Annotated in this window: 35 protein-coding genes and 1 pseudogene; 25 read left to right on the forward strand and 11 right to left on the reverse strand. The window is 56.4% G+C overall.

The genetic code is table 11. The annotated features are described in order from the left end of the window. Positions 1-229: 229 nt before the first annotated feature. Positions 230-856 (reverse strand): alanyl-tRNA editing protein, encoded by a 627-nt coding sequence (locus ACI77I_RS23835; protein WP_406998551.1) that lies wholly within the window; start codon positions 854-856, stop codon positions 230-232. An 89-nt stretch (positions 857-945) separates the two neighbouring features. Between ACI77I_RS23835 and ACI77I_RS23840 the strand changes: the two genes are divergently transcribed. Beyond that, a complete protein-coding gene (locus ACI77I_RS23840; protein WP_406998552.1) occupies positions 946-1,878 on the forward strand; it encodes a LysR family transcriptional regulator in 933 nt (310 codons plus the stop codon). Positions 1,879-2,005: 127 nt separating this feature from the next. On the opposite strand, the gene ACI77I_RS23845 is transcribed toward ACI77I_RS23840, so the two are convergent. Continuing rightward, the gene (locus ACI77I_RS23845) at positions 2,006-2,413 is read right to left on the reverse strand and encodes a PA2817 family protein (protein WP_083359297.1); all 408 of its coding nucleotides are present in this window, start codon (positions 2,411-2,413) and stop codon (positions 2,006-2,008) included. A gap of 89 nt (positions 2,414-2,502) precedes the next feature. Beyond that, positions 2,503-4,950, reverse strand: a complete 2,448-nt coding sequence (locus ACI77I_RS23850; protein ID WP_406998553.1) for an acyl-CoA dehydrogenase — start codon at positions 4,948-4,950, stop codon at positions 2,503-2,505. Between the two features lie 191 nt (positions 4,951-5,141). On the opposite strand from ACI77I_RS23850, the gene ACI77I_RS23855 reads away from it, so the two are divergent. The 7 genes from ACI77I_RS23855 to ACI77I_RS23885 all read left to right on the forward strand — a co-directional run bounded on the left by ACI77I_RS23855 (position 5,142) and on the right by ACI77I_RS23885 (position 9,753). Next, positions 5,142-5,801, forward strand: a complete 660-nt coding sequence (locus tag ACI77I_RS23855) for a transglutaminase family protein (RefSeq protein ID WP_406998554.1) — start codon at positions 5,142-5,144, stop codon at positions 5,799-5,801. A gap of 56 nt (positions 5,802-5,857) precedes the next feature. Then, positions 5,858-6,475 carry a glutathione S-transferase family protein gene (locus tag ACI77I_RS23860; protein WP_094953719.1) on the forward strand — a complete coding sequence of 206 codons (618 nt, stop codon included), beginning with the start codon at positions 5,858-5,860 and terminating at the stop codon, positions 6,473-6,475. Between the two features lie 134 nt (positions 6,476-6,609). After that, positions 6,610-7,542, forward strand: a complete 933-nt coding sequence (locus ACI77I_RS23865; protein ID WP_406998555.1) for an ABC transporter ATP-binding protein — start codon at positions 6,610-6,612, stop codon at positions 7,540-7,542. Continuing rightward, entirely contained in the window at positions 7,539-8,318 is a 780-nt protein-coding gene (locus tag ACI77I_RS23870; protein ID WP_094953721.1) for an ABC transporter permease, read from the forward strand. The genes ACI77I_RS23865 and ACI77I_RS23870 overlap by 4 nt, the downstream gene beginning before the upstream one ends. Before the next feature lie 676 nt (positions 8,319-8,994). Next, the gene (locus ACI77I_RS23875) at positions 8,995-9,219 is read left to right on the forward strand and encodes a hypothetical protein (protein ID WP_406998556.1); all 225 of its coding nucleotides are present in this window, start codon (positions 8,995-8,997) and stop codon (positions 9,217-9,219) included. 36 nt (positions 9,220-9,255) lie between these two features. Further along, on the forward strand, positions 9,256-9,504 hold the full coding sequence (locus tag ACI77I_RS23880) for a hypothetical protein (RefSeq protein WP_406998557.1): 249 nt from the start codon (positions 9,256-9,258) through the stop codon (positions 9,502-9,504). A gap of 48 nt (positions 9,505-9,552) precedes the next feature. Further along, positions 9,553-9,753: a hypothetical protein gene (locus ACI77I_RS23885; protein ID WP_406998559.1), complete on the forward strand. Its 201-nt coding sequence runs from the start codon at positions 9,553-9,555 to the stop codon at positions 9,751-9,753. 368 nt (positions 9,754-10,121) lie between these two features. Here ACI77I_RS23885 and ACI77I_RS23890 read toward each other — a convergent pair whose 3' ends face one another. Then, a complete protein-coding gene (locus ACI77I_RS23890; protein WP_406998561.1) occupies positions 10,122-11,414 on the reverse strand; it encodes an OmpP1/FadL family transporter in 1,293 nt (430 codons plus the stop codon). Positions 11,415-11,856: 442 nt separating this feature from the next. On the opposite strand from ACI77I_RS23890, the pseudogene ACI77I_RS23895 reads away from it, so the two are divergent. The 17 genes and pseudogenes from ACI77I_RS23895 (at position 11,857) to ACI77I_RS23975 (ending at position 32,876) form a co-directional block, all read left to right on the forward strand. Beyond that, positions 11,857-12,783 (forward strand): annotated as a pseudogene (locus ACI77I_RS23895) (IS5 family transposase). Positions 12,784-13,750: 967 nt separating this feature from the next. Then, positions 13,751-15,307, forward strand: coding sequence for a type VI secretion system protein TssA (gene tssA / locus ACI77I_RS23900; protein WP_406998563.1), 1,557 nt, complete (start codon positions 13,751-13,753; stop codon positions 15,305-15,307). A 31-nt stretch (positions 15,308-15,338) separates the two neighbouring features. Then, a complete protein-coding gene (tssB, locus tag ACI77I_RS23905) occupies positions 15,339-15,842 on the forward strand; it encodes a type VI secretion system contractile sheath small subunit (protein ID WP_406998565.1) in 504 nt (167 codons plus the stop codon). 28 nt (positions 15,843-15,870) lie between these two features. Beyond that, a complete protein-coding gene (tssC, locus tag ACI77I_RS23910) occupies positions 15,871-17,346 on the forward strand; it encodes a type VI secretion system contractile sheath large subunit (protein WP_406998567.1) in 1,476 nt (491 codons plus the stop codon). Between the two features lie 13 nt (positions 17,347-17,359). Beyond that, positions 17,360-17,767, forward strand: coding sequence for a type VI secretion system baseplate subunit TssE (tssE, locus tag ACI77I_RS23915; RefSeq protein WP_406998569.1), 408 nt, complete (start codon positions 17,360-17,362; stop codon positions 17,765-17,767). A 10-nt stretch (positions 17,768-17,777) separates the two neighbouring features. Next, the gene (gene tssF / locus ACI77I_RS23920; protein WP_406998571.1) at positions 17,778-19,565 is read left to right on the forward strand and encodes a type VI secretion system baseplate subunit TssF; all 1,788 of its coding nucleotides are present in this window, start codon (positions 17,778-17,780) and stop codon (positions 19,563-19,565) included. Next, positions 19,529-20,536 (forward strand): type VI secretion system baseplate subunit TssG, encoded by a 1,008-nt coding sequence (gene tssG, locus ACI77I_RS23925; RefSeq protein ID WP_406998573.1) that lies wholly within the window; start codon positions 19,529-19,531, stop codon positions 20,534-20,536. The genes tssF and tssG overlap by 37 nt, the downstream gene beginning before the upstream one ends. A gap of 12 nt (positions 20,537-20,548) precedes the next feature. After that, entirely contained in the window at positions 20,549-23,167 is a 2,619-nt protein-coding gene (gene tssH / locus ACI77I_RS23930; RefSeq protein WP_406998575.1) for a type VI secretion system ATPase TssH, read from the forward strand. Between the two features lie 40 nt (positions 23,168-23,207). Continuing rightward, positions 23,208-23,348, forward strand: a complete 141-nt coding sequence (locus ACI77I_RS23935) for a type VI secretion protein (RefSeq protein ID WP_406998577.1) — start codon at positions 23,208-23,210, stop codon at positions 23,346-23,348. Between the two features lie 17 nt (positions 23,349-23,365). Beyond that, positions 23,366-24,562 (forward strand): type VI secretion system-associated FHA domain protein TagH, encoded by a 1,197-nt coding sequence (tagH, locus tag ACI77I_RS23940; RefSeq protein WP_406998579.1) that lies wholly within the window; start codon positions 23,366-23,368, stop codon positions 24,560-24,562. 5 nt (positions 24,563-24,567) lie between these two features. Further along, on the forward strand, positions 24,568-25,068 hold the full coding sequence (gene tssJ, locus ACI77I_RS23945; RefSeq protein ID WP_406998581.1) for a type VI secretion system lipoprotein TssJ: 501 nt from the start codon (positions 24,568-24,570) through the stop codon (positions 25,066-25,068). Between the two features lie 2 nt (positions 25,069-25,070). Then, positions 25,071-26,402, forward strand: coding sequence for a type VI secretion system baseplate subunit TssK (tssK, locus tag ACI77I_RS23950; RefSeq protein WP_406998583.1), 1,332 nt, complete (start codon positions 25,071-25,073; stop codon positions 26,400-26,402). A gap of 5 nt (positions 26,403-26,407) precedes the next feature. Then, a complete protein-coding gene (gene icmH, locus ACI77I_RS23955; protein WP_406998585.1) occupies positions 26,408-27,274 on the forward strand; it encodes a type IVB secretion system protein IcmH/DotU in 867 nt (288 codons plus the stop codon). Between the two features lie 13 nt (positions 27,275-27,287). Next, the gene (gene tssM, locus ACI77I_RS23960; RefSeq protein WP_406998587.1) at positions 27,288-30,797 is read left to right on the forward strand and encodes a type VI secretion system membrane subunit TssM; all 3,510 of its coding nucleotides are present in this window, start codon (positions 27,288-27,290) and stop codon (positions 30,795-30,797) included. Next, positions 30,797-31,525 carry a PP2C family protein-serine/threonine phosphatase gene (locus ACI77I_RS23965; protein WP_406998589.1) on the forward strand — a complete coding sequence of 243 codons (729 nt, stop codon included), beginning with the start codon at positions 30,797-30,799 and terminating at the stop codon, positions 31,523-31,525. The genes tssM and ACI77I_RS23965 overlap by 1 nt, the downstream gene beginning before the upstream one ends. Next, on the forward strand, positions 31,522-32,556 hold the full coding sequence (locus tag ACI77I_RS23970; RefSeq protein WP_406998591.1) for a serine/threonine-protein kinase: 1,035 nt from the start codon (positions 31,522-31,524) through the stop codon (positions 32,554-32,556). Before ACI77I_RS23965 ends, ACI77I_RS23970 begins: the two co-directional genes overlap by 4 nt. Beyond that, on the forward strand, positions 32,553-32,876 hold the full coding sequence (locus ACI77I_RS23975) for a hypothetical protein (protein WP_406998593.1): 324 nt from the start codon (positions 32,553-32,555) through the stop codon (positions 32,874-32,876). The genes ACI77I_RS23970 and ACI77I_RS23975 overlap by 4 nt, the downstream gene beginning before the upstream one ends. 220 nt (positions 32,877-33,096) lie before the next feature. Here ACI77I_RS23975 and ACI77I_RS23980 read toward each other — a convergent pair whose 3' ends face one another. The 7 genes from ACI77I_RS23980 to ACI77I_RS24010 form a co-directional block, all read right to left on the reverse strand. After that, positions 33,097-33,357: a PAAR domain-containing protein gene (locus ACI77I_RS23980; protein WP_406998595.1), complete on the reverse strand. Its 261-nt coding sequence runs from the start codon at positions 33,355-33,357 to the stop codon at positions 33,097-33,099. Between the two features lie 73 nt (positions 33,358-33,430). Beyond that, positions 33,431-35,032, reverse strand: coding sequence for a DUF2875 family protein (locus ACI77I_RS23985; protein WP_406998597.1), 1,602 nt, complete (start codon positions 35,030-35,032; stop codon positions 33,431-33,433). Continuing rightward, positions 35,032-37,218, reverse strand: a complete 2,187-nt coding sequence (locus ACI77I_RS23990; RefSeq protein WP_406998599.1) for a DUF3274 domain-containing protein — start codon at positions 37,216-37,218, stop codon at positions 35,032-35,034. The genes ACI77I_RS23985 and ACI77I_RS23990 overlap by 1 nt, the downstream gene beginning before the upstream one ends. Positions 37,219-37,263: 45 nt before the next feature. Beyond that, entirely contained in the window at positions 37,264-39,768 is a 2,505-nt protein-coding gene (locus tag ACI77I_RS23995) for a type VI secretion system Vgr family protein (RefSeq protein WP_406998601.1), read from the reverse strand. A gap of 115 nt (positions 39,769-39,883) precedes the next feature. Then, positions 39,884-40,402, reverse strand: coding sequence for an Hcp family type VI secretion system effector (locus ACI77I_RS24000; protein WP_406998603.1), 519 nt, complete (start codon positions 40,400-40,402; stop codon positions 39,884-39,886). Positions 40,403-40,835: 433 nt separating this feature from the next. Then, positions 40,836-41,558 (reverse strand): AAA family ATPase, encoded by a 723-nt coding sequence (locus tag ACI77I_RS24005; protein ID WP_406998605.1) that lies wholly within the window; start codon positions 41,556-41,558, stop codon positions 40,836-40,838. Then, a complete protein-coding gene (locus ACI77I_RS24010; RefSeq protein ID WP_406998607.1) occupies positions 41,555-43,780 on the reverse strand; it encodes a Mu transposase C-terminal domain-containing protein in 2,226 nt (741 codons plus the stop codon). The genes ACI77I_RS24005 and ACI77I_RS24010 overlap by 4 nt, the downstream gene beginning before the upstream one ends. Between the last annotated feature and the right edge of the window lie 774 nt (positions 43,781-44,554).

The following is a 44,554-nucleotide window of genomic DNA, read 5'->3' on the forward strand; positions in this document are numbered from 1 at the left end:
CCGTAAGGGCGGAACCCTACGAAGCCGTTACCGCAGCAACGGATATGTACTCATATCTACCTAAAAACCCGGTCAAAAACTTAGCGCAACACAAAAAGTTGCGTAGATACCCATGGTCATCGCAGGCAAGCCCGCTCCCACATTTAATCTTCGCTGCTTTGGGCATTGCGTTCGCTTAACTGAACGGCATTAGGGCAAGCCCGCTCGCCACAAAAACGCGTGTGTCGTTTCAGATGATTTCGTAGCGCACCGACAACGTGCCCTTTTTCTCCGACAAGCCCAGTATCGTCACCTCGCCCAACTCGCTCAAAGCCTGCACATGCGTGCCGCCGCAGGCGTAGGCGGGTAATTCACCGAAGCCTACTTCGCGGGTGCCATCTTCCAAGACCATGTGACGCGGGTAGTCCGCGGCGATCCACTGGTTGATTTGAGTTTGAATCGCCTCGGCGTCCATGGCTTGTGCGGCTTCGCCACGAATAAAGGTGATTTTGCACTCGCCCGGCCAGTGATGGGCCTTGATCGGCATCCAGCCCAGGCTCTCCCCGGCGCTGCCAATCAGATGCCCGGCAGAATGCAGGCGTGTGTGCAGGGCGCGGCGCTGTTCATCGACCCGCGCGATGATCTGCCCAGGCTCCACAGGCTGGTCAACGTAATGCACCACTCGGTCGGCTTCCTGGGTGACGCGCAGCACCTGGCTGTCGCCGAGCCAACCGGTGTCGAAGGGTTGCCCACCGCCCTGCGGGTGGAAGATCGTCGACTGCAAGGTCACAGCAAACAGGCCTTCGTGCGGGGTGCAGGCCAGCACTTCAAGCTCGGCAGTCAGGTGGTCGTGGGTAAAAAACAGGCGCTCGGTCATCGTTTACATCCGCATCAGGGTTCTACGGGCAGTATAAATAGTGCGCAGATGGGTGATAATCCGTTCAATTATCAATGGACCTGTGCGTCATGAGCATCAATCTTCCTTTGCCGCTGCTGGGTGAAATGGCGATTTTCGTCAAAGTGGTGGAAACCGGCAGCTTCTCTGAAGCGGCGCGGCAACTCAGCGTTTCGCCTTCGGCGGTAAGCCGCAGCATCTCACGCCTGGAACAGGCACTGGCTACGCGCCTGTTGCAACGCACCACGCGCAAGTTGCGCCTGAGCGAGGGCGGTGAAGAGGTGTTCAAGCGGTGCCAGGAAATGGTCAACGCGGCGCGCTCGGTGATGGAAATCAGCGGCCAGTTCACCCACGAAGCCGAAGGGTTGGTGCGGGTCAGCGTGCCCAAGGCAGTCGGGCGGTTTGTGGTGCATCCGCATATGCCTGAGTTTTTGCGGCGTTATCCGAAGGTGGATGTGCAGTTGATTCTTGAGGACCGGCATGTGGACCTGATCGACGACAACGTCGACCTGAGTATTCGCATCACCGACAGCCCGCCGCCCGGTCTGGTTGGCCGACAATTGTTGCCCATCGAACACTTGCTGTGCGCCACCCCGCAGTACCTGGCCGAGCACGGCACGCCGGACCATCCGCATGATTTGCTTGAGCACAGTTGTATTTACCTCGGCGAAACGCCGGGCGATTCACGCTGGAAATTCCGCCAGGGCGGCAAGGCGGTGACGGTCGGGGTGCGCGGTCGCTATGCGGCGAACCACACTGGGGTGAGGCTGGACGCGGTGTTGCAGCATGTGGGGATTGGCAGCTTGCCGTATTTCACCGCGCGGCATGCGCTGGAGCAGGGGCGGTTGGTGCAGGTGTTGCCAGTGTGGGATTTTATTGCGTCCTACCATGGCGAGGCGTGGTTGCTGCATTCGCCGACGCGGTATTTGCCGCCGAAGTTACGCGTGTTTATTGATTATCTGGTGGCGTGTATGGCGAAGGAGCCGACGTTGCGTCGACGCTGATTGTAGGCGCTGGCTCATGTGGGAGCTGGCTTGCCTGCGATGCAGGCGACTCGGTCTGGAAGTCAAAACCTTGGCGACTCCATCGCAGGCAAGCCAGCTCCCATAGAAGAGCGTTTGTTCGCTGGAATCAGTGCTTGCTTTGATCCTGCGGCATGGCCAGCAGCTGTTTTTCCTGGTTCCAGTCAAACGGTTCGTCGTTCTGTTCAGCTTCGAAACGACGTTCTTCCAAGGCCTGGTACAGGTCCAGTTCTTCATCCGGCATGAAGTGTAGGCAGTCACCGCCAAAGAACCACAGCAGGTCGCGCGGCACCAAGTGGGCGATTTGCGGGTAGCGCAGGATAACCTGACTCATTATGTCCTGGCCCAGGTACTGGCTTTCGATCGGGTCGATCGGCAGCAGGGCGCGCAATTCGTCGAAACGCTCCAGGAACAGGGTGTGGCTTTCCTCGGGCACCTGTTCGGCTTCGCCGACGGCAACCAGGATGCTGCGCAAGTGGTCGAGCAAGACGAGATGATCGGCAACGACGTTGGACACGAGATAAGTCCTCAAAGCAAAAACGGGCGCGAGAGTATATGCCTCTCGCGCCCGTATTTATATCATCTTAGCTTATAGGGCGTGGGTGATCAGCGGACTTTACCCTCAGCCTGGGTCAGCTCTTCCTTGCTGAAATCATCCACGTCGATCACCTTGCGCCGTGCCGCTTCGGCGTCGCGCAGGGTTTGCGCTTCGGCCGGTTGTAGCACTCCGGCGTGCAGTGCGGCATCGATGGCATGCTCACCGGCACTCGGTTTGACTTGGCCGCTTTTCAGCGCGGCGTGCAGCTTTTTCTGCAGCGGTTGGCTGGCACCGAGCAAGTCGTAGGCATGTTGCAGGGCGCCGACCGGGTCTTCTGCCGATTGCGGACGGTAGCAGCCGGCCAGTAGTTCTTCGAGGGTCGGGTCGCCTTTGGCGCGACCGATGACGGCGGCTACTTCGGCATCCAGCGCATCGGACGGCCCGGTATGGCGACGCCCGAACGGGAACACGATCACCCGCAGCAGGCAGCCGAGCACCTTGTTCGGGAAGTTGCTCAGCAGCTCATCCAGCGCGCGTTCCGATTCGCCGAGGCTTTCTTCCATGGCCCAGGCGAACAGCGGTTCCAGGTGGTCCGGCGAATCCAGGTCGTGATAGCGCTTGAGCGCCGCCGACGCCAGGTACATGTGGCTCAGCACATCCCCCAGGCGCGCCGACAGGCGTTCGCGACGTTTCAACTCGCCGCCCAGCAGCATCATGCTCAAGTCGGCAAGCAGGGCAAATGCGGCTGCCTGACGGTTAAGCGCACGGAAGTAACCCTGGCTCAGGCGGTTGCCCGGGGCTTTCTCGAAGTGGCCAACACCCAGGTTCAGCACCAAAGTGCTGGCGGCGTTGCTCACGGCGAAACCGATGTGTTGCATCAGCAAGCCGTCGAACTCCTTGAGTGCCTGGTCATGGTCTTCACGGCCGGCGAGGGCCATTTCCTTGAGCACGAACGGGTGGCAGCGAATCGCGCCCTGGCCAAAGATCATCAGGTTGCGCGACAGGATGTTCGCGCCTTCCACGGTGATGAAGATCGGCGCGCCTTGCCAGTTACGGCCCAGGTAGTTGTTCGGGCCCATGATGATGCCCTTGCCACCGTGTACGTCCATGGCGTGGCTGATGCACTCGCGGCCGCGCTCAGTGAGGTGGTACTTGAGGATCGCTGACAGCACCGAGGGTTTTTCCCCCAGGTCCACCGCGTTGGCGGTGAGCATGCGTGCGCTGTCCATCAGCCAGGCATTGCCGCCGATACGCGCCAGGGCTTCCTGGATACCTTCGAAGGCCGACAGCGGCACGTTGAACTGCTCACGCACCTGGGCGTACTGGCCGGTCACCAGGCTGGTGAACTTGGCCGCGCCGGTGCCCACCGCGGGCAGGGAGATCGAGCGGCCCACCGACAGGCAGTTCATCAGCATCATCCAGCCCTTGCCGAGCATCTCCTGGCCACCGATGAGGAATTCCAGGGGGATGAACACGTCTTTGCCCGAGTTGGGGCCGTTCATGAACGCCGCGCCCAGTGGCAGGTGGCGGCGGCCGATTTCCACGCCAGGGGTGTCGGTGGGGATCAGCGCCAGGCTGATGCCCAAGTCTTCTTTATCGCCCAGCAGGTGGTCCGGGTCATGCGCCTTGAACGCGAGCCCCAACAGGGTCGCGACCGGGCCGAGCGTGATGTAGCGTTTTTCCCAGTTGAGGCTTAGGCCAAGGGTTTCCTTGCCCTCCCATTCACCTTTGCAGATCACGCCGGTGTCGGGCATGGCGCCAGCGTCGGAGCCGGCCAGCGGGCCCGTCAGCGCGAAGCACGGAATATCGTCGCCACGCGCCAGGCGCGGCAGGTAGTGGTTGCGTTGTTCATCGGTGCCGTAATGCAGCAGTAATTCAGCCGGGCCGAGGGAGTTGGGCACCATCACCGTGGAGGCCAGGTCGCCGCTGCGGGTCGCGAGCTTCATGGCAACCTGGGAGTGGGCGTAGGCGGAGAAGCCCTTGCCGCCGTACTCCTTGGGAATGATCAGGGCAAAGAAGCCGTGGGTCTTGATGTGTTCCCAGGCAGCGGGCGGCAGGTCCATGGCCTGGCCGATTTCCCAGTCGCTGACCATCGCGCAGAGTTCTTCGGTAGGGCCGTCGATGAAGGCCTGTTCTTCTTCGGTCAATTGCGCCTTGGGGTAGGCCAGTAACTTGTCCCAATCGGGGCGACCGCTGAACAGTTCGCCATCCCACCATACGGTGCCGGCATCAATCGCGTCGCGCTCGGTCTCGGACATCGGCGGCAGGACTTTCTGGAACCAGCTGAACAGCGGCTTGGTGAAGTATTGGCGGCGCAGGTCGGGCAGCAGCAGGGGCGCGGCCACGAGGGCGATCAACACCCAGAGGATCAGCAGCAGCCAACCCGGTGCGTGGCTCCAGGCGCCCATCGCCAGCAGGTAAACGGCGACCACGCCCAGGGCGGGCAGGGGCGCGGTGCGGCGGTGTGCCAGGTAGGCAATGCCGACCACCAGAACCAGTATCCACAACAACAGCATATTCAATCCTCCGTGAAACCAGGGGCGAAACCACCATGGAGCTTAGTCGGCATCCGAAAAAGCGCGGTGATGAGCGTGTAACGAGTTGTACAGGAAGCACCGATCACCAGGCGCCGACATTTGGCCGAATCGTCGTTATCGCAAGGGCAGACCTGTCGTTAGACTCAAGGCTTCCTCCGGAGATAACGCTCATGGATACGTACCTGCATCCCAGCCGCTTCATCGATAGTGACCACCCTGCGGTGGTGGAGTTCGCGGAAAAACATCGCGGTCCCAGCGCGGATTTGCGTGACCAGGCAGTCAGTCTTTATTACGCCGTGCGTGAGGCGATTCGCTACAACCCCTACACCTTCAGCCGCGACCCAGGCACCCTGAGCGCCAGCTTCGCCCTGGCTGCCGGTGAGAGCTACTGCGTGCCCAAGGCCACCTTGCTCGCCGCCTGCGCCCGCCACTGCGGCATTCCGGCGCGCATCGGCCTGGCGGATGTGCGCAATCATCTCTCGACGCCACGCCTGATCGCTTTGCTCAAAAGCGATGTGTTCGCCATGCACGGCTATACCGAGTTGTACCTGCGCGGGCGTTGGGTCAAAGCCACGCCTGCGTTCAACAGCCAGCTGTGCGAATTGTTTGATGTACCGCCGCTGGAATTCGATGGCCTCAACGACAGCGTGTTCCATGCGTTCAATCGCCAGGGCCAGCGCTCGATGGAATATGTGCTGGACCACGGGCAGTTTTCCGACGTGCCGGAGGCATTTTTCTTCGCGCATATTCAGCAGTGTTACCCGCACCTGTTTGCCGAGGACATGCCGATCCTGCTGGGGGACCTGCAGAGCGATTTAAGCCGCGCATGAACCGGCGTATGCTGCTGCGTTCATCAAGCCATGTTCATCAACGATAAGGCGCGGTCATGCTGAAAGTCTGGGGTCGTAAAAATTCATCAAACGTCAGGAAAGCACTGTGGTGCGCCGAGGAGCTCGGCCTGGACTATGAAGCAATTGATGCGGGCGGAGCTTTTGGTGTGGTCGACACGCCGCAATACCGAGCGTTGAACCCCAATGGCCGGGTGCCGATGATCGAAGACGGCGACTTTGTGCTCTGGGAATCCAACACCATCGTGCGTTACCTCTGCGCCAAGCAGGCGTCGAACTGGTACCCAAGCGACCTGCAAGCGCGGGCGAATGCCGAGAAGTGGATGGATTGGACCACGTCCACCTTCGCCGAACCGTTCAAGATCGTGTTCTGGGGCGTACTGCGCACCCCGGCGGAAAAACAGAACTGGGACACCATCCACGCCGGGCGTCAGGCGTGTATTGATGTGCTCCACACCGTCGAGCAGGCACTGGCCGTGCAGCCGTATCTGTCGGGCAACGCGATCGGCATGGGCGATATCCCGCTGGGCAGCTTCATTTATGCCTGGTTTGAAATGCCCATCGAACGCCCGTCGATGCCCCATTTAGAGGCCTGGTACCAACGCTTGCAACAGCGCCCGGCCTACCGCAAAGCCGTGATGACCGCGTTGACTTAATACCCACTATTAATACGGGTGACTGTACTTGTGCGGCGCGGGCAAGCAACATGCCTGCCATGCGCCGCCGTTGAACTACCTGGGCTGCGCCCTCATCTACTGTTCCTATTCCCTTCTTTGGTGCGTATTCCGATATGAGTTCCGCTCTGTCCATCCGGCAGCTAACCAAAACCTACGGCAACGGTTTCCAGGCCCTGAGTGGTATCGATCTGGACGTTGCCGAAGGTGACTTCTTCGCCTTGCTCGGCCCCAACGGCGCTGGCAAATCCACCACCATCGGCATTCTCTCGACCCTGGTCAACAAGACCAGCGGCATGGTGAATATTTTTGGTCATGACCTGGACAAGTCCCCGGCGGCGCTCAAGCGTTCCATCGGCGTGGTGCCCCAGGAATTCAACTTCAACCAGTTTGAAAAGACCTTCGACATCATCGTCACCCAGGCCGGCTACTACGGCATCCCGGCCAAAATCGCCAAGGAACGCGCCGAGCAGTACCTGACCCAGTTGGGTCTGTGGGACAAGCGCGACGTGCCTTCGCGTTCGCTCTCGGGTGGCATGAAGCGCCGCCTGATGATCGCTCGCGCACTGGTGCACGAACCGCGCCTGCTGATCCTCGACGAGCCGACCGCCGGTGTCGACATTGAGCTGCGTCGCTCGATGTGGACCTTCCTCACCGAGCTGAATGAGAAGGGCATCACCATCATCCTCACCACTCATTACCTGGAAGAGGCTGAGCAACTGTGCCGCAACATCGGCATCATCGACCATGGCACCATCGTCGAGAACACCAGCATGCGTAACTTGCTGGGCCAGTTGCATGTGGAAACTTTCCTGCTCGACGTGAAAAACAATCTGCCGGTGGCGCCGCAACTGCTTGGCTACCCAAGCCGCCTGGTCGACGCCCACACCCTGGAAGTCCAGGTGGACAAAGCCATGGGCATCACTGCGTTGTTTACCCAACTGGCCGCCCAGAACATCGAAGTGCTGAGCCTGCGTAATAAAACCAATCGCCTTGAGGAGTTGTTCGTGTCCTTGGTGGAGAAAAATCTGGCGAAGGTGGCGGTATGAGTTCTGAACTGCAACCCAACATTGTCGCGCTGCAGACGATTGTCTACCGTGAAGTGAAGCGCTTTACCCGGATCTGGCCGCAGACTTTGCTGCCGCCGGCGATCACCATGGTCCTGTACTTTGTGATTTTCGGTAACTTGATCGGCCGTCAGATCGGCGACATGGGTGGCTTCACCTATATGGAGTACATCGTGCCGGGCCTGATCATGATGTCGGTGATCACCAACTCCTACGGCAACGTGGTCTCCAGTTTCTTCGGCAGTAAGTTCCAGCGTTCCATCGAAGAACTGATGGTGTCGCCGGTGTCGCCGCACACGATTCTGATCGGCTACACCTTGGGCGGCGTGCTGCGTGGCTTGATGGTCGGCGTGATCGTGACTTTGCTGTCACTGTTCTTTACCCACCTGCAAGTGCATCACCTTGGGGTTACTATTCTGGTGGTGGTGCTGACCGCGACGATCTTCTCGCTGCTGGGCTTTATCAACGCTGTGTTTGCGCGCAATTTCGATGATATTTCGATCATTCCGACGTTCGTGCTGACGCCGCTGACTTACCTGGGCGGGGTGTTCTACTCCATCACCTTGTTGCCGCCGTTCTGGCAGACCGTGTCGCTGGCCAACCCGGTGCTGCACATGGTCAATGCCTTCCGCTATGGCATCCTGGGTGTGTCGGATATCAAGATCAGCGTGGCGATTACCTTTATGCTGGTGGCCACCGTGGTGCTGTATATCGGTTGCGCGCGGTTGCTGGTGAGCGGGCGTGGGATGCGTACGTAAGTAGTTAGTCGGTTGCAAAGAAACGGCCTTAGGGGGGAGGTATCTATTTTCCGAATGTACGGATGGAGCTAAATGCCGAACGGGTGGGCCTTTCATGACGAAAAGTGGGCATTTTAAAATGTGTAAATGGGCTGAAATGACCACCCATACACAGTTCAAAAACCACACGAAAACCGTTCATAATCTGCCGAAAACCGCACATAACGAGACAAAAACCATCAATTCTTCGGTTTCGCAAGGTAGTTGCCCCCCCCCCCGGGCGGGGGCTGTCGGTCATTGATGACATCGGCTATTTGCGTTCCGGTCGTGATGCCCCATCGCCGCCCCGCAATGAGAGTTGCAGGAAACGCACTCTCAACTTGGTTACTGGCACTGAACCGATACGATTTTTCGCAAAGGTTCAGTCGAGGAAAATCTCGCGAATGATAGTACAATAACCTCCCAACTCCCGCGTATTCACTCGTGAACGTTGACCTCTGAGATCATCTAGAACGAAACTGGCTAGTCAATCATGGACCTCGTCGGCCACTTGAATACGACGGCGCCGATTGGCCGTTTTGGTACTCCAACTTGATTCCATAGGCGAAACTCGACACAGCTCAAGTTTGGGTCAAGTGTGTGCCAGCAGTTGAGTTACTCACGAACATAGAGGACCTTCTTTGCGCAGGGTGTAAAGATGGACTTTTTAGAAAGGCTCCCGATCATGACTGCCCCCGACGAAAGAAACCGCCGATTGGCGAACTGGTACAAACTTTTAAGCAATGCCTTTGTCAGCAGCAGCTTGGACGCTTGGCATCGTGAGTTGCGCCGTGAGGTCTATCAGTTGAAAGCTCTGGGCCTGATCGATGCGAGTGAAGCGCATGAGTTGCGCAAGCTGGCTGACGCGGCCTATGGCGATTAAGCTGAAAGCGTGCTGGACGGATAAGGAACGCCCAGCATGGCGATGATTGACAGTGATCGGCTCAAGTTTTTTCTGGGCGCCGCGCAAGACGCTAAGGCAACCTGGGTCGCTGCCGGTAAAGTGCTGGTGGGTGTTGACCGTTACGACCGCGCCGCTTGGGAGCAGGCCCAACTGCAGGTCGAGCAGGCGCTGAATGTTTACAACAGCAAAGCCCGCGATGTGACCACCCTGGTAATGCTGCTGATCGAGCAGGCGGAATACGAGGCCTGCCCCGTCGAAGGGTAGGCCATAATCGTGAGACTTTTAATAACCCCCCAAAAAGGAATCTGAATCATGGACGAGTTTATCTCGCAGACACTGACCAAGTGCCACTACCACCGCTTTTGCCAAGGCCACGTGGACCCTACGCGAGATGCGCAAGGCAACCTCTGCCCGGTTTGCTTGGACTCGATTAACGAAGGGTATGAACAAGTTGAGCTAGAAGAGCAGGTCGATGAGTTGGCTGCCAGGGATCAAGAGGAAGGGCGGAGTTAACGCTCGATGCAACGGTATTGGCAATAGCCGGCATTGATGGCGGGAGGTCAGCGAATCGTGCAGCGCCTTTGCTTGGCATCCAGGTGCGCAATACTTCCCCGGCTTTGGCACCGGACATCTGCCGGAGTTCGGCAATGCCAACAACACGACTAGCCGAGCCTTTTCTGCCAGCAGCATTTCCAGAGAATCAGAGTCTGTCATAGACTCTCTGGTCGAACCTGGTGTTGGCTGTCATCGGAAGGATCATGGCGCGCTTCATTTTCGAGTGAGGGGATGGCACTACGTAAACCAGAGCACGAAGCTGTTTCCTAAACAACAAAACAACCCCGCATTGAACATACAAGCGGGGCTGTTGATCCGGTCGTGAATCAGAAGCGGTAGGTTGCACCCAAGCCGAAGCCGTTCGCACTATTTGCAAACTTGGCGTTGTAGGTCTGGCCCAGGGCGTTGGAGCGGTTAACCTTGACTGACTCTTCTTTGAGATAGGCGTAGGCCACGTCGATGGTCAGGTTCGGCATCACGTCGTAGCCGGCGCCGAGGCTGAAGATGGTTCGGTCACCGGTAGGGATGCGTGGCGAGCGATCAGCATTGTTGGTGGGCGCTTGGTCGAAGGTCAAGCCGGTGCGCAGTACCCATTGCTTGTTGACGCGGTATGAGGTCCCCACGGCATAGGCCCAGGTGTCGTGCCAGTTCTGTTCCTCCTTGATTGTGCCGACGAGTTGCGGGGCGAGCATGCCGCCGCTCATGGCAGAAACCCCTTCGTTATTAACTGTGATGTCTTTCAGACGGCTCCAGCGCGTCCAGGTGGCACCCGCGTATAGTTTCCAGGCTTCACTCAGGTCTTGAGTGACAGACAGATCCCACGACTCAGGCGTATCGATCTTAAGCGAGGCGTCGTAACGACCGTTATTGAGCAAGGAGGCAGGAACGTTCGTGCCTTTGGTGACGTTGGTGTGGCCTTCTAGCTTGTAGCTGACTTTCGAGTGATAGGTCAGGCCCACACGTGTCGTGTCAGTAGCCTGTACCAAGAGACCTGCATTGAAACCAAGTGCGGTGTCACTACCCTCGATCTTGATATTGTTGGAGCCTGTGCCCGGGATTGGCAGGTTGACATCCGACTCCAGGGTCCCGGTCACCCGGTTGATGGTCGGGCCAAAACCGATAGAAACTTTATCATTAAAGGCGTAACTGACCGTCGGCTGGAGAGTGATGACCTTCACTTCGCTCTTGCTGCCGAAAGCTTTGCCCTGGAAACCTTTTTCATAATCGGCCGTCAGGCCGAAAGGTGCGTAGACGCCGAAACCGACAGCCCATTGCTCATTGAGTTTATTAGTATAGAAACCGAACGGCACGGCAATGAATGGCACCATATCGCCCTTATTGCTGCCGCTTGAGCGACCGCCGACTTGGCTGATATCCGTGGAGGCATCAATGACTGCAAAACCGCCCGTCACTTGTTGGCCCTCGAGGCGAGCCATGCCAGCGGGGTTACCAAAAACAGTACTCGCATCATCGGCAGATGAAGATCGTCCGGCAAATCCCGTACCCATCCCGCTGATGCTTTGTTCGTTGAGAGCAAAGCCGCTCGCAAACAGTTGGGAGGATGCCATGGCAATGGCTAGGCTAAGAGTAGTCTTGTAGGTCGTTTTCTTGGAAAGCATTAATTTCTTTATCCTTGGACACTGTAGTGATCGTCACCACTGCGAAACGTAACAAGATTTTGAATTTAGGACAGGTAGGAAATTGAGTCACCATGTAAGGGAAGGTGGCGGTGCGCCGAGCCCTTGGCCGCTACCACCGGATGAGTGCAGTCGGTCTTCAGCTCCACCACGTCCAGCGAAATGCATCGATAAAGAGGGTCCGTCAGTCTGGTTCAGCGATTACGCTGATGAACCTCCACGAACAAACAGTTGGCCGCGCCGCGCTGGGTCGTCTCGTTGCGATCATCACCAGGCAAGTCCTGCGGTAGGCTAGGCCATTACCAACATATCAACCCATGACCTGGACGAGTCTGCCCCTCACTCAGTTCGCTAAGGAAACTCTGAAGAAGACTTCCTGATTTTGATAAAATATCCAGACCCCACCCGCCGAGTTCTGATCGAGATGGATCAAGTTGTGCCCTGGAAAGGACTGATTGCCTTGATCGAACCCCATTATCCAAAGGGTGAAGGTGGTCGCCCGGCCTATCCGCTGATGGCGATGCTGCGTGTTCACCTGATGCAGAACTGGTTCGGCTACAGCGATCCTGCCATGGAGGAAGCGCTGTACGAGACCACTATCCTGCGCCAGTTTGCCGGGCTTGAACTCAAGCGCATTCCAGACGAAACGACGATCCTCAACTTCCGTCGTCTGTTGGAAAAACATGAGATGGCGGCTGGGATTCTGGTGGTAATCAATGGTTACCTGGGCGACCGTGGACTGTTGTGGCGCCAGGGCACCATCGTGGACGCCACGCTGATCAATGCCCCAGTTCGACCAAGAACAAGGACGGTAAGCGCGATCCTGAAATGCACCAGACGAAGAAAGGCAACCAGCATTACTTCGGCGCTAAGGCGCATATCGGCGTTGATGACGAATCAGGCCTGGTGCACAGCGTGGTTGTCACAGCGGCGAATGTCGCCGACATAACGCAAGTCGACAAACTGGTGCATGGCGAGGAGAACGCTGTGGGCGCTGACGCCGGTTACACCGGTATCGAGAAGAGCGAAGAGCATGCCGACCGGAGCGTGATCTGGCAGGTTGCCGCTCGGCGCAGTACCTACAAGAAACCCGGTGAGCGCAGCATTCTTTACAAGGCAATTCGCAAGATATAAAGGGCCAAGGCTCAAGTGCGGTCGAAGGTGGAGCATCCACACAGCGCACTGAAATACCGTTCACCACGGGAATTTAGGCGCTTGGCAGCGGCATCAATTTAACGGGGTATTGGTGTCCGGTTTGATAGGGGCCAGTCCAGTGACGCTGTTTGCCTTGTCGAATCTGTGGATGGCTCACCGACATTTACTGACGGGTGCAGGAGAGGTGCGCCTGTAATGTGGAAATGGATAGGAATAGTTCGCTTGAGGGCCGATAAACGGGAATAAGCGACCGATTTGATCATTTTTTCGATCAAACGCCATTTTTTAAATAGCCACGAGCTGCGGTCTGCCAAAAAGACGCGGCTATTTCAGATCATCCCTAACAGAGCGTATTGACCAGGAACTATTCAGGCTTCCACGGTGGCAGGTGAATCCGAAGCTTATGCTCATCGCCAGCATCACATCTAGAAGGATGGCAGGCAGGCCCTCGATTTCATCGACGAAAAGGTATCGACGAACAGTATGAAACGCTCTCCGAGTGAACCGCCCCGGCCCCCGGAGTTTGTAATATCCTTCTTCCTGGCTGTCGTTACTCAGTCGCCCTGCGAGGTCGAAGAATTAACGGGATGCTCACCTGCGCATCCTGCGAGGGCGATGCATGCTCGGCGTCCGTCAGCTAGAACGCTTGAGAGAGGTGTTGACGTCGATTGGCTCAGGTAAATGATCCTGCTTGTGGCTCAGCGCATGATGGCACTCGATGTCGAAGACCCATATTAAGAGTTTAGAGCCACCCCCCGTAACGGCTACTGGGGCCGCCTTCGGCTGATTGCGCTCCACTCATTCAAGGGCGGCACACAGCGTTTAATGATATTGAGGCATCCCCGCGGGGTGTCGTGCAGGAAAACTCCTCATTTTTCCCGCATTCGCGGTGTGAAACGACTTCAGCGCAGTGACGAAACAGGTCTCCTCAGCACAGGGTGCTAGCCGCTTGGTGTTACCCCCAGAGAGCTCCGCCTGGCCTCCCTTACACGTTCTATTTCAATAATCTTGGCCGCCAAAAAACCTCTGTGAATTCAGTTGATTATCTTCTTTAGAAAGTAATTCACCAAAAATGATTGTCCTTCCTAATGACAGCGGAGGCGGTCTTGTATCAAGCTGATATTGCTAGATTAAAGGATCAACACTCAGCCAGGGGGGCATAGATGACGTACAGCAGCACACTCATGATTCACTATGCCGCTCTTGCTAGGCAGCCCATTTCCAATGAGCAATTTGCCGGCGACGAAGTTCGATACTCGAGTGAGTTCGAGGCACTGGAAGCAGAGCTTGAAAAAGCCACTTCGCTTCACGCCAACGGCCCAATCGACTGGCAAAAAATCCAAGAACATAGCGAACTCATCCTGCGAAACTCTTCAAAGGATCTGCGCGTTGCCGCCTGGCTGACATGGGCATTGCATCTGCGCGAGTCTTTTAACGGCCTACAGGCTGGCCTGGGGATGCTGCTCTATCTGTGTGAGCACCATTGGGAAGAGTTCCACCCAAACAAGCCACGAACACGAGCGGCTGCAATATCCTGGTTGGTGCCGCGCCTTGAAGGCGCGTTAAAAGAAGACGTGCCCATCAAAGAGCAACTGCCGCTTTTTCGTAGTTTGGTTAAACACCTGGAAAAGCTGGATACGGTACTGACCCAGCATCTGGGTGATGCCGCGCCTTTGTTGTTACCGATCCACCGCCGACTGGCGAGCATGGTCCAGCGAGCGGCCAATAATGAGCCAGAACCCGGTGCTTTAGGCCAGGTAGTGGCCCAGGTTAAGCACGCTGCCAATCAGCTGTTTGCACCAGACGCCCCTATAGACAGCGAAAAAGAAGCTCAGAGAGCGCTGCGTAACCAGCAGGAAAGTGCTCGACTGTTATGCGCGTGGTGGCTCAAGCAAAAGTCTACCGATGTGCGCGCGCTGCGCCTCAATCGCACGCTGTTGTGGATGAGTATTGAAGCCATTCCTGAGCGTAATGCCGAAAAAATCACGGCTCTACGCGGACTGCCGGCAGACAAGCTCAAAACCTATCAGGATCGTTATGCCCAAGGGCAGTACGCCGACCTGTTAGTGGAAATCGAAACGAGTTTGGCCAAAGCGCCCTTTTGGTTCGATGGCCAGCGGATGGCATGGGAATGCCTTCAGGGGCTGGATGCAGAAGTTGCGATGCGTGAAGTGGAAAGCCATTTCGCGCTGTTGATACAACGGTTGCCTGGCATCATCGAATTGCGTTTCCACGACGGAGCGCCATTTGCCGACCCGGCCACACGAGCCTGGATCAACGCCAATGTCATGCCGCACCTGCAGAGCAACAGTGCGCCGCGCAAGGTCGAGGTCACCGATAAGCAGCCCGCTTGGGAAGTGGCCTTGGAAGAAGTTCTGCCAATTTTGCGTAAGGACGGCCTCAAGGCGGCTGTGCAAACACTCAAGCAGGGCTTGCTGACCGCGCACGGCGGGCGTGTTCGGTTCTTCTGGCAGTTCGCCCTGGCGCGGCTGTGCTTCACGGCCAAAAAATATGAACTGGCCAAGACCCAGCTGGAAACCCTGGACCAAACACTGCAGGACTCAGGTATGAATGCCTGGGAGCCAGATCTTGCGCTGCAAGTGCTGCATTTACTGCATAGCTGCTGCGAGTTATTGCCGCAGAACCATGCCGTACGTGAACGCAAGGATGAGATATATCGTAGGTTGTGCCATCTCGATCTTGAAATGGTACTCGAATAGGCCTCATGGCCGTAAAGCAAGGAAATGGATGATGGCCAAAGAAGGCTCGGTAGCCCCTAAGGAACGTATTAACGTTACTTTCAAACCCGCCACTGGCGGTACTCAGGAAGAAATTGAGCTGCCGTTGAAACTTCTGGCGATAGGTGACTACACCCACCGCAAGGACGAACGCAAGGTCGAAGATCGCAAGCCTATTAGCATCGACAAGATGACCTTTGACGAAGTGCTGGCAAAACAAGAGTTACAGCTGACACTGAGCGTGCCGAACCGTCTTCAGGACGACAGCGACACTGAAGAGCTAGCGGTAAAACTACGCGTCAACTCGATGAAGGACTTCAACCCGGCCAGCCTGGTTGAGCAAGTGCCTGAGCTGAAAAAACTAATGGAACTGCGCGACGCACTTGTGGCGCTCAAAGGCCCGCTAGGTAATGCACCTGCGTTTCGCAAAGCTATCGAAGGCGTTCTCGCCGACGACGAGGCCCGCGGTCGCGTACTGGGTGAGCTGGGTATGAACACCGCAGCCCAAAACGCGTAAGTCCCCATTAGCCAAGGAAGAGAAGACCATGAGCACGAGTTCAGCACAGAAAAAGAGTACCGAGATTGGCGAATACAGCATTCTTGATAGCATCATCGCCGAAACTCGCCTGACCCCGGATGACGAAGCCTACGAGATCGCCAAACGGGGTGTCTCGGCGTTCATTGAAGAGCTGCTGAAGCCGCAGAACAGCGGTGAACCGGTCAAAAAGGCCATGGTTGACCGCATGATCGCCGAGATCGATGCCAAGCTCAGCCGTCAGATGGACGAAATTTTGCACCATCCAGACTTCCAGTCTTTGGAATCGTCGTGGCGTGGTCTGCAGTTGTTGGTCGAACGCACCAATTTCCGCGAAAACATCAAGATCGAAATCCTCAACGTGTCCAAAGAAGACCTGCTGGACGATTTTGAAGACTCCCCAGAAGTTATGCAGGCTGGCCTGTACAAGCATATCTACACGGCGGAATACGGTCAGTTCGGCGGTCAGCCCGTGGGCGCGATCATCGCTAACTACTTCATGTCCCCGAGCTCGCCGGACGTGAAGCTGATGCAGTACGTGTCCAGTGTTGCCTGCATGTCCCACGCACCGTTTATCGCGGCGGCGGGACCGAAGTTCTTTGGTCTCGAAAGCTTTACCGGTCTGCCGGACCTGAAGGATCTTAAAGATCACTTCGAAGGCCCGCAGTTCGCCAAATGGCAGAGTTTCCGTGAGTCGGAAGACTCCCGTTATGTTGGCCTGACTGTACCGCGGTTCTTGCTGCGTAACCCTTACGACCCGGAAGAAAACCCGGTTAAATCGTTCGTATACAAAGAGACCGTCGCCAACAGCCACGAGCATTACCTGTGGGGCAATACGGCCTATGCGTTTGGTACTCGGCTGACTGACAGTTTCGCCAAGTTCCGCTGGTGCCCGAACATCATCGGCCCTCAGAGCGGTGGCGCGGTTGAAGACCTGCCGTTGCACCATTTTGAAAGCATGGGCGAAATCGAAACCAAGATTCCGACCGAGGTTCTGGTTAGCGACCGTCGTGAATACGAATTGGCCGAGGAAGGCTTCATTTCCCTGACCATGCGTAAAGGCAGCGACAATGCGGCATTCTTCTCCGCAAGCTCGGTGCAGAAGCCAAAGTTCTTTGGCATCAGCGCGGAAGGCAAGGCAGCAGAGCTGAACTACAAGCTCGGCACGCAACTGCCGTACATGATGATCGTCAACCGCCTGGCTCACTACTTGAAAGTGCTGCAGCGCGAGCAACTTGGTTCGTGGAAAGAGCGTACCGACCTTGAGTTGGAACTGAATAAGTGGATACGCCAGTACGTGGCGGACCAAGAAAACCCAAGCGCCGAAGTTCGTGGCCGTCGTCCACTGCGCGCTGCCCAAATCATCGTCAGCGATGTCGAAGGCGAGCCTGGCTGGTACCGCGTCAGCTTGAACGTGCGCCCGCACTTCAAGTACATGGGTGCTGACTTCACCCTGTCGCTGGTCGGCAAGCTGGACAAAGAGTAAGCGACGCTTACTCATGACTGGATACGGCAGCCTTTTCGAACGCCTGGGTGGCGACGCTAAAAAGCGCATCGCCTGGAGCCGCGAGGTTTCAGCCACCGCGTCCGTGGCGGCCCATCTGGCCAAAATGCTCAGTACCCGCGCGGGCAGCGTGCAAACGCTGTCCGATTACGGGCTACCCGATCTCAATGACATGCGCCTGAGTCTACACGACTCCCTGAGTCAGGCCCGCCTGGCCATCGAACGTTTCATTGAAGCCTACGAGCCACGCCTCACTAACGTGCGCGTCGTTTCCCTGCCGCGTGACCCCGACCAGCTTCGTCTGTCCTTCAGCATCGAAGGCCTGCTGGAAGTTGAGGGGTTCAAGCGCCAGGTCAGTTTTTCCGCGTGCCTGGATGGCGGCGGTCAAGTCAAGGTCAACTAAGGAAACACCTTTGTCCTTTAACCACTACTACCAAAGCGAGCTCACCGCCCTTCGCCAACTAGGTCGCCGATTCGCCGAGCGTAACCCAGCGCTGGCACCTTTTCTTGGGCAAGCCGGGCGGGATCCTGACGTAGAGCGGTTACTTGAGGGATTTGCCTTCCTGACCGGGCGGCTGCGCCAGAAGCTTGACGACGAGTTACCCGAACTTAGCCACTCATTAATGCAACTGCTGTGGCCCAACTACATGCGGCCGTTGCCTGCATTCAGTATTTTGCAATTCGACTCGCTGAAACGCACCGGGCCTGCATTGATCGTTGCGCGCGACATGCCGATTGAAAGTGTGCCGATTGATGACGTGCGCTGCCGTTTCCGCACCTGCTACCCGACCGAGATCTTACCGCTGGACCTGACGGCCCTGAACTATTCGGTGAAGGGAGACGGTTCGTTATTAAGCCTGCGTCTGGAAATGAGCGTTGATGGTGACCTTGGCGAGCTGGAGCTCAGCCGTCTGCGCCTGCACTTCGCCGGCGAGCGTTATATCAGCCAGATGCTGTATCTGAGTCTGTTGCGCAACCTGGACAGTATCGAGCTGGTTCCATTAAATGCAGACGGCAAGCCGCTCAATGGTATTAACGGCACCCCGATGGCGTTCAAAATACCTGGTAACCGTGTGCAGCCGGTGGGGTTTGCCGAAGAGGAAGCGTTGATCCCGTACCCGCTGAACACCTTCCGTGGCTATCGTTACTTGCAGGAATATTTCGCCTTCCAGGACAAGTTCTTGTTCGTTGATGTCAACGGTCTGGACCTTATCAAGTCCCTGCCCGAGGACACGCTCAAGCAAATGCATGGACTGGAGCTACGTTTCGACATTCGCAAGAGCGGTATCCAGCGTTTACGTCCGACGCTGGACAACGTAAAGCTCTACTGCACACCCATCGTCAACCTGTTCAAGCATGATGCGTTACCCATCACGCTTGACGGCAAGCAGGATGAGTACCTCCTGCTGCCGGCCAAGTTAGACCTGGAGCACTGCGGCGTGTTCTCGGTGGAAACCGTCACGGGCTGGAAGCCGGGAGGGCTGGGTTATCAGGAGTACGTGCCGTTTGAATCCTTTGAACACGACCCAAGCTTTGACGTGCCCACTAGCCGTTCGCATTACAGCATCCGCCAGCGTTCATCGTTACTGCACGAAGGTCTCGATACCTACCTGAGCTTCGGCATACGTCATCTAGAAGCCAGCGAAACCGTATCGATAGAACTGGTATGTACCAATCAGAACCTACCGCGCAAGCTCAAGCTTGGCGACATTAACCAGGCCTGCGAAGAGACTCTGGAATTTTTGAGTTTCCGCAACATAACCCCGGCCACCTCCAGTTTTGCTCCGCCACTGAACAGTGACTTTCTTTGGAAGTTAATCAGCAATATGTCGCTCAACTACCTGTCGCTGGCCGACGTCAATGCGTTGAAAGTGATTCTCGAAACCTACGACTTGCCGCGTTACTACGACCAGCACGCTGCGAAAGTCAGCAAACGGCTGCTGGATGGGCTCAAATCGATCAAACACCAACACGTTGACCGATTGCACCGAGGACTACCGGTTCGCGGGTTGCGCACAGAGCTGACCATCGATACGCAAGGGTATATCGGCGAGGGCGATTTGTTCGTTTTCGCTTCGGTTCTTAACGAGTTTTTCGCTCTATACGCCAGTCTCAACTCTTATCACGAACTGCGGGTAAAGAGCACACAAGGAGAAGTGTACCAATGGACACCTCGGATGGGCCTTCAGCCGCTGCTTTAAACGGACTCACCCGGGTAATACGCGAGTACTCACTATTTCAGGCCGTACTGCTGGTGGTTGACCGGTTGCGCGAGGCACACCCGTCTCTGAGCGAAAGTGATCTGTACGACCAGTTGGAGTTTCAGGCCAACCCGAGCCTGGGCTTTCCAGGCAGTGACGTTGATCGTGTTGAGTTTTTTACTGAGCACGGAGAGCTACGCGCCCGTATGCGTTTTAACCTGATCAGCCTAGTCGGTTCAGGCTCTCCGCTGCCAGCGTTCTATGGCGAGCAAGCACTGGGCGACAGTGAAGACGGCAACCCGACCCGTAATTTCCTTGACCTGTTCCATCATCGTTTACAGCGGCTAATGCTGACGATCTGGAAAAAATACCGCTATCGAGCCAGCTTTCAGAGTGGCGCGGTAGACCCGTTCTCTTCACAGCTGTTTGCGCTAATCGGCCTCGGTGGTAACGAAGTCCGTAAAGCCCAGGATCTGAACTGGAAACGTCTGCTGCCGTATCTGGGGTTACTGAGCTTGCGGGCGCACTCGGCGGCGCTGATTGAATCGGTATTGCGTTACTACTTCAAACACGCCGAACTGACTATCGAGCAGTGCATCGAACGGCGCGTCGAAATCCTTGACGAGCAGCGCAATTGTTTGGGGCTGACCAACAGCGTACTGGGTGAAGACCTGGTGCTCGGTGAACACGTGCGCGACCGCAGTGGCAAGTTCCGAATTTACATTCGCGAGCTCGACTGGCAGCGCTTTCACGAGTTTTTGCCAATAGGCATCGGCTACCAGCCATTGGTCGCTTTGGTGCGATTTACCCTGCGAGACCCCCTCGATTACGACATTCGTCTGATTCTGCGGCAGGAAGAAATCCGCGAATTACGAATCGGTGAACAAAACGACTGCCGCCTGGGATGGACCAGTTGGCTCGGTCGCGAACGCGCTGACGGAGTGGTGACCTTGGGCAGCAAAATTCATTAAGGGCATGAACCAATGATCAATGTAGACCTGCAACAAATGATCCAGGCGTTGGATGCCGAAACTCGTCGTGACTTAGAAAGCTCAGCTGAACGTTGCGTGGCCCGTGGCGGTAAAAAAATACTCGTTGAAGACATGCTGCTGGGTTTGCTGGATCGACCACAAGGCCTACTCGCACGCGCATTGCAAGATGCTCACATAGACGCCGGTGAACTGCGTGCTGCGCTTCACCCCCGTATTGAGAACAGCGCCTCATGTAATCCCGTCTTCGCACTTGAACTCGTGCACTGGCTGCAGGTCTCCTTGCTGGTTGCTAATCTGGAGTTGGGTCAAAGTTATGTCGATCAAGCTGCGCTGATCCTCGCGCCACTACAAAATCCGATTCGTTATGCAGGTAGTCGCTACCAGCCGCTACTGGCAAAATTGAACATCGAGCGCCTGAAAGAGTTCGCGTTATCGCAAAAAGAACAACCGCCCACAGGTAAACCCGCCATGCCGGGCGAGTCAATGCTGGAGCGTTTCACACACAACCTGACTCAACAGGCTCGCGACGGCAAACTTGATCCAGTGCTGTGCCGTGATGGCCCGATCCGTCAGATGATCGACATACTTGCTCGTCGTCGCAAAAATAACCCCATTGTGGTTGGTGAAGCCGGTGTCGGAAAAACGGCCATTGTTGAGGGGCTGGCCCTGCGCATCGCTACCGGCGAAGTGCCGCCAGCGCTAAAGGGCGTTGAGTTGTTGTCACTGGATATGGGCCTGTTACAAGCCGGTGCCAGCATCAAAGGCGAGTTTGAGAGGCGTCTCAAAGGCGTGATCAACGAAGTCAAAGCATCGGCAAAGCCCATCATTATCTTCATCGATGAAGCCCATACGCTGATTGGTGCGGGTGGCAACGCCGGGGGATCTGACGCAGCCAACTTGCTCAAGCCGGCCTTGGCTCGGGGCGAGCTGCGCACCATCGCTGCGACCACCTGGGCGGAATACAAGAAGTACTTCGAAAAAGACCCGGCCTTGGCCCGTCGCTTCCAGCCAGTGCAGTTACTAGAACCGACGGTCAGTGAGGCGGTGACCATTTTGCGTGGCTTGGCACAAGTTTACGAGAAAAGTCATGGCATCTACTTGCGCGATGATGCCGTTGTGGCTGCAGCAGAGCTATCTGCACGGTACCTGTCGGGGCGTCAGCTACCGGACAAGGCCGTTGACGTGCTCGATACCGCCTGCGCCCGTGTACGCATTAGCCTCGCCGCTGCGCCAGAAAGCCTGGAGCGCCTGCGTGCTGAACTGGCTGAAGGTGGCCGTCAGTATCACGCCATGCGGCGTGATGCCGAGGCGGGCCTGCTGATCGATCATGAAGCGCTGGCCGCGCTGGAAGAGCGCCTCGCCGAGGTCGAAGACGACGCGATTGCTCTGGAAATTCACTGGTCTGAGCAGAAAGAACTCGCCGAGCGCCTACTGGACCTGCGCCAACAACTGGCCAAAGCCCGCGAAGACGTAGCGCTCGGAGCAATCGTCACTGGTGAAGCGCTCGTAGACGAAGAGCACAGGATCGAGTTTCTGGAGTCCAAACTTAATGAAGTTCACCGTGCTTGGAACGATATCTTGTCCTCTGAGCGTTTGGTCAGCTTTGAAGTCTGCCCACGACTGGTCGCCGAAGTCATCAGCGCTTGGACTGGCGTCCCACTGGAGCAACTGGCTCGTGAACACAACGTCAAGGTCGCCAGCTTTGCTACCGACCTGCGCACCCGCATCCGTGGTCAGGAACAAGCCGTTCACACCCTGGATCGCTCTATGCGCGCCACTGCGGCTGGACTGAATAAAACCGACGCACCCGTCGGCGTTTTTCTGCTGGTCGGCCCGAGCGGCGTCGGCAAAACCGAAACCGCGCTGGCCCTTGCTGATTTGTTGTATGGCGGTGATCGCTTCATCACCACCATCAACATGTCCGAGTTTCAGGAAAAACACACCGTCTCACGCCTGATCGGTTCTCCGCCGGGGTATGTGGGTTATGGCGAAGGAGGCATGCTCACTGAAGCCGTACGCCAGAAGCCTTACTCGGTGGTGCTGCTTGATGAGGTTGAAAAAGCCGATCCGGACGTTCTGAACCTGTTCTATCAAATCTTCGACAAAGGCGTCGCCAATGATGGCGAGGGGCGCGAGATCGACTTTCGCAATACGTTGATTCTGATGACCTCAAACCTGGGCAGCGACCGTATCACCGAACTCTGCGAAAACGGCGTGCGTCCGACCGCCGAAGAGCTCGAAGAAGCCATCCGCCCGGTGCTCAGCAAGCATTTCAAACCCGCGCTGCTGGCACGTATGCGTGTGGTGCCTTACTACCCGGTGGGGGGGCAGGTTCTGCGCGAGCTGATCGAACTCAAACTTGATCGCCTGGGTGAACGTCTGAATCGTCGTCAGTTGGACCTCACCTACTCTCAGAACCTCGTTGACCACCTGGCCGAACGCTGCACTCAAAGCGACAGCGGCGCACGTCTGATCGACCACTTACTTGATCTGTACGTTCTGCCATTGGTTGCCGACCGCCTGCTTGATGCCATGGCCACTGGGGAACACCTCAAACGTGTTCACGCAACGCTCGACGGTAACGGCAGCGTGATGTGCGAGTTTGCTTGAAGTGAGCACCCCTACATTGTCTTCAAACTGGAGTTCCCTGATGCCCACTCGCCATTGGCAAGCCGCCCTGTTAATGCTCATCGTTCTAAGCGGCCTCGCCGGCTGCAACGCAAATTACAAGTACAACGACGACATCTATCGCCCATTGGGCGACCCTCACGCGGTCAATCGCGGCAAGTGACTGCAAGGAGCACCATCATGGAACTGGTTTTCGAAATGCTGACCAGCAAGCAGTTCGTGGCTAAGGATTTTGGCCATAAAACCTTCAACCAAAACGGCGGCCTGATCGGTCGAGGTGACGATTGCGACTGGATCATTCCTGACACTAAACGTCATCTGTCCCACCATCACGCGTTGATCAGCTATTGCGAAGGGGCGTACTACCTGACCGATACTAGCAGCAACGGTATTAAGGACTACAAAAGCGGCGCTAGCCTGCGTAAGGGCGAAGCTGTGCGCATCGAGCACGGCAGCGGCTACGTTCTGGGGGACTTTGAGATTCGTGCACGACTGGTACGCCATATGGCGAACATTGACGCAGGCATCGGTAGGCCCCAGCCGGCGGGCAGCATTATTCCTGACAATGCGTTCCTCGAACTTGATCCGCTGAAAATAATTGAGCAGCGGGATCGTGTGGGCTTGGAAATCGACGATCTAATTACCCAGGCAACTGGCACTGAGCAACCCAGTCAGCAGGCTGATTACGCACGTATCGAGATAGAAAGCCTGATGGTGCCCACGCTGATTGAGGCACCCGCCGAACCTGCGCTTGCCCAAGCACAGAACGCTGTCGAGTGTCAGCGAGACCGATTCTGGGAGCACTTCGGTATAGCCCTTGGCGTAAACCTCAAAGACCTCGATGACGACGCCCGCGAGGCCTTGGCGCTGAAAGCCGCACGGCTGCTCAAGCAAAGCATTGATGGTTTACAACAGAGCCTACGCACACGCAGCGAGCTGAAAAATGAACTGTGCCTGGCCCAAACCACCGTTCAAGGCCAGCACAATAATCCGTTGAAGCTCGCCGGTGATGCAGGTGAAGCACTGAGTATTTTGCTACAGGCTAAAAAACTTGGGCAGTTACCGGCTGAACACGCTATTTCAGGTGCATTCAGAGACTTACAAGCACACCAGGTAGCGTTGCTTAGCGCCAGTCGAGCCGCGTTGCGTGGGACGTTAGAGCATTTCTCACCGCAACAGCTGAGCTTGCGTTTCGAGCGCGATTATAAACCGTTGCTAGCAACGTCTGGCAGCCGCTGGAGGGCTTACGGACGCTATCACCAAGCGTTGCAGCAGGACGATGACTGGAGCGAGCGCTTGCTTGCCCGCGACTTTGGTCAAGCTTACGAAGAGCAAATTCGCCTCATTTCCTCCCTTCACAACGACCACCAAGGATGATGTTCATGTCTCACTGCTCGACCACTTTTTTCAAGGCCCTGACAGCGTTCACAGCCTTGGTGCTGCTGGCCGGCTGCTCGTCGCTGTCGCCATATTCAACCCTGACCAAAGTCAACCTGAAGCTCACAGCCAGTGATCATCTGAACCCGGATATCAACGGGCGAGCGTCACCGATTGTCGTGAGCCTATTTGAGCTCAAGCACCCTGTAGCCTTCGAAAGTTCGGACTTCTTCAGCCTCTATGAGCGCGCCAAGGAGTCCCTGGCACCTGACATGGTGGCAACTGAGGAGCTAGAACTAAGACCTGGAGAAACCGTCGAGCTCAATCTCACTGTGAAAAAGGGCAGTCATTACGTCGGGATACTGGCCGCTTACCGAGATCTGTCAGACACAAAATGGCGCTACACAATAAACGTCACCCCTGAAGCCGTCACCAACGTCGATCTGACCCTCGACCAAACGGGTATTCGGCATACCCAAAACATGCTCGTAAAGGCGGATGACTGATCATGAACGCCCATAAAGTCATTTGGCAGGAAGGCATGTTGCTGCGCCCGCAGCACTTTCAGCATAACGATCGCTATTACGACCACCAGATGAAGACCCGAACCCAGTTGCTGGGTAGTTACATCTGGGGGTTCTTAAGCCTGGATATCGACCTGCAGTTCCTCAACATGGGCAAATTGGTCGTCAGCCAGGCCGCGGGGATTTTGCCCGATGGCAGCCTTTTTGAACTCGGCGGCAATACCGAACCCTTGTCATTAGACGTGCCGCCGAACACCGGTAACACGCCGGTTTACATAGCGCTGCCGTTGGTTACAGGTAATCACATCGAGGCGCGTCGCCCTGAACAGTCCGATGTACTCGCACGCTACACCGCGTACGAGGCCGAAGTGTCTGACTCCAACGCGGGTGACGACTCTGCCAGCCAGGTCAGCTGTGCCCGCCCGGATTTCAAACTGCTGCTAGGCGAGCAACAGAGTGATCAGGCCTACGTAAAACTGAAAGTCTGCAACATTCTTATCTCCACGCCCGACGGTGCGATTAGCCTCGACCCAGACTTCGTACCAACCTTCATTCAGGCTCACGCCTCCAGCTACTTGCTGTCGTGCCTCAAAGAAGTCATCAGCATGCTCAGTCACCGGGGTGACACCATCGCCGAGCGGATCCGCTCCAACGGCAAGGTCGGTGGTGCAGAAGTCGGCGACTTCATGATGCTGCAACTGATCAACCGCACCGAACTGTTACTGCGTCACTACCAAGGCCTTGAGCAGGTTCATCCTGAAGATTTGTACCGTACGCTCTTGACCATGCTCGGCGATCTGGCGACTTTCTCCAACGAGAGCAAGCGCCCGCGCCTGGACAGCCGTTACCAGCACAGTGATCAAGGTGCGAGCTTTCGTAATCTGATGGACTCAATTCGTCAGGTGCTGTCGATGGTGCTCGAACAGCATGCCATCGAACTGGAGCTGCAACCCCGTCAGTACGGGATCCTCGTCTCGCCGCTGCATGACCATAAATTGCTCGCTTCGTCCTCGTTCGTACTGGCCGCCAGTGCCAACTGCGACAGCGAGGAGTTGCGCCATCGCTTGCCAGCGCACCTCAAGGTCGGCGCCGTTGAGCAAATCCGCAATCTGGTCAACTTGCATCTGCCGGGCATCAAGGTCAAACCGTTACCGGTAGCACCCCGGCAAATCGCGTTCCACTCCAATAAAACTTATTTCATCCTTGAGCTCAGTTCCGATGACCTGGCACAACTCGAACGCTCCGGCGGCTTCGCGTTTCACGTGTCTGGCGAGTTTTCCGATCTTGAACTGAAATTCTGGGCCATCAGGAACTGAACGATATGATTAAGGACAAGGAACACAACCAGGACGAAAAAACAGTCCTGCTCGACCGGCTGGGTAACGGCCCTGCTGAAAGTCCGCTGACTGATTCACCGCCACCGCGCTTCGAACAGCTGGAGGAGCGCATGATCTATGCCTCACGTATGCGGCCGGCTGAGTCATTCAATATTAGTCTCAACGCCCTTGTCGCCGCGGCGTCCGAACTGTTGTCCGAGGTAGTGCGGCTCAAGCACAGTAATGTCCCCGAGGACCTGGATGTACTCAACAAACGCTTAAGCGAAAGCCTTAACCTTTTTGAAGTGAGTGCATTGCAAAGTGGCGCGCTAGACAGCCAGGTCATGACCGCCCGTTACGTGCTCTGCACGGTGGCCGACGAAGCTGTCGTGACCACCACGTGGGGTAACGAAAGCACGTGGTCGCAGATGAGCCTGCTCAGCACCTTCCACAGCGAAACGTTCGGCGGTGAGAAATTCTTCCTGTTGCTCGATACCCTCTCTAAGAATCCGGTCAAGCACTTGCCGATGCTGGAGCTGATGTACCTGTGCCTGTCACTGGGCTTCGAAGGTAAATACCGGGTTCAAACCCGCGGGGTGGTCGAACTAGAAGGCATTCGCGACGCCTTGTATCGCCAGATACGCCAACTACGCGGCGATGTTCCTCGTGAGCTTTCACCCAACTGGGAAGGATTGAGTGACCTGCGCCAAAACATGGTACGCATCGTGCCGGCGTGGACCGTACTGCTATTCGCCCTGGTCTGCCTGGTAGTGATGTACTCGGGTTTTGCCTGGGTGCTGAGCGAGCAACGCCAAACTGTCATGCAACCTTACCAGCAGATAGAGCCGACCTCGGTTCAGCCGCAGCCGTAAACAGGAACGATAGATGAAAAAGCTTTTCAAGGCAGTCGGCGATTTTTTGCGTACGACTTGGATATGGACCTTACTGCTAGTGTTGTTCGGCGCGCTATTTGTCTGGTTTGTCGGGCCTCTGTTGGCGGTCAATGACTATAAATTCTGGGAAAACTCGACTTCCCGGCTGCTGACCATTAGTGCCTTATTCCTGGTCTGGGGGCTGGCAATGGTCTTTGTCAGTTGGCGCTCAGGCCTCCGTAAAAAAGCCATCGAAGACACCGACGACGGCCAAGCCCGTAGCCGCCGCGAAGAGCGAATCGACAAAGAACACAAAGAACTGAAGCGGCTGTTCAAGGACGCGCTGAAAACGCTGAAAACCTCGAGTTTGTATCGCGGACGCAGCGAGCGCTGGCGTGCTGATTTACCCTGGTACTTGCTGATCGGTCCGTTGGGCAGCGGCAAAACCAGTTTGCTGGACTTTTCAGGTCTTGAGTTTCCGCTCAATAACCTCGACCGAAAACTAACGCGAGAAACCAACAACACCGACCATTGCGACTGGTACTTCGCCGACCACGGCGTGCTGATCGATACGGCTGGGCGCTATTTGACCCAACCGGATGCGCAGGTCGATGGCTACCTTTGGAACGTCTTGCTGGATCTTCTGCGTAAACGCCGGCGCAACCATCCGTTGAACGGCGTACTGGTCACTATCCCCGTAGAAACGCTGCTCGGTAGCAGCGCGCAAACCCTTGAAGTACTCGCTCACCAAGTGCGCGCTCGTCTTCAGGAAGTGCATCAAAAGCTGCACGTTGATGTGCCGGTTTATCTGGTATTGAGTAAGGCTGACCGTTTGCTCGGTTTCGATGAGTTCTTCGATCAACTGACCAGCGACGAAAGCGACCAGGTGCTCGGCACCAGCTTTAGCGATCAAGGCGGGGCCGACGTCACCGTTCTGCGCGCGGAGTTTGAAGCGTTACTGCGCCGCCTGAACAGTCAAGTGGTCATGCGCATACATCAGGAGCGCGACCCCCAGTTGCGGGGCCGTATCCTCGACTTCCCCCACCAGTTGGGGCTGATTGGCCCAAACCTGTGCCGGTTCGTCGATATCGCATTCAAGGGCAACCGCTACCAGCGTGTCAGCCAGTTACGTGGCTTCTACCTGACCAGTGCACCCCATTTAACCCAAGAGGTAGAACCGGCCACCGACCACAATTCCACTCGGGCCGCGCCCCCTCGTGTGGTGTCAACACTGCACAATGGACGCTCGCGGTTCATTCATCATTTGCTTAGTCGCGTTATTTTCCCGGAAGCGTATCTGTCCGGCCTGGACAAGCGCGAACGCAGCCGCATCCACTGGGGGCAAAGCGCCCTTTACGTGGGCACATTGGCCGCACTGGGGCTGCTCGGCCTACTGTGGGCCAGTAATTACTCGTCCAATTACGAACGCTTGGAGACCCTGCGCACGCTGTCTCACACCTGGAATCAACAACGCTCGCAACTGAGCCCCCTCGATGACGCCATGACGGCGCTCAAGACCCTCGACACCCGCTACGCGGCAACGCAGGTCTTTCCGAAAAAAGGCGATGTGTCGTACCACCAGCGCGCTGGCTTATATCAAGGTGCAGAGGTCAATCCGGTACTTAAGCAAGCCTACAAGCAAGAGCTTGAATCACAGCTGTTACCACGGGTAGCGACGCTGCTGGAAGCCCAGATTCGAGCCAACATGAAAAACCGCGAACACCTGCTCAACAGTCTGCGCGCGTACCTGATGCTGAACATGCCAGATCGTCGCGATGCCGATTGGCTTAAAGATTGGGTCGCCACTGACTGGTCCCAGCGTTACGTCGGTAACACGGCGGTGCAGAACGGTTTGAACACTCACTTCGAACGGTTGTTGAAGCAGCCGTTTATTTACCCGCTGAACGAGCAATTGGTGGCCCAGGCGCGCCTGGCTTTACGTAGCGAGTCCCTCGCGAACGTGGTCTACAAAATGCTACGCGAACAGGCCCGCAACCTTCCTGACTATCGTTTTAGCCAGCACTTGGGCACGCAGGGCGCACTCTTTGTTGGAACCGATTACGTCATTCCTGGCTTCTACACTCAACAGGGGTATCAACAGTACTTTTCGCTCAAAGGCGCCGTGCTGGTCACAGACCTCCTACAAGACAACTGGGTGCTGGGCGAAGGCGCAGGCATCAGTGGCATGGACTTGCACCGCCTCATGGTCGCACTGGAGCAGTTGTACTTTCGCGACTACGCCAGCTTCTGGGGGGAAGCGGTCAGCCGGGTGGCCCTCCCCCCGATCAACGACGCCGCGCAAGGCGCCGAGCAACTGGCAGGCCTGACGTCGGCCAACTCGCCGATTCTGCAACTGCTGGTGCAAGTGCGCGAAAATACGCGCTTCTCCGTTGTTGCCGGTAACACCAGCGCCGATGCGGCAGCAGATTCCCCCGACAGCCCAAGTGAGAAGGGACTCAAACTCGCAGCCGCAACGGGCAAGGCCTCCATAGCCAAAAAACTCCCCGACACCGCCAAGAAAGCGCTGGAAAACCGCTTTGAACCGCTGCACCGCCTGCTGGATGAGCATAACGGCCCCACCGCCGACTTGGCCCCGGCGCTGCAAGCGCTCAACGAGCTGCAATTACAGATGGCTGGCCTAGCCCGTACCTCCTCGCCGGAACAAGCCGCGTTCGACATGGCCAAAGCCCGCATGAGCGGCCAGCGTGATGCCCTGAGCAACTTACGCAGTGCCTCCGGCCGTCTGCCACGTCCGGTCAGCGTCTGGTTCCACGTGTTGGCAGAAGACACCTGGCGGCTCGTACTCGACGATGCCTACCAACACCTGAATCAACGCTATCAGAGCGAGCTCTACAGCTTCTATGGCAAGGCGATCAACAAGCGCTACCCATTCAATGCCCACAGTACCAGCGACGTTGCAATCATCGACTTCCGCGATTTTTTCAAGGCGCAGGGAATCGCGGATCGTTTCTTTGATACCTACATGAGTCCGTTTGTCAGCGGCGATCCAGGCAATTACCGCATGCGCAGCGTTGATGGACAGAGCCTGCCGATTTCCACGACCTACCTCGACCAGATGGCCACGGTACAAATCATTCGTCAGAGCTTCTTCGCGGCGAACCCTGCCGAACCGCAAGTACAGTTCAAGCTGGAGCCCTATACCCTCGACGTTGCGGTCAACCGTTCAGAGTTCACATTTGGCGCAAAGGCGCTTGAATATCGTCACGGCCCGATTGTGCCGGTGACTTTTAAATGGCCTACCGAGGCTGAAGACGGTCGCGCCAGTCTGGTCCTGGACAAACTAACGGGGCGTGCAATCGGTATCGAAAAGAACACCGGTCCTTGGTCGCTATTTCGTCTGCTCGATTTGATGCAGATCGAATACCTGACAGGGCGCGATGTGCTCGTTCTAAAAGCCGACGTGGGCGGTCTGCGGGCTAACTACCTGCTAACCAGTCAACGTGCACCGAGTCCGTTCGATATGAGCGTGCTACGCACCTTCAGTCTGCCGGTGCAGCTCTGATGCAAGGTCTCAGCCCTTGGCGCAGCGCTGCCCGCACCGATCAGGGCAAGGTGCGCACACGTAACGAAGATGCTTTCCTGGACTGCCCACAGCAGGGGCTATGGGTGGTTGCCGACGGCATGGGCGGTCATCAAGGCGGCGACATTGCCAGTCAGTTAATCGTCGCCAGTCTTGCGCAACTGCCAGTACAGGACGATTTTGACGAACGACTCAACAGCGTGCGCCAGTGCTTGCACTGGCTTAACCGTCGGCTGGGTCAGGAGTTGACTGTCACCTCCGGGCGCCAGGACAGCATCATGGGCAGTACCGTAGTGGTGGTACTGCTCGAGGGGAATCGCGCAGCCTGTATTTGGGCCGGCGATAGCCGTTGTTACCTGTGGCGCAGCCAGTGCCTGTATCAGTTATCCAAGGACCATTCGCTGCAACAACAATTAATCGATGAACAACAGATGAGTGTCGAGCAGGCCAAAGCGCATCCAGCCGCTAACGCCCTAACCCGAGCAATCGGAGCCAGCGAGCAGCTAACGCTAGACGTGCTTGAGCTCAAGGTTTACCCAGGTGATGCGTTTTTGTTATGCAGCGATGGTTTATATCAGGGATTGAGCAGCGATGCCTTGGGCAGCGCCCTCAGCCTTCCTGCGCCGTACCTTGCACTGGAACATCTGTTCGACGGCGCTCTACGTGGACCTGCCCGAGATAACCTGACCGGCGTTGTGATCCGACAATGACTGATCTCAGACCTGCGTATGACGACCTGCCGGTGAGCGGAGAGCAAGCGAGCAACCTGACCTACTTTGCCTTTGCCAAGGCCCATCAAGCCGCACCTGTACCGGCTCCACCCCGAACCGTCAGTGCACTGCCGAATGTTCTGGCTGGCCGTTACCGCATCGAGCGGCTGCTTGGCGCTGGAGGCATGGGCGCTGTTTACCGCGCGCGGGACTTGTTACACGAACAGTTCGGCGACCCAGAACCCTATATCGCGCTGAAAATCCTCAACGAAGAATTTGTCGAATCGCCAGACGCGAGCGCTTTGCTCTACACCGAATTTGCCCTGACCCGACGACTGCGCCACAACAACGTGCTGCGCCTACACACCTTTGAAGTGGACACTCACTGTCAGCGAGCCTTCATCACCATGGAACTCATGAGTGGGGTGACCCTGGACAAGCTACTTTGCGAGCGACCTATGGGGCTGCCATGGGCAGAGTTGCGAAACATCGCGCTACCGCTGCTTGACGCATTAGCCTACATCCATGCCCGCGGCGTACTGCACGGCGATCTAAAACCGAGCAACGTGATGGTCACCGAAGAGGGCCTGCGGTTGTTTGATTTCGGCCTGGGTCAAGCCGAGGACGGTATTCTGAACGGCCTGCCGCAACTGAGCCGTGAACGGTTCAACGCCTGGACACCAGGCTATGCCGCCCCCGAGTTACTAGAAGGCCACCCCTTGTCCGCCAGCACGGATGTGTATGCGATTGCCTGCGTGCTGTATGAGCTAGCGCAAGGCAAAACCCCGTTTGGCCGCACACCCTCAAATCAGATTCAATATCGTCGTCTGCAAGCGCCCAGGCACCTTCCAAAACACTGCTGGCCAGCCCTGCGAGCGGCGCTGAATGACGATGCAGCGCAGCGAACCATCACCGCCCGACAGTTGCATGATGCGATGGCGGTCACCTCGTTCTGGGGCCAAGGCTGGTTATGGTGCCTGAAGTCCAGCGGAACGAAAACGTACTTAAATCCCAGAGGTATTTCACTATGAACCATAGCGTTTTACTCGCCATGGCCAGTGTCTTAACAGGTGAGCAGTTGAAAGTTGTATTGGTCCTACTTACTAGCCTGGATTACGAAAACTTTATTCTGGTCGCACAACCCGATGTTGCAGACGTGTTGAAAATGCAGCAGCCGAATGTTAGTCGAGCCATTAAAAGCCTGATCGGTTTCGGAGTCATCCTCGAAGGTCCAAAAGTTGGACGCATCAAATCCTATTGCCTTAACCCGCAATTCGACTGGAAAGACGCCGTAATGAATCACAAAAAGCCCATCAATACGGACGATGGCGGCAGCATAGACAAACCATGAAAACACAGCGGATGGAGGCTACAAACTTTGCGTACGCCACGCAAGCTCCTACCAACTGTTCCAGGTATTTCATCGGTATCCGGCGCAGCGCGCAGATGCTTCGTCGTTGCTCGGAATTAAACAGGCCATGTCAGCAGGTCAGTCTCTGGACGCCACTGTCGATTAAAACTGTCCTTTTTGGGCTGCCGATACCTTAACCCCGGAGCAGCCCGTGACACTTTCAACTGGCGACACTGCCTTGGGGGTTACTGGAAATCAGGCTAGCTCCGCAGTCGGTCTTCATCCCATGCAGCGCCACGGCAACACCGTCAACATCCAACAGCGCGCTGCCCTCGCTGATGGGAAACACCCCCTTGCACAAAGGGCACTCAACCTTATGCCCCAAGCCCGCCATGGGCTTGCCGTTTAAATCGGTTTGGCTAAACGCCTCAATCAAGCGCCCACCATGGCTGGTCGTGTCGTCGAGTCGGATAATGTCCATATCTATTCCTTGGGGTCTGCCCACGTGATTAAAAGCTTCGAGTCTCCGCCTGGCTATAGGGCCACCGACAACTCTACAAATCATCCATCCAGTCTTTTTTGCCCGGCAACGTACGCAGAAAGTGTTCAAGCGCAAATTCACCGTTTGCAAGGCTGATCTCATAGCGCGTAGGCCCTCGAGGCGCGACCTCTGAAACCTTCGCCGCTGGTTCGGCCTCATCGCTACTGGCGGTTTGCGGCATCAAGTTAATGCCAAATTTATGCCCTGCCGGTTTTTTCCCAGGTGTAGGCGAGCTGATAGCAATAATCGTTGCTTGATCCTTTCGACGCATCGGCATCACCACACTGGTGTCAGCGTTTTGGTAACTGGCCATGGACGCAAGAACAATGCCAACAAAAGGCGAAGCCGAACCTGTGTCGCCTAGCCGCTTGGTCAGATCGTAGCTTTCGCGGGACTCGAGCAGGTCAAGTGAACTATTGGCCATGCGCAGCGCCGGGCTCAGTTCGCCAAGAGGCGCGGTATTTAAGCCTGCGTCATAAAATAGCCGGGAAGGTTGGGGGGAGAGCTCGCTCGTTGCGTTTTTCCAGCCCACAGCCAGTTGAGCGCTCAGCGCTTCACGCTTTAGCCGCTCTCCATTGTCGGGCCGGAGCAACGAAATAGTCACTGGGCGATGAAGTTTGGCCAACACCGGCAGCGCATCCCATTGCTCGAAAGCCCGCGTGGTCCAAGGCTGTGGAATGAACTCTGATGGTTGGAACTCCACCGCTGGCTTACGCCAGCCCCACCCTCTGAACTCTGGGTCAATCTTGTTATCGTTGACCTTGGTGAACGGCGCGTAGTAACGCAGCCACTCGACACGCTCAGGGCGGCCGACAACCATAGCGACCATCGTGTCAGTTAATTTGTCTGATTGACGTGGTCCTGCTGTAGCCCCAAGAGATTTCAAAGAAACATCCTTGCTCGCTAAGGCTCCCGCCATATTGACGCCTTCCACGCTATAAATCAGCACGGCGGGAAGGTCAGGATTACGCTCAAACACTTGGAACAGGCTTTCTAACAAACCTTCAGGCGTGTCATTGCAGACAATCCCGATGTTTCGAATACGGTGCCAGTGCAAACCAGCAACCGGTCGTCCACCGTTGACCATGTTGGTTAACATTTTTTGGATTCTATCTGGTGTCAAACGTAAGTTCGGTGTAATGGCGTCCCAGCCACGTACCACCGTAACGGTGGGAATGGGCCATTTCTCCATAAAGTCGCGCAAGCCAAGTTCTAATGCATCGGCTTTACGCTTTGCATAAGCCATGTTTTTGTCGTCGGCAGTCACCGGATACTTCTTCGGGTCCATCGGCAAGATGCTGCCAACATGCAGTGAGTCGGGTTGCTCTGCATTTTGCTTTTGCAGCTCTTCCCACGCTTGCCCCTGACGAAACACATCCAAGCTCATCCCGATACTCAGTACATCTAGGGTTTCCAGACGGAGCGACGTGGTTGGGGCGCGATAACGGGCATCATCAGACATAGCGGGGGCCTTTTCTAAAGGGGGGTAGGCAGTCACAGGCGTGGCCTGACTGGCAAAACAGTGCGGCGCCATTAGCGGAGACTCTGCCGCTTGAACCGAATGACTGATGAGCAGTAGACCGGTAGCGCACAGATGGGTGAGTACTGAGCGCATCAAACCGGCTCACCACCAAACCGAATGGGTTTACCTAGCTTGCGCCCGCCCCATGTTTGCGTCGCCACGAGAGATGGCATGGGAGTGCGACCGACGATCTCCGGCAACTTACCAGTGGTGCGATACGTCACCGTGGCATCAATCAGTTCACGATTTTTGCTTTCCTCAAGAAGATAAAATGCCTCAACGGCCTCGTCGGGATAAAGCTGCTCATTATCTTCTTGGCCGACAACTACTTCATCTTCTCTCTCCCAATCAAGCCTCCAGTCCGCCACGCGACACAGGTAGGCGTAGAAGGTGACTTCATCAACACTGTCGCCAGCGCCGATAGCGATGTCATAGGCCAGCACCCTTCGGCTATGTTCGGGGTTGTTGGGAATGGAGGAATGAAACGACTGTGCCGTTTGAAAGTCTTCGCTCTGCAAACGCAGGCGCGCTTCGTAGGGTGTTTCTCCCCGCGTCACCAGCACCTTGCCATTCTCTAGCGCTCTAACAGCGAAGACATGGGCGCGCTGGGCGGGTTCTTTGGTTTCGTTGCGAGCCTTTGCCACGCTGTCTATATCACGGCCATATTTAAAGGCGATTTGCTCGTCCAAGGTCTCACTGCGGGCATGATTTGTATCCTCGGGACGCCATGCAGGCTCGAGGAAAACGAACTTATCGTTGCTAAGGGCAACGGCTGAGTCGATAGGGTCAAGTTTGTCGTTGACCTGATACACGCCACTAGGTGATGCATCGCCGGGCGCGGTAATGGTCCCATCAGTCGAAAAGTCAGCCACTGTGTGCACAGGCAATATCGGAGCGGTCAGCGTCACGTGGGTGTCATGTTTGAGTTCGGCACGTCCACCTCGATCAAGAAATCCTAAGCCGGTGTCTTCCCAGGTTTTTTCACCCTCTAGGCGCAATGGATACACGTAAGGAGGCGCATGAAAGCCGGTTTTTTCCTTTTCACCAGCGCGCTTACGCAGGGTAAATATGCGTTGGTGAAAACTAGGCGGTAGTACTTTGTGAGCAAGTTGGCCATCGACTTGGTGCCCAATCCCTTGCCAGCCGATCCCCTGAACATTGCCAAGCCCCACGGTTTGGTCCTGAGGCGTGAAGTAGAGGTAGATGCTGCCCCGGTTATCGCGCTCATTGAAGCGAACGTTTTCCCCATTAATATGGGCTTCACAAGCCTCGGCACCGGTCCACTTTCGCCCTCCAATGGCACCATAATGGCTACGATTGTTGAGTGCCAGACTCGGTAACGCTGGGGTAGGGTTCGGGCTTTCTGCGATAAACTTCAGAATGCCACTGAGCGTGGCAATCCGCGCCTCGGTGGTCTGTTGCCCTAACCATTTCTGGACTTTGTCGTTGTTGGGTTGGTACAGGCTATAAGGTGAGTTGAGCATAACGAAGCCATCTGCTGGGCGTTCACCCTCATCCTTGAGAAAGGCATGTGCCAGCAGGGCTAATAGCGTTCCTTGACTGTGGCCGACCACATTGATCGTATCGTTGGGATAACGCTCGCGGATGATTTTCATCAGCATCGCCAAGCGCATGGCGGCCAATACCATATAGCGACGGCCCGCAGCCGAGAACAATGGGTGGGTCAGGGTGCCACCTAAAGAATTGAGGGGGATGATGCCGAACGGATAACCGTTGAAGCCCTCACCCCACATGTCAGGCAAGTTAGTGGTGGCATTGGCGAACTGTCCGCCTTCTTTGGTGCCTGCCTTATCCAGACGGTTATTGTTGCGATCCAGCCATTCACCGTGAGGTGAGGTTTTATTGATGTGTTCCTCTTCCTCACGAAAGCCCCAATAGAACGGGATGACGACACTACGGGTCGTGCCTCCGTTGCTGGAGGCACTGAACTTGCGGCGGTAGTACATAGCGTCGGGGTTGGTCGCTTGCCCATCGTCGTCGTTGGGCAGACTGTATCCGGAAGGCTCTAGATAACCTGGGTTACGGACCCCTTTCCTTCCGGTCACTTCCGGCTCCATGCCTAAACGTTCGTTCAGCCCTTGGCATAAGCCACGTTCGATGCGCTCATAACAACCTGCAAGGTCGTTTACGCCGTGTACGACGATGGTGACGCAAGGTTTTGGCGGAGTAGCAAATAGATGGACATCGCCCCCACCGGGCATAGTGATAGCGGTTCCTGAAGCAATGGTTCTTGGGCGCTTGGGGACTGTTGCAGTCATCGTAATTCTCCTTTTGGTTAACTCGCTTTTTCCATCAAAGCGTGCTCATGAGTCGGCCATTGAAGGTTTTATGTCTACATTGGCAATATTCATGGCGTCCTTTTGCAACAGCTGCGTGGCTCCCTTTGCATCGGTGATGCCTTCAACAATGTCGCCATTCTTTAGAGTGATCTTGTAGGGCGCATTGGCCATCCCCGCTTGCCCATCGAAATGGTTCAGCATGAAACGTCGCTGTGTATCGCCCACCTCGAACGTTGGCAATGCAGCATCAAGACTGGCCGGTGATAAATGACTGTGTTTGGCGGCCTTGACGATGAAATTGCCAGGCATGCCGAGCTCGATGTTGCCGCCCTTGAGGGTGAGGTAGGCACCGCCACACATCAGGGTGATGTGCTCTTTGGCCGAGATCAGGACATGTTGATTGCTCGCGCTGACCTCAACGCTCTGGTCCGCTTCCAGACGAATCGTGTTTTTCTGAGTCTGTAACAACATCGGCCCCTGATGAGCGATATGGCGCATCTCACCACCGTGAGCAAACAGCCCCAGATCGGTGCCGGCGTTGACCACAAACGTCTGCCCGCTGGTGAGCTGCTGGTTGCGCTGGGCGATACTGTCAATGTGCTCGCCAGCCGCCACGGTGATGCTCTTGGGCGACACCGCAGCAATACCGGCCTGACCGCTCAGCGCCATGGCGGGTTTTCCGCCGTCCTTACCCGACTCATCATTGGCCCCAACCCCGAGGTCGCGTACGGCTTCGCTGAGAGTCTTCTGAGGCTGGGTATCATGGTCGATGCCTTGATGCCCCGCGGCGTAGTCGCCCAGTTCTTTAGCCAGTTGTAGAGCGGCCTCCAGCACCTGAATGGCCGTGGCACGGTTCAGGTGCCCGCCATTGGCGTTCAGTTGTTCTTCGGTACTGAGCAATAGCCCCTTGGCCGCGCGAAGCGCGCCGTGTTCGTCAGTTCGTAGCTCAAAACCTTCACCTCTTGGCGCCCCGCCATCGGGCCGCGGGTGAGTCAGATAGCCCAAGTGCAACGCAGTGGCGCCGTGATCGCTCATCAAGGCCGCACTGATTTGTTTGGTGGTGTCGTCGATGCGCAATTCGCTGGCCCGGGTCCCCTTGTACTCTTTGCTTTTGATGGTGCTGAGGATTTTGTGGTCAGGTAGCTTATAAGGCGGTAGATGAGTGGCCCGGTAGGTTCGCCCAGTGATGATGGGTTGATCACAATCGCCATCGAGGTAATCGACGATAACTTCCTGACCTACGCGCGGGATGGCCATGTGGCCCCACTCTGCGCCGGCCCAGTTTTGGGCGACTCTGATCCAGCAGGAACTGGCGTCAGTGTTCTTGCCGGTCCTGTCCCATAGATGCTGAATTTTCACCCTGCCGAACTCGTCGGTGTGGATTTCTTCACCCTCAGGCCCCACCACGTTGGCGATCTGCGGCCCATCCATAACGGGCTTTGGCAGAGGGGCAGGACGCCATTCCATGCTTTCAGGAATGATCTGGGCAGTAAAATCGTAACTCACGCCCATGTCGGCGCCGGCGGACTCTTCTTGCTGACTGGCGTGCTGGATCCCTCTGTGGGTGATACGCACCGAACGCCACCAACCGTTGAAATCTTCCCTGGGGTGTCCCGTGAGTTGAAAGGAGAAGCCTGGGATCAAGCGCGGATCGTCACCTTCAACCACGGCAAGCTGAGCATCCCTGCGATGACCTCGCAGGCGATCCTGGGTGAAGGCCTTACCGGCAGCGCTGTTTTTATAGCGCCCTGGATAATCGTAGCGCTCATAGTGCGGGGCCTGCTTTTGCAGGTCTTCGGCGACCGTATGCTGCTCTTGGTTAAACGATGGTCGTTTGAACGTGTAATCACGCTGAGTCTGCTCAACCGTACGAACGTTTTGCGTGTAGCTAAACGCATAGATCACGGGCTGTACCGCGTCAGCCGCAGGCTGTGATGTGTACAGCACCGGATCGCCTTCGATACGCTCCTGAACATAAAGCTTGTCGCTTTGAATCAGGGTGTGGGTGGTTGCCTCATGCTTAAAGAAATAGAACAACCCTTCTTCGATAGAAAGCCGCTCGTAAAAGTAGAGGTCTGTGTCTCCCACCTGGGCGCAGTACTCACGAGGCAAGTGCTCAGTGTTGATGCGTGTTTGATACGCCAGGACGCCGTGCTGATCGAGTACAGACTTGAGTATTTCGGGCACGGTTTTCTGTTGGTAGATGCGCCAATCTGAGGACAAGCCCATTCGAGCGAGTTGTGGTTCGACGACAGCACGGTAACGGGTACGTCGAAAGCCTGTTGTGCCTTGAGTGAAGCTCGATATGAGTCCATGCACATGGCGCACCGCCGTGGTGCCCTGCCAAATGGTAAGCAGTGCGGGTTGATCGAGTATCAGGTCGAAATCAATCGAGTGGTCGTCACTGGCGAGCTCAAGAGCTAGCCGATAAGGCTCGCTAATGGCTTCGTCGAGGGTGAACTCAACAACCTCAAACTCCGTCCGAGCGGACAGCACGGAGAAGGTGAACCGCAAATCCCTTTGGCGCATTTAACTATTCCCACGTTAAAGAATGAGCGCCACGTGAGGGGAGGTTGCCCGTAACGCAGACGCTACAAACGACATCGGCCCTGCAAGAGGGCCGATGCTGAACAGCTAGTCTGGATTAGCCTGCGACGGGGGTGCGCCAGTCATCAGAACCAGAAGTACCGCACACCTCGTGGGTCCAGGTGATTTTGCGGTAGGTGAACTCGACGTCTTCCAGGTGGGTGAAATGCGAGTTCGCGGGATCTTGGCAGTTGAACATGTAGTCCTTGATGTCCACGATGATCGCGTCTTCAAGTTTAGTGGTGTAGTAGTGCTCTTGGGTGCCTGCCGCCGAGGTGCGATACCACTGGATAGTGATTTCGCTCAGGCGTTCACCGGAGGTCAGTGCCGCGAGCAGCAGGGGCGATGACTTGTCGAAGACCTTGGTGATTTTGACGGGTTTGTGCACGCGCTGGCCGGTGGGTTGGCCGGACTGGGGATCGCGGGGGATGATGACTTCGTGACTGAAGCCCTGAACCATGACCTGGTCTTCGTGGCCTTCCTGGTAAGTATTACCCACCGAGTCAGCGGTAAAAGCACCGGCAGTGATCAAACCTTGTTTGGTGCCGGTGATGGACATATATGCTGGCGTAGCCATTGATGCGTTCCTTGCTAAAAATGTAACTATCTAAATAGACGAACCTGTCGTGCACGAAAAGATATATCAAAAAAATCACTGTCCGATAGGCCGTCGCGCAGGAAAGTTGTTGCGAGATTTTACGCATTGCATTTTATTAAAAGGAGCAGCCATTCGCAAAAACGACCAAAGCCAACCCAAGGCCGGGGGTATCGTTTCCACTTGTGGGGCAGAACGGCGCGCCAGGACTCAGTTGATGCAGGTTAGTTATCAGCAAAGCAGACAGACGATTTCCCTGCGCTAAATACGGCCTATTTCCAGCTGTATCAGGGCCGCATGGATCCACTGGATGACCACACCCCTCCCGGCAATAACCCGAGACATGTCGCCTGCGCCATCCGCACAGATCAGTCCTTTTGGAATTAGGCTCGAGATACAGGTTGCAACACGTGACTTATCCCAGATCCCGCCGCCCCTCAGCCATCCACACTGCGGCGGTATCGACGATTTCGGTGGTCAATAGAGTGAGCCCGTTGGGCTCCATCAGTCGCTGGCAAGCACGCGCCAATTCAATGCTGTCGCGCCAGAACCCCTGACTCACCTGCATAAAGCGTTTAGCGCACGCTCGCTCCACCTGACCAAACAACGGCTGCAAGATATACGCTTGCCCTTCATCGATTCGGCGCATACGGGTCAGGTGCAAGGTCTTGGCGCCGATGCGTGAGGCCAATTGCGCCAGGTACACCCCCGTCTGCGGTGTGCGAAACTGGCGATTCATCAGGTCGGTTCCCATCAGCAATAAGGCCATGCTTGCCTCGTCGGCCAAAAAACGAAGACCTTCCAGCTGGGGCCATTTCAAGTGGTTCGCCTCATCCACGATCACCAGGCGGTTTTTCACGTGAGGCCGTAAACGGGCAATCTGGGTCGCTGCCGTGCCGCCGCTGGCATCCAGGCCCAGCGCCAGGCATAAATCCAGCATCAGCGTTTTGGTCGACATGCCCTGATAGGCACAGACGCGGACGGCACCCAGTTGTTCAACCAAGTAATGTGCAATCGTACTTTTGCCGGTGCCCGGTTTGCCATCGATTTTACCCACTCGGTTGCTGTCGGCACTGAGCAAGGTTTGCGCCAGGGTCAGGGCTTGTTGGACCGCGACCGTTTCAATCACGCGGTTCATAGGTCACCACCTGACTGTTCCACACCGCGGGGTGGCAGTATCGGTGGCGGTGGACCTCCGTCCTCCTCGTTGAACTCAGGCAGGATTAAGCCACCGAGCAGGGCGTTGGGCGGCGTGGCCCATTGTGATGACGTGATGGGTGGACGACGTGTGTTTGTAGTGGTGGCTTGATGAGCCTTGACGGCTTGTAACATGCTCGACTGGGTGGGGGTCAGCTGGATACTAGGGCCTGAGGGAAGATTGGGGGCCTGCTCGGCCAGCTCGGTACGCCGGTGCATGGCCTGTTCCAGATCAAGGCGCACGGTGTGGCTGCGTAAATCACGAATATGCCGCTTGAGGACCTTGGCCCGTTGCGCCTGAGTTTTGGCTCCTTCCTCACCAAAGAACGCAAACGTCTGGGCCTGCTCGGCGGCGCAGATCAGTTGATTGTGCTCATCGAAAACAAACAGGTAACGTTCATCCCACTTGGCAAACCGTACGCATAGGCGTTCTCCCGTACGTTCAATCAGAGCGTCATTAAAATAGCTGTGGCCATTCCAGCTGACATAACCGCCGTCGTGAATCAGGCGGATTTCTTCGCTGGAAAACGCCACCCGCAGGGCAAGCGGATCCACCTGCGGGGCTCCGCCCCAGCCATCATTAATCGCCGCTCGCAACGCATCGTTAGGGCTTAGCCCTTGCAGGGTCCGGCTGCGTGGCTGGGCGCGGGCATGGTAATACGCCAAGGCACGGTCAAACGATTGATGAAACGCTTCCCAATCCCCAGGAAAGGCGCGTGGGGTACTTCCAACGTTATGGGTTTTCTGGCGCATCCGGTTACCGCCGATCCAGCCGGGCAGCATGGACAGGACCTGCTGTTCCAGCACCGAAAAAATACCTTCGATAGGTTTCGCTTGGGCGTTATAGGGCCGTGCACGGACGACGGCCCTGAGCGGGGTCACATTGGACGCGTCAAATCGGGCGTCCATTGCCGCGCCGGTTAAACGGATCAATTGGGTAAACCCTTCCATCATGTCTTGCCAACCGTATTCGGAGCCGTTGTCCAGATAGAGCTGACGAGGCAACCCCCACGCGCTGCACATCGCCGCAAAGGACTGGGCCACATGCACCTGTTTAACCCCTTCGCCTTTTTCCAGCTGGATCAGCGTTACATGCAGCCGCTGCGTAGCCACATCCAGCCATGCAATGGCTCGGGGCATCACCGCCGTACCATCCTCACGGGTTAACCGAATATCAATGGGGTGAACATCGCCCACAATGATGTCCATCGGTTTTAGTCCTTCGCGGTTTCGCTGAATGCGCGGTACACGGCTATCAAAAAACAGGCGCGCGTCTTTGTCGTGCATCGCCACCAGGGCATAGCGGCGAAAATGCTCAACATAACTGCGGCTGAGTTGGCACAACGAAAAAGACACCTCAGACCAGCCCGCAGCCAGCGACAGGTCATACAATACCGCGCTGCCCAGTTCCGCCACGGTGCGATAGCCTGGCGCCCCCGCCGCCCACAAAGAGCGCACCTGCTCGGCGAGTTGTTCGCCAATCTGCGCTTGGGTTTCAGCAGGCAAAGGACTGGCACTGTCCCACTGGCGGGTAATGCCCACTCGCTTGTGGCCAGCGTCGCACCTCGGGTTGCGCATCAGGGCTGTCAGACCTTGGTCTTCGTAGCGGGCGACCCAGCTGTATAGCGTATCAAGGCTGACGCGACGGCGACGACCGTCTGGAGTCTGGTGACTGCCATGCGATAAGTGGCGCAGTTGTTCGCCACGGGCGGCAGAATGCTTGGGGTAAGTCAGTGCCGATTGAATCACCCGCCATTTCCACAGGGCCAACTCACGGTGTTTGATGGCCTGTCGGTCTTGAGGGTGTGGACCTTGATTCAGTGCCAAGGTTTGAGAAAAAGGAGCGGAAAAAGGAGGTGGGGGTGCGCTTTGCTTGAACCACTGATGGTACAGCTCAGTGGGCAGGCTATCGGCTTGGACTTCGTAACGTGGGGGAGTTTGACGGTCTGAGTTTGGGCTCTCGCGCACCTGAAGCGACGTATCACACCAGGGTTGGCCGTGAACGGATTGGGCGAGAATATGCTGGGCGTGGGATGCAGAAATGTTTGCCAGTGAAGCAAATGCCGCGGCATCGAGCCATAGGGGGGAGGTACAGCAAACTGGTGCGGGAGAGAATGTTGAAAAAGATGAGGCTGGAGAAATAGCTGTCGATATAGCAGGCATGATGAGACTCCTTTTCTAATTTGGAGTCTACCGATTCGCTACCAAACGAATGGCGGCAGACTGTGCACAGGTTGGTAGACCGGGGAAAAGGACCCGGCAGGCCGAAGCCTCCCGCGCACAGCTGCCAAATAACAACAGGCATAAAAAAAACGCCTGCTGGCGTCGTGCGCCTTTTCATTCCGGGCTACCAAACCCGTATCGCTGATTTTGCAGCAACGTCCGTATTTAACGCGAGCTTGGGCCTTGATGCAAGGGCTGACTCACCAGCGATTTAAATGAGGCATGAGTCAGCCTCCTCATGTGCTGCCGATCCAGAGGATTCCGTCGCTGTATGAGGTCAATAGGTGCAAGGCGGCGTGACGCAGAAATACCGTCACGTAGATGAGAGTGGTTGTCGAGCATTAACCGAACATTGGCACAATGTTTGGCACTGACAGCGATGGTGCGAGCGCTAAAAAACTGGACCTTTTCCAAGCTTAGGGAAAACGGTCCGAGAGAGTCGAATCCCTCGAACCGTACCGCCAAGTTCCGCTTTGTTTCGGCTAGTCCCACTTGCGTTCGCCGATTCGGAGTTAAATACGGCCAAGATTCGGGAATAAAAAGATCCCACCTAGCCTCTTGATGAGGCCGTTTTTTATTGGGTGCGCGGAACTAATGGGGGAGTTTTGCAGCATAGGTATTGGTTGAGTGCTGTGGTTGTCGTGGGGGCGCTGGGTACATATCTGTTGCTGCGGTAACGGCTTCGTAGGGTTCCGCTCTTACAGCGGGTCACTT

The sequence above is a fragment of the Pseudomonas sp. D47 genome, assembly GCF_045447305.1.
Lineage (GTDB): Bacteria > Pseudomonadota > Gammaproteobacteria > Pseudomonadales > Pseudomonadaceae > Aquipseudomonas.

What these genes read in the sequence shown, in the direction of transcription:
- ACI77I_RS23980 (WP_406998595.1), bottom strand. Translation starts at nt 33,357, where the DNA reads ATGGACATTATCCGACTCGACGACACGACCAGCCATGGTGGGCGCTTG.
- tssG (WP_406998573.1), top strand. Translation starts at nt 19,529, where the DNA reads ATGGACACCTCGGATGGGCCTTCAGCCGCTGCTTTAAACGGACTCACC.
- tssA (WP_406998563.1), top strand. Translation starts at nt 13,751, where the DNA reads ATGACGTACAGCAGCACACTCATGATTCACTATGCCGCTCTTGCTAGG.
- tssB (WP_406998565.1), top strand. Translation starts at nt 15,339, where the DNA reads ATGGCCAAAGAAGGCTCGGTAGCCCCTAAGGAACGTATTAACGTTACT.
- ACI77I_RS24010 (WP_406998607.1), bottom strand. Translation starts at nt 43,780, where the DNA reads ATGCCTGCTATATCGACAGCTATTTCTCCAGCCTCATCTTTTTCAACA.
- ACI77I_RS24000 (WP_406998603.1), bottom strand. Translation starts at nt 40,402, where the DNA reads ATGGCTACGCCAGCATATATGTCCATCACCGGCACCAAACAAGGTTTG.
- ACI77I_RS23890 (WP_406998561.1), bottom strand. Translation starts at nt 11,414, where the DNA reads ATGCTTTCCAAGAAAACGACCTACAAGACTACTCTTAGCCTAGCCATT.
- tagH (WP_406998579.1), top strand. Translation starts at nt 23,366, where the DNA reads ATGGAACTGGTTTTCGAAATGCTGACCAGCAAGCAGTTCGTGGCTAAG.
- ACI77I_RS23850 (WP_406998553.1), bottom strand. Translation starts at nt 4,950, where the DNA reads ATGCTGTTGTTGTGGATACTGGTTCTGGTGGTCGGCATTGCCTACCTG.
- ACI77I_RS24005 (WP_406998605.1), bottom strand. Translation starts at nt 41,558, where the DNA reads ATGAACCGCGTGATTGAAACGGTCGCGGTCCAACAAGCCCTGACCCTG.
- ACI77I_RS23875 (WP_406998556.1), top strand. Translation starts at nt 8,995, where the DNA reads ATGGACTTTTTAGAAAGGCTCCCGATCATGACTGCCCCCGACGAAAGA.
- ACI77I_RS23885 (WP_406998559.1), top strand. Translation starts at nt 9,553, where the DNA reads ATGGACGAGTTTATCTCGCAGACACTGACCAAGTGCCACTACCACCGC.
- ACI77I_RS23990 (WP_406998599.1), bottom strand. Translation starts at nt 37,218, where the DNA reads ATGACTGCAACAGTCCCCAAGCGCCCAAGAACCATTGCTTCAGGAACC.
- tssM (WP_406998587.1), top strand. Translation starts at nt 27,288, where the DNA reads ATGAAAAAGCTTTTCAAGGCAGTCGGCGATTTTTTGCGTACGACTTGG.
- ACI77I_RS23840 (WP_406998552.1), top strand. Translation starts at nt 946, where the DNA reads ATGAGCATCAATCTTCCTTTGCCGCTGCTGGGTGAAATGGCGATTTTC.
- icmH (WP_406998585.1), top strand. Translation starts at nt 26,408, where the DNA reads ATGATTAAGGACAAGGAACACAACCAGGACGAAAAAACAGTCCTGCTC.
- ACI77I_RS23965 (WP_406998589.1), top strand. Translation starts at nt 30,797, where the DNA reads ATGCAAGGTCTCAGCCCTTGGCGCAGCGCTGCCCGCACCGATCAGGGC.
- tssJ (WP_406998581.1), top strand. Translation starts at nt 24,568, where the DNA reads ATGTCTCACTGCTCGACCACTTTTTTCAAGGCCCTGACAGCGTTCACA.
- tssH (WP_406998575.1), top strand. Translation starts at nt 20,549, where the DNA reads ATGATCAATGTAGACCTGCAACAAATGATCCAGGCGTTGGATGCCGAA.
- ACI77I_RS23835 (WP_406998551.1), bottom strand. Translation starts at nt 856, where the DNA reads ATGACCGAGCGCCTGTTTTTTACCCACGACCACCTGACTGCCGAGCTT.
- ACI77I_RS23975 (WP_406998593.1), top strand. Translation starts at nt 32,553, where the DNA reads ATGAACCATAGCGTTTTACTCGCCATGGCCAGTGTCTTAACAGGTGAG.
- ACI77I_RS23865 (WP_406998555.1), top strand. Translation starts at nt 6,610, where the DNA reads ATGAGTTCCGCTCTGTCCATCCGGCAGCTAACCAAAACCTACGGCAAC.
- ACI77I_RS23880 (WP_406998557.1), top strand. Translation starts at nt 9,256, where the DNA reads ATGGCGATGATTGACAGTGATCGGCTCAAGTTTTTTCTGGGCGCCGCG.
- ACI77I_RS23870 (WP_094953721.1), top strand. Translation starts at nt 7,539, where the DNA reads ATGAGTTCTGAACTGCAACCCAACATTGTCGCGCTGCAGACGATTGTC.
- tssE (WP_406998569.1), top strand. Translation starts at nt 17,360, where the DNA reads ATGACTGGATACGGCAGCCTTTTCGAACGCCTGGGTGGCGACGCTAAA.
- tssC (WP_406998567.1), top strand. Translation starts at nt 15,871, where the DNA reads ATGAGCACGAGTTCAGCACAGAAAAAGAGTACCGAGATTGGCGAATAC.
- ACI77I_RS23995 (WP_406998601.1), bottom strand. Translation starts at nt 39,768, where the DNA reads ATGCGCCAAAGGGATTTGCGGTTCACCTTCTCCGTGCTGTCCGCTCGG.
- ACI77I_RS23935 (WP_406998577.1), top strand. Translation starts at nt 23,208, where the DNA reads ATGCCCACTCGCCATTGGCAAGCCGCCCTGTTAATGCTCATCGTTCTA.
- ACI77I_RS23855 (WP_406998554.1), top strand. Translation starts at nt 5,142, where the DNA reads ATGGATACGTACCTGCATCCCAGCCGCTTCATCGATAGTGACCACCCT.
- ACI77I_RS23860 (WP_094953719.1), top strand. Translation starts at nt 5,858, where the DNA reads ATGCTGAAAGTCTGGGGTCGTAAAAATTCATCAAACGTCAGGAAAGCA.
- ACI77I_RS23985 (WP_406998597.1), bottom strand. Translation starts at nt 35,032, where the DNA reads ATGCGCTCAGTACTCACCCATCTGTGCGCTACCGGTCTACTGCTCATC.
- tssK (WP_406998583.1), top strand. Translation starts at nt 25,071, where the DNA reads ATGAACGCCCATAAAGTCATTTGGCAGGAAGGCATGTTGCTGCGCCCG.
- ACI77I_RS23970 (WP_406998591.1), top strand. Translation starts at nt 31,522, where the DNA reads ATGACTGATCTCAGACCTGCGTATGACGACCTGCCGGTGAGCGGAGAG.